43 protein-coding genes and 11 tRNA genes (1 of these 54 running past the window's edge) are annotated in these 57,671 nt (G+C 48.3%); 42 read left to right on the top strand and 12 right to left on the bottom strand.

Annotation, left to right across the window (positions count from 1 at the left end):
• From ppsA to IE064_RS00260, 3 genes are all read left to right on the top strand, one after another.
• A protein-coding gene (gene ppsA, locus IE064_RS00270) for a phosphoenolpyruvate synthase (RefSeq protein WP_189615372.1) crosses the window boundary here: on the top strand, positions 1-1,264 show its 3' portion. It extends 1,106 nt beyond the left edge of the window; only the last 1,264 of its 2,370 coding nucleotides appear in the window; the start codon falls outside the window, past its left edge; its stop codon occupies positions 1,262-1,264.
• A 98-nt stretch (positions 1,265-1,362) separates the two neighbouring features.
• Entirely contained in the window at positions 1,363-4,407 is a 3,045-nt protein-coding gene (gene ydiJ, locus IE064_RS00265) for a D-2-hydroxyglutarate dehydrogenase YdiJ (protein WP_189615370.1), read from the top strand.
• A 206-nt stretch (positions 4,408-4,613) separates the two neighbouring features.
• Complete coding sequence (locus IE064_RS00260) at positions 4,614-5,030, top strand: MarR family winged helix-turn-helix transcriptional regulator (RefSeq protein WP_133038762.1); 417 nt, start codon at positions 4,614-4,616, stop codon at positions 5,028-5,030.
• A 41-nt stretch (positions 5,031-5,071) separates the two neighbouring features.
• On the opposite strand, the gene IE064_RS00255 is transcribed toward IE064_RS00260, so the two are convergent.
• Both IE064_RS00255 and IE064_RS00250 read right to left on the bottom strand, forming a co-directional pair.
• Entirely contained in the window at positions 5,072-5,407 is a 336-nt protein-coding gene (locus IE064_RS00255; RefSeq protein ID WP_189615362.1) for a hypothetical protein, read from the bottom strand.
• A gap of 179 nt (positions 5,408-5,586) precedes the next feature.
• Entirely contained in the window at positions 5,587-6,624 is a 1,038-nt protein-coding gene (locus tag IE064_RS00250) for a Leu/Phe/Val dehydrogenase (protein ID WP_133038764.1), read from the bottom strand.
• Positions 6,625-6,858: 234 nt separating this feature from the next.
• Here IE064_RS00250 and IE064_RS00245 point away from each other — a divergent pair, with 234 nt between their 5' ends.
• The gene (locus tag IE064_RS00245; RefSeq protein ID WP_189615360.1) at positions 6,859-7,296 is read left to right on the top strand and encodes a DUF4826 family protein; all 438 of its coding nucleotides are present in this window, start codon (positions 6,859-6,861) and stop codon (positions 7,294-7,296) included.
• Positions 7,297-7,403: 107 nt separating this feature from the next.
• Here IE064_RS00245 and rnt read toward each other — a convergent pair whose 3' ends face one another.
• Positions 7,404-8,081, bottom strand: a complete 678-nt coding sequence (gene rnt / locus IE064_RS00240) for a ribonuclease T (RefSeq protein ID WP_189615358.1) — start codon at positions 8,079-8,081, stop codon at positions 7,404-7,406.
• A gap of 143 nt (positions 8,082-8,224) precedes the next feature.
• On the opposite strand from rnt, the gene IE064_RS00235 reads away from it, so the two are divergent.
• The 15 genes from IE064_RS00235 to IE064_RS00165 all read left to right on the top strand — a co-directional run bounded on the left by IE064_RS00235 (position 8,225) and on the right by IE064_RS00165 (position 17,864).
• Positions 8,225-9,100: a flagellar protein MotY gene (locus IE064_RS00235; protein WP_133038767.1), complete on the top strand. Its 876-nt coding sequence runs from the start codon at positions 8,225-8,227 to the stop codon at positions 9,098-9,100.
• Between the two features lie 560 nt (positions 9,101-9,660).
• On the top strand, positions 9,661-11,841 hold the full coding sequence (locus IE064_RS00230; protein ID WP_189615356.1) for a prolyl oligopeptidase family serine peptidase: 2,181 nt from the start codon (positions 9,661-9,663) through the stop codon (positions 11,839-11,841).
• Between the two features lie 128 nt (positions 11,842-11,969).
• On the top strand, positions 11,970-12,371 hold the full coding sequence (gene ybgC / locus IE064_RS00225) for a tol-pal system-associated acyl-CoA thioesterase (RefSeq protein ID WP_133038802.1): 402 nt from the start codon (positions 11,970-11,972) through the stop codon (positions 12,369-12,371).
• Positions 12,361-13,050, top strand: coding sequence for a protein TolQ (gene tolQ, locus IE064_RS00220; RefSeq protein ID WP_133038768.1), 690 nt, complete (start codon positions 12,361-12,363; stop codon positions 13,048-13,050). The genes ybgC and tolQ overlap by 11 nt, the downstream gene beginning before the upstream one ends.
• Entirely contained in the window at positions 13,047-13,490 is a 444-nt protein-coding gene (gene tolR, locus IE064_RS00215) for a protein TolR (RefSeq protein ID WP_189615354.1), read from the top strand. Before tolQ ends, tolR begins: the two co-directional genes overlap by 4 nt.
• Positions 13,491-14,453, top strand: coding sequence for a cell envelope integrity protein TolA (gene tolA, locus IE064_RS00210; RefSeq protein ID WP_189615352.1), 963 nt, complete (start codon positions 13,491-13,493; stop codon positions 14,451-14,453).
• Positions 14,454-14,462: 9 nt separating this feature from the next.
• Positions 14,463-15,788 carry a Tol-Pal system beta propeller repeat protein TolB gene (gene tolB / locus IE064_RS00205; RefSeq protein ID WP_189615350.1) on the top strand — a complete coding sequence of 442 codons (1,326 nt, stop codon included), beginning with the start codon at positions 14,463-14,465 and terminating at the stop codon, positions 15,786-15,788.
• A 22-nt stretch (positions 15,789-15,810) separates the two neighbouring features.
• Entirely contained in the window at positions 15,811-16,350 is a 540-nt protein-coding gene (pal, locus tag IE064_RS00200) for a peptidoglycan-associated lipoprotein Pal (RefSeq protein WP_133038803.1), read from the top strand.
• Positions 16,351-16,362: 12 nt separating this feature from the next.
• A complete protein-coding gene (gene ybgF / locus IE064_RS00195; RefSeq protein WP_189615348.1) occupies positions 16,363-17,118 on the top strand; it encodes a tol-pal system protein YbgF in 756 nt (251 codons plus the stop codon).
• A 152-nt stretch (positions 17,119-17,270) separates the two neighbouring features.
• Positions 17,271-17,346 (top strand) — tRNA-Lys (locus tag IE064_RS00190).
• A 27-nt stretch (positions 17,347-17,373) separates the two neighbouring features.
• A tRNA-Lys gene (locus tag IE064_RS00185) sits at positions 17,374-17,449 on the top strand.
• 31 nt (positions 17,450-17,480) lie between these two features.
• Positions 17,481-17,556, top strand: a tRNA-Lys gene (locus IE064_RS00180).
• A 38-nt stretch (positions 17,557-17,594) separates the two neighbouring features.
• A tRNA-Lys gene (locus IE064_RS00175) sits at positions 17,595-17,670 on the top strand.
• A 27-nt stretch (positions 17,671-17,697) separates the two neighbouring features.
• Positions 17,698-17,773 (top strand) — tRNA-Lys (locus IE064_RS00170).
• A 15-nt stretch (positions 17,774-17,788) separates the two neighbouring features.
• Positions 17,789-17,864, top strand: a tRNA-Lys gene (locus tag IE064_RS00165).
• Positions 17,865-18,053: 189 nt separating this feature from the next.
• Here the strand turns inward: IE064_RS00165 and IE064_RS00160 are convergent.
• Complete coding sequence (locus IE064_RS00160) at positions 18,054-18,311, bottom strand: GrxA family glutaredoxin (protein WP_133038773.1); 258 nt, start codon at positions 18,309-18,311, stop codon at positions 18,054-18,056.
• 78 nt (positions 18,312-18,389) lie between these two features.
• On the bottom strand, positions 18,390-20,147 hold the full coding sequence (gene radD, locus IE064_RS00155) for a DNA repair helicase RadD (RefSeq protein ID WP_189615346.1): 1,758 nt from the start codon (positions 20,145-20,147) through the stop codon (positions 18,390-18,392).
• A gap of 253 nt (positions 20,148-20,400) precedes the next feature.
• On the opposite strand from radD, the gene pheS reads away from it, so the two are divergent.
• From pheS to ihfA, 3 genes are read left to right on the top strand one after another with little or no spacing between them, the layout of a single operon-like run.
• On the top strand, positions 20,401-21,381 hold the full coding sequence (gene pheS, locus IE064_RS00150) for a phenylalanine--tRNA ligase subunit alpha (RefSeq protein ID WP_133038775.1): 981 nt from the start codon (positions 20,401-20,403) through the stop codon (positions 21,379-21,381).
• Positions 21,382-21,396: 15 nt separating this feature from the next.
• Positions 21,397-23,784, top strand: coding sequence for a phenylalanine--tRNA ligase subunit beta (pheT, locus tag IE064_RS00145; protein ID WP_189615344.1), 2,388 nt, complete (start codon positions 21,397-21,399; stop codon positions 23,782-23,784).
• Positions 23,785-23,787: 3 nt separating this feature from the next.
• Positions 23,788-24,078, top strand: a complete 291-nt coding sequence (gene ihfA, locus IE064_RS00140; RefSeq protein WP_133038777.1) for an integration host factor subunit alpha — start codon at positions 23,788-23,790, stop codon at positions 24,076-24,078.
• A gap of 647 nt (positions 24,079-24,725) precedes the next feature.
• On the opposite strand, the gene IE064_RS00135 is transcribed toward ihfA, so the two are convergent.
• The 3 genes from IE064_RS00135 to IE064_RS00125 all read right to left on the bottom strand — a co-directional run bounded on the left by IE064_RS00135 (position 24,726) and on the right by IE064_RS00125 (position 25,015).
• Positions 24,726-24,802: transfer RNA gene (locus IE064_RS00135), tRNA-Met, on the bottom strand.
• Positions 24,803-24,831: 29 nt separating this feature from the next.
• A tRNA-Met gene (locus IE064_RS00130) sits at positions 24,832-24,908 on the bottom strand.
• Positions 24,909-24,938: 30 nt separating this feature from the next.
• Positions 24,939-25,015: transfer RNA gene (locus IE064_RS00125), tRNA-Met, on the bottom strand.
• A 238-nt stretch (positions 25,016-25,253) separates the two neighbouring features.
• Between IE064_RS00125 and rlmKL the strand changes: the two genes are divergently transcribed.
• The 4 genes from rlmKL to rmf all read left to right on the top strand — a co-directional run bounded on the left by rlmKL (position 25,254) and on the right by rmf (position 31,608).
• Entirely contained in the window at positions 25,254-27,431 is a 2,178-nt protein-coding gene (rlmKL, locus tag IE064_RS00120; RefSeq protein ID WP_189615342.1) for a bifunctional 23S rRNA (guanine(2069)-N(7))-methyltransferase RlmK/23S rRNA (guanine(2445)-N(2))-methyltransferase RlmL, read from the top strand.
• A 14-nt stretch (positions 27,432-27,445) separates the two neighbouring features.
• Positions 27,446-29,365, top strand: coding sequence for an ABC transporter ATP-binding protein (locus IE064_RS00115; protein WP_189615340.1), 1,920 nt, complete (start codon positions 27,446-27,448; stop codon positions 29,363-29,365).
• Positions 29,366-29,394: 29 nt separating this feature from the next.
• Positions 29,395-31,254 carry a DUF3466 family protein gene (locus IE064_RS00110; protein ID WP_189615337.1) on the top strand — a complete coding sequence of 620 codons (1,860 nt, stop codon included), beginning with the start codon at positions 29,395-29,397 and terminating at the stop codon, positions 31,252-31,254.
• 177 nt (positions 31,255-31,431) lie between these two features.
• Entirely contained in the window at positions 31,432-31,608 is a 177-nt protein-coding gene (rmf, locus tag IE064_RS00105; RefSeq protein WP_133038781.1) for a ribosome modulation factor, read from the top strand.
• 53 nt (positions 31,609-31,661) lie between these two features.
• On the opposite strand, the gene fabA is transcribed toward rmf, so the two are convergent.
• On the bottom strand, positions 31,662-32,177 hold the full coding sequence (gene fabA, locus IE064_RS00100) for a bifunctional 3-hydroxydecanoyl-ACP dehydratase/trans-2-decenoyl-ACP isomerase (protein ID WP_133038782.1): 516 nt from the start codon (positions 32,175-32,177) through the stop codon (positions 31,662-31,664).
• Positions 32,178-32,250: 73 nt separating this feature from the next.
• Positions 32,251-33,840 (bottom strand): Lon-insertion domain-containing protein, encoded by a 1,590-nt coding sequence (locus tag IE064_RS00095; protein ID WP_189615335.1) that lies wholly within the window; start codon positions 33,838-33,840, stop codon positions 32,251-32,253.
• Between the two features lie 213 nt (positions 33,841-34,053).
• Here IE064_RS00095 and IE064_RS00090 point away from each other — a divergent pair.
• The 8 genes from IE064_RS00090 to rplY all read left to right on the top strand — a co-directional run bounded on the left by IE064_RS00090 (position 34,054) and on the right by rplY (position 40,455).
• Positions 34,054-34,143 (top strand) — tRNA-Ser (locus IE064_RS00090).
• 262 nt (positions 34,144-34,405) lie between these two features.
• Positions 34,406-35,050: a UvrY/SirA/GacA family response regulator transcription factor gene (gene uvrY / locus IE064_RS00085; RefSeq protein ID WP_133038784.1), complete on the top strand. Its 645-nt coding sequence runs from the start codon at positions 34,406-34,408 to the stop codon at positions 35,048-35,050.
• Positions 35,051-35,153: 103 nt separating this feature from the next.
• On the top strand, positions 35,154-36,983 hold the full coding sequence (gene uvrC, locus IE064_RS00080) for an excinuclease ABC subunit UvrC (RefSeq protein ID WP_189615332.1): 1,830 nt from the start codon (positions 35,154-35,156) through the stop codon (positions 36,981-36,983).
• Positions 36,984-37,030: 47 nt separating this feature from the next.
• On the top strand, positions 37,031-37,579 hold the full coding sequence (pgsA, locus tag IE064_RS00075; RefSeq protein ID WP_133038786.1) for a CDP-diacylglycerol--glycerol-3-phosphate 3-phosphatidyltransferase: 549 nt from the start codon (positions 37,031-37,033) through the stop codon (positions 37,577-37,579).
• A gap of 189 nt (positions 37,580-37,768) precedes the next feature.
• Positions 37,769-37,842 (top strand) — tRNA-Cys (locus tag IE064_RS00070).
• A gap of 129 nt (positions 37,843-37,971) precedes the next feature.
• Positions 37,972-39,342: a L,D-transpeptidase family protein gene (locus tag IE064_RS00065; protein WP_189615330.1), complete on the top strand. Its 1,371-nt coding sequence runs from the start codon at positions 37,972-37,974 to the stop codon at positions 39,340-39,342.
• A gap of 148 nt (positions 39,343-39,490) precedes the next feature.
• Entirely contained in the window at positions 39,491-40,039 is a 549-nt protein-coding gene (gene mepK, locus IE064_RS00060; protein ID WP_189615328.1) for a peptidoglycan L,D-endopeptidase MepK, read from the top strand.
• Positions 40,040-40,167: 128 nt separating this feature from the next.
• Positions 40,168-40,455, top strand: a complete 288-nt coding sequence (gene rplY, locus IE064_RS00055) for a 50S ribosomal protein L25 (protein WP_133038789.1) — start codon at positions 40,168-40,170, stop codon at positions 40,453-40,455.
• A 61-nt stretch (positions 40,456-40,516) separates the two neighbouring features.
• Here rplY and tamB read toward each other — a convergent pair whose 3' ends face one another.
• Both tamB and IE064_RS00045 read right to left on the bottom strand, forming a co-directional pair.
• Complete coding sequence (gene tamB / locus IE064_RS00050) at positions 40,517-44,311, bottom strand: autotransporter assembly complex protein TamB (protein ID WP_189615326.1); 3,795 nt, start codon at positions 44,309-44,311, stop codon at positions 40,517-40,519.
• Positions 44,308-46,116, bottom strand: a complete 1,809-nt coding sequence (locus tag IE064_RS00045) for an autotransporter assembly complex protein TamA (RefSeq protein WP_229799814.1) — start codon at positions 46,114-46,116, stop codon at positions 44,308-44,310. The genes tamB and IE064_RS00045 overlap by 4 nt, the downstream gene beginning before the upstream one ends.
• A gap of 204 nt (positions 46,117-46,320) precedes the next feature.
• On the opposite strand from IE064_RS00045, the gene IE064_RS00040 reads away from it, so the two are divergent.
• The 8 genes from IE064_RS00040 to IE064_RS00005 all read left to right on the top strand — a co-directional run.
• Positions 46,321-47,325, top strand: coding sequence for an isoaspartyl peptidase/L-asparaginase family protein (locus IE064_RS00040; protein WP_373295241.1), 1,005 nt, complete (start codon positions 46,321-46,323; stop codon positions 47,323-47,325).
• 93 nt (positions 47,326-47,418) lie between these two features.
• Positions 47,419-47,832 (top strand): CBS domain-containing protein, encoded by a 414-nt coding sequence (locus IE064_RS00035; RefSeq protein WP_133038793.1) that lies wholly within the window; start codon positions 47,419-47,421, stop codon positions 47,830-47,832.
• 97 nt (positions 47,833-47,929) lie between these two features.
• Positions 47,930-51,811, top strand: a complete 3,882-nt coding sequence (gene hrpA / locus IE064_RS00030) for an ATP-dependent RNA helicase HrpA (protein WP_189615968.1) — start codon at positions 47,930-47,932, stop codon at positions 51,809-51,811.
• A gap of 378 nt (positions 51,812-52,189) precedes the next feature.
• Positions 52,190-52,783, top strand: coding sequence for a 4Fe-4S dicluster domain-containing protein (locus IE064_RS00025; RefSeq protein WP_189615321.1), 594 nt, complete (start codon positions 52,190-52,192; stop codon positions 52,781-52,783).
• 2 nt (positions 52,784-52,785) lie between these two features.
• Complete coding sequence (locus IE064_RS00020; RefSeq protein WP_189615319.1) at positions 52,786-55,326, top strand: molybdopterin-containing oxidoreductase family protein; 2,541 nt, start codon at positions 52,786-52,788, stop codon at positions 55,324-55,326.
• Positions 55,327-55,807: 481 nt separating this feature from the next.
• On the top strand, positions 55,808-56,569 hold the full coding sequence (locus tag IE064_RS00015) for a Cthe_2314 family HEPN domain-containing protein (protein ID WP_229799813.1): 762 nt from the start codon (positions 55,808-55,810) through the stop codon (positions 56,567-56,569).
• Positions 56,562-57,221, top strand: a complete 660-nt coding sequence (locus IE064_RS00010; protein ID WP_189615315.1) for a DUF4145 domain-containing protein — start codon at positions 56,562-56,564, stop codon at positions 57,219-57,221. The genes IE064_RS00015 and IE064_RS00010 overlap by 8 nt, the downstream gene beginning before the upstream one ends.
• A 170-nt stretch (positions 57,222-57,391) precedes the next feature.
• A partial coding sequence (locus tag IE064_RS00005; RefSeq protein ID WP_189615313.1) for a helix-turn-helix domain-containing protein occupies positions 57,392-57,671 on the top strand: 280 nt, incomplete at its 3' end.

The raw sequence follows: 57,671 nt of genomic DNA, 5'->3' as shown, positions 1-57,671 counted from the left end.
TGTCGCCAAGGTGCTGCATTCTCTGGATGAAATGGACAAGATCCAACCCGGTGATGTCCTAGTGACTGACATGACTGACCCTGATTGGGAACCTATCATGAAGCGTGCCAGCGCTATTGTGACCAATCGCGGTGGACGTACCTGTCATGCGGCAATTATTGCCCGTGAACTGGGGGTTCCTGCCGTGGTTGGTTGTGGTGATGTGACTGACCGTATCAAGAACGGTGAAGAAGTCACTGTCTCCTGTGCTGAAGGTGATACTGGCTATATCTACAAAGGTAAATTGGAGTTCGACATGATCTCCAGCCGCGTGGATGCCATGCCAGAACTGCCGATGAAGATCATGATGAACGTGGGTAATCCTGATCGTGCCTTTGACTTTGCCCGCCTGCCAAACGCGGGTGTCGGTCTGGCGCGTTTGGAATTCATCATCAACCGCATGATTGGTATTCACCCGAAAGCGCTGCTGGAATTTGACCAACAGGACGATGCGTTGAAAGCCGAAATCGAAGAGATGATTGCCGGTTATGCTTCTCCGGTTGAATACTATGTAGCGCGTCTGACCGAGGGTATCGCTTCTATCGCTGCCGCGTTCCATCCGAAGAAAGTGATTGTGCGTATGTCTGACTTCAAGTCTAACGAATACGCCAATCTGATCGGTGGCGATCGTTATGAACCTGACGAAGAAAACCCAATGCTGGGTTTCCGTGGCGCCAGCCGTTATGTGTCTGAATCCTTCCGTGATTGTTTCGCGTTGGAATGTGATGCAATCAAGCGCGTGCGCAACGACATGGGGCTGAAGAACGTTGAAGTGATGATCCCCTTTGTGCGTACCTTGGAAGAAGGCCGTAAAGTGGTGGAATTGCTGAAAGAGCAGGGCTTGGAACGTGGCAAAGATGGCTTGCGCGTCATTATGATGTGCGAAGTGCCGTCTAACGCTATTCTGGCGGATCAATTCCTAGAGATTTTTGATGGTTTCTCCATTGGGTCTAACGACTTGACTCAGTTGACGCTGGGGCTGGATCGCGATTCCGGTATCATCAGCCACCTGTTTGATGAGCGTAATGAAGCCGTCAAAGCGCTATTGGCAATGGCCATCAAAGCGGCTAAAAAGAAAGGGGCTTATGTTGGTATCTGTGGTCAGGGCCCTTCAGACCATGCTGATTTTGCCGCCTGGTTGGTAGAGCAGGGAATTGATTCTGTATCCTTGAACCCTGATACCGTCATTGATACTTGGTTGTATCTGGCGGAAGCACAGGGTTAAGCGCTTCACAATTCTCTAACACCTCGGAAGAAGCCGCTTTTTAGCGGCTTCTTTTTGTTTATAATGACCCAAAAACACACAATGAAGTGAGTGAAGCAATGTTGCCTCTGCTATCCCACCAGCAAGCACTGGAACCGGTTTATCTGGATTATCTGGCCGCACTGGAACAAGCCGGTTTCTCCGGTGATATCGATAAACGTTACAGTGCCCGTCTAGCACAGGCGACTGATAATTCCGTCTATCAATTTTTACCGCAGGCAGTGATTTACCCTCGGCATAGCGTGGATGTGCAGTTGGCGCTGAAAGTCGCTGCGCGGCCAGAGTTTCAAGCGGTGGTATTCAGTGCTCGCGGTGGTGGCACCGGCACCAACGGCCAGGCCTTGACGCACGGCATTGTGATGGATTTGTCACGCTATATGAACCGTATCCTAGAGATTAACGCCGCTGAAGGCTGGGTACGGGTTGAGGCTGGCGTCATTAAAGATGCGTTAAATGACGCACTGCGGCCCCACGGCCTGTTTTTCAGCCCTGATCTTTCTACATCAAACCGCGCAACCTTGGGCGGGATGATCAGCACCGATGCTTCCGGCGCAGGTTCTTTGATATATGGTAAAACCTCCGATCATGTGCTGGCGCTGAAAAGTGTACTGATAGACGGTAGCCTGCTGGAAACCGATGTGATTGCTGCCGCCGAGCTGCCAAGTTATGACGACAGTTTGCCGTTGGGACAGAAGATTATTGCGGAAGTTGCGCGTCGTTGCCGCGACAAACGCGCGTTGATTGAAGCGCAATTTCCTAAATTAAATCGTTTCCTGACAGGGTACGATCTAAAACACGTGTGGAATGATGACCTAACAGAGTTCAATCTTTCGCGCATTCTTACCGGTGCTGAAGGAACATTGGCGGTGGTCACTGAGGCCAAGCTGGATGTTACCCCTTTGCCCGCTAGCCGCCTGTTGGTCAACGTGAAATATGACAGTTTTCAGTCTGCATTGCGGCATGCTCCTGATTTGGTGAAGGCTAACGCGACCGTTGTAGAAACTGTCGATTCCAAGGTGTTGAATCTGGCCCGTGAGGATATCATCTGGCACTCGGTTTCTGCGCTGATCCAAGACGTGCCGGGCAAGGTGATCGATGGCCTCAATATGGTGGAATTTGCGGGCGATGAGGCGGAAGTGCAGCAACGGGCCAGCGCCTTGGTTAACGTGCTCGAACAGCAGATAGCCGCATCTGAAAAAGGTGTGGTGGGTTTCCAACTGACTACCGATTTGCCGTCAATCAATAAGATTTACGCCATGCGCAAGAAAGCGGTGGGTTTGTTAGGCGCCACTAAAGGCCGCCGTAAGCCTATTGCCTTTGCCGAAGACACCGCAGTGCCGCCAGAAAAACTGGCGGATTATATTATGGACTTTCGCGCCTTGCTCGATAGCCATCAACTGCAGTACGGCATGTTTGGTCACGTGGATGCCGGGGTACTGCACGTGCGACCAGCGTTAGATATGTGCGATCCTCATGACGAACGGCTGTTAAGGCAGGTATCTGACGAAGTCGCCGCGCTGACCCGCAAATATGGCGGGTTGATGTGGGGCGAGCATGGTAAAGGCGTACGCGGTGAATATGGTCCGGCGGTCTTTGGCGAAGAGCTGTACGCCGAGTTGCAACAGATAAAAGGGCTGTTTGACCCACATAATCGCCTAAATCCTGGCAAATTAGTGGCCCCCAAAGACAGCGGTCCAATGCTGTATAACGTTGACAGCACCAAACGCGGCAGTTTTGATCGGCAGATCCCCGTCAATGTCCGCGATGCCTTTCCCGATGTGATGGATTGTAACGGTAATGGTCTGTGTTTTAATTACAGTCGTTTCTCGCCCATGTGCCCGTCATTTAAAGTGACCGGAGATCGAATTCATTCACCTAAAGGCCGCTCCAGTCTGATGCGTGAGTGGCTGAGATTACTGGAAGCAGAAGGTGTCGATATTCCGGCCTTGGTAAAAGCCAAACCACAGAGCCTATTACAGCGACTGCAAAACACTCTCACCAAAGACCGTGAATATGATTATTCCCATGAGGTGATGGCATCGATGAAGGGCTGCTTGGCATGTAAAGCCTGCTCAGGTCAATGTCCGGTGAAAGTCGACGTGCCTAAGTTCCGTGCGCAGTTTTTTAGCATTTATTATCAGCGTTATATGCGTCCTGCTAAAGACTATCTAGTCGGCAGTATTGAAGATTCGGTGCAGCTAATGGCCAAGGCGCCGAAACTGGCGAATTTTGCGGCACAGAACCCGCTGAGCAAATGGGTCATCAAGAAGGCGTTGGGCTATGTTGACGCGCCTGCTTTGTCGGTCCCTACGCTTAAAGAGCTGCTGGATGCTCATTCATGCCGTGGTTATGACCTCAACGCCTTATCAGCCATTGCCCGTGATGAACGGCAGAAATATCTGCTAGTAGTGCAGGATCCCTTTACTTCATTTTACGATGCCGAGCTGGTTTATCACTTTATTCGTTTAGTCGAGCTGTTGGGGTTCACGCCAGTCTTGCTGCCGTTCAAACCGAATGGCAAGCCGGCCCATATCAAAGGCTTCCTTGATAAGTTTGCCAAAACAGCCCAGACTGCAGCCGACTTTTTAAACCAATTAGCATCATTGGGTATTCCAATGGTAGGCGTCGATCCGGCGTTGGTATTGGTTTATCGTGACGAATATAAAGTGGCATTGGGTCAGCAGCGAGGAGATTTTCAGGTGTTGTTATCCAATGAGTGGTTGTTGCAACAGCTACCGCAGCTGCCAGCGCTGCCTGATAGAGGCAAAAGTTATACCTGGTTCAGCCACTGTACTGAGTCTAGTGCTAGACCCGGCACGCCAAAAGACTGGCAAACTATTTTTGCCAAATTCGGTGCTAAGCTGGACAGCATTAATTTAGGATGCTGTGGCATGGCGGGCACCTATGGACATGAAATCGAAAACCTTGAACGTTCCAAGGCACTCTATGAAATGTCATGGGAGGACGCGATTAATCGTATTCCTCAGGAACAGATCCTGATTTCTGGTTACTCCTGTCGCAGTCAGGTAAAGCGCTTATCGGGGTTCCGTGCAAAACATCCGGTGGAGGCGTTGCTGGAATTGGTGATCCACTCGAAAGTTTAAGTTACTCATGTAGTTGAAGCCGATGAAACACGGAGACACGCTATTGCTTCGGCTATCACTGCTAGGTCATGGCTGGATATTTCTTTGTTTTAAAAATCAAGCAGCTTGTGCTTTCATTGACAGGAATTAATCTACACCCCTAGTGAAATATGGTGCGGATGGTAGTATTAATAAACAATCCGGCCCCGAAGTACAGGAGGTGTTGTTTGAACCGCAATGAAAGCCTGGCCTATCTGGTATCTCACCTGAACCTGGATTTGCAGAACGAACTGGATAGCCGCCTGAAACATTACCAGATAGACATTAAGCTCTGGCCTGTGTTGTTTGCGCTGTGGCAGGAAGAGGGCGTTAGCCAGACAGAACTGTCGCGCCGCTGCGATGTTGCCAATTACACTATGACCCGTCTGCTCGATCAACTGCAGAGTTTGGGGCTAATAGTGCGGCATCAGGAAGAAGATAATCGGCGTACTTTTTTGATCTATCTGACTGATCAGGCCAAAGCCATGGAACAGGATTTGGTGCGAGAAGCAGAGCGAGTCAATGAAGGGTTTCTCGGTAAACTGGATGAACAAGAGCGTGACGTGTTGATGGCGCTGCTCAATAAAATCAACCACCGGGAATGAACGGTGTTCATTACCCCGGTGCATGTATAACCTCGTAAAAATCAAATATACGCTAGCAATAAACAAGATAAGCCTGCCAACAGCAGTAGCTGGTAGCCATAGTAAAATTTATTGGCTTCAACATGCTTTAGACTGGCGATCAGTTTGTCCTGTCGATAAATGCGGCATAACGTCAGTCCAGATGTAGCATCAGAAATCAACTGGCAACGACAATATTCGCCGTTGCTGAGGTGGAAGCGGTGCTCACTTTGCGGCGAAAAACTAAACTTGCGGGAAACCACCTGACCGTTGACGTATAACTGCTCCATGCCGGTCCAGTCACTGGCTTGCAGTTCCACCAAATGTTGATTCACATCATAGCTGAAACGTACCATCATCTGCGCTCCGTCAGGGGACGATAAGTTTAAGTGAAGCAGAAGCCAACATCGATCGCCATCAGGGTCAGATGAACTTTCTGTTGCATCTGACTATCTGATTGGCGTTGATAGGAAATTTTTCTGGTCTAACCAGCGATGAGATTCAGAGGTTAGTTACCTGGGTCATCAAAAGTGATTGCTTAACGCTTTTGACCATTAATAATTTTTCGCGCCATTTCGTCAGCTATTTCAGCCGTAGGGCGATTCTGTGCGTCTGCCTCGCGGAAAATTGTCAACAGCGTCTGATAGATCTGTTCGACTTTAGCGGTCGCTTTCGCCATGTCGTAATCAGTCTCGAATGATACGTTGATGATACCGCCCGCATTGATCACATAATCTGGCGCGTATAGTACACCCATCTGTTTCAGCTGTTCTCCATGGCGAGCTTCTGCCAATTGATTATTCGCGCAGCCCGCAACAATAGCCGCTTTCAACAGCGGCAATGTGGTGTCGTTAAGTGTGGCCCCTAACGCACATGGGGCGTAGACATCCACATCCTGACTATAGATCGCCTGCGGTGCTACTGTAATGGCGTTAAACTCGCTTGCGACCTGTGCCAGTGATTGTGGGTGAATATCGGTGAGGATTAACTCTGCACCATCCTCATGCAAATGGCGGCACAAATGATAACCCACGTGACCAATACCCTGTACCGCGACTTTCAACCCTTGCAGAGAATCGCGGCCAAGTTTGTGTTTGACTGCGGCTTTGATGCCCAGATAAGTCCCGAGTGCGGTAAAGGGTGACGGGTCACCACTTTTCCCTTCTAATCCAGCCACAAAGGGGGTTTCTTCACTGGCAATCTTGATATCTGCAGGTGATGTTCCTACATCCTCTGCGGAGTAGTAACTCCCGCCTAGCTTATTAACAAATCGGCCAAATGCTCGAAAGAGTGCAGCGCGATCTGGCATATGCGCTGGATCGGCAATAATGACAGCTTTGCCGCCGCCCATTGCCAGCCCTGCAAGGGCATTTTTATAGGTCATGCCCTTTGATAAACGCAAAACATCGGTTAGTGCTTCATCATCAGAGTGGTAATTCCACATACGACAACCACCAAATGCGGGGCCTAAATGAGTATTGTGAACGGCGATAATGGCTTTTAGCCCACTTTCTTCATCTCGACAAAAAACAACCTGTTCATGTGCGTCATAAGAGGGATGATTGAATACTGCCACAGTGAGTCTCCGAAGTGATTTTGTGATTAAGGTCGCCGGTTATCCGGGCTTTTTCTTGAGATATTGTGATCAGAACGATAGCATCAGCAACTGACGCCAACAAAGCGGACAAGTAGATCGATAAATAAGGCACTGGAAATATAGCTTTCCAGATTGGCGAAGATAATTGCCAGTGGATGGTGGCAACTGTCATCAGTCTGACATTGGCTAACAATACCGAAGTAAGGATGAAGTATGAGTGAGCAGTCCGGCACCGTGGATGCCGCAACTCAGGAAGCACAGCGCACCCAATGGGTACGAGAACAATTTCAGAAGGCCAATCGTTTTCTGGCTGAAAAGGGCATTGTTCCGGCAAAGGTGTTCGCCGAAGAATGCCGTTATCTGGCACCGCTGGTAGCCTTGTGGAAACTAGAATCTAGCATGCCGAGCAAAAAAACTTATTGGGTGATTGGGGGCGAACTCCCTGCCGACTTTGTCGAGGTCAGCGCCGCTAAAGATGCCCGGGATGCAATGCGACATTTTTCGCTGACCTGGCAGATGAAAGCCGAGAGCCTTCTGCAGAGCCGGTCATTGGATGCTACCCAGGAGAAGTTTGCTAGGTTGTTGATCTCCCGTGCAGAAAGTCTGTATCAGCTACACAGTGATGATAACTTTTGGCAACAGCAGGGTTGATGTTAGCCGCTGTTATCAACAATAACACCCGCGTAAAAGCGGGTGTTATTCATTGTGGCAATGAAATTCCCCGCTAGGTTGGGGGTTCCGTTTGGTCACAGAGGGTTTTAGGCCGCATGTTCGTCCCCATCATCACTGTCAGCATGGTTCACTGTCGCAATGGGCCACCCGCCTAGCATCTTCCAGCGATTGACGATGTAGCAGAATAGTTCGGCGGTGCGTTCGGTGTCGTACAGCGCTGAATGTGCTTCTTTATTATCAAATGCAATACCGGCTAATGCACAAGCTTTAGCTAGCACCGTATGCCCGAGCGCAAGACCGGCGAGTGTCGCGGTGTCAAATGTGGCAAAAGGGTGGAACGGTGAGCGTTTGAGCCCGGTACGGTCAATCGCTTTACTGACAAAACCGTGGTCAAATGCGGCATTGTGTCCCACCAGAATGGCACGGTGGCAGCCACTCTCTTTAAGTCCCTTACGGATAGCCTTAAAAATTTCTTTAAATGCTTCTTCTTCTGCCACAGCCCCCCGTAGAGGGTTATAGGGATCTATACCGTTAAAAGCTAGGGCTTCAGGTTCAAGATTGGCACCTGCAAAGGGCTCTATATGGAAATGCAGGGTTTTATCAATCACCAATTGCCCCGCGTCATCCATTTTTAGTAAGGTGGCAGCAATTTCCAGCAAGGCGTCTGTGGTACAGTTAAAGCCCGCCGTTTCCACGTCGACCACTACGGGGTAGTAGCCGCGGAATCGGTATTTGAGCTGATCGCTCAGGGCGGGTTGGTTCATGTGGTACCTCTGGACAAATGCGAGGGGGCTATTATGCTAAATCAAGATACTAGTGTCATGTGCGATTGCTGCTTTTATGGCCTAAAGATCTGTGATTTTTCACCGATAACACCTGTATGACCGGAAACTGATGAGTTTATTCAATGTGGTGTAGATTGCTTTTACTCTCATGGCTGGCAGTGTTGCCACTCAATGCCTCCGCAGAATTGCGGCATTACGTGGCAGCGTTAGATCAATCGCAATGGCGGTTGTTACAAAACTCGCCTGTGGCATGCACCTTGGAGCACGATATTCCGTCATACGGTCGGGCGGTGTTTACCAGCAAAGCAGGCAAGAATATTAATCTGCAGTTTACACTGGATATGTGGCAGAAGCCGGATGCTGTGACCAATGCCAAATTGCTGAGTAAGGCGCCTATGTGGCGTCCCGGCGTGATGTCCAGAACGATAATGGAACTGCACTATCAGAAGTATTTTAATGGTGAAGTTCCGAAAAAGGCCGCATGGACCATGCTTAATGAGTTGGAGCGGGGCATGGAGCCCACCTTTTACTATACCGACTGGAATGATAGAGACAGCACTGTGGCTGTTGGGTTGTCAGCAGCGAATTTTCGTGGTGAATATGCCGATTTTAAGCAATGTCTCGCCAAGTTACTGCCCTATAGTTTTGATGATATAGCCTTCACTGTGCTGACATATGAAACAGGGGGAACGGAACTGACGCGCAGTTCAAAAGCACAGCTTGCCAGAGTTGAACAGTATCTTACTTATGATCCCGATGTAGAGTTGGTACTAATCGATGGTTATACCGACAGCTATGGTGGTCGTAGCATTAATCAGAAGGTGTCTGAAAAGCGTGCCGATAGTTTAAAAGAACTATTTGTCGCCAAAGGCATTGCGGCCGACAGGATCCATGCTGTTGGTCATGGTGAACGCCGCCACGTAGCACTTAACACCTCGGCAGATGAGCGTGAGCGCAATCGACGGGTAGTGATCAGGATGAGTAAACCTGAAGAGTAGAAAATTAATTGATGGCGAAAAGATCCGGTTTTTACCGGATTTTTTATTTTGGATAGAAAAAAGCCCATTCAAAAGAATGGGCTGCAAAAATATATGTTTGCAATCAACAAATTGAAGGAAGGAAGTCAAGCATAAGAACCAAACTGACATCATTAAAAATAACAACACCAGTTTGAGGTTTCCTGTCGTCAGGTGATTTAATTGCAAATCCCCCTGAACACGCTGGCTATTCTAGGAATATGCGCCCCTCTCAACAAGCGAGAAAAATTGCTGTTTGAGATAAAAAAAACTAATCATTAAAAGGTGATAATAATCACCTTATTGCTTGTATTTCAATAAAAACGAAGCTTTAGTCAAATGAAATGCATATATTTTCAATTAATATTGCTTAGTTATTTGCAACAGGTATTAATTAATGGAACTTTTACAACATACCTAGTTGCAATTACCCGGTTTATAAGGCTTTTTATTTTCTGTATAGTAAGTTACAAATTTGCAACTTGGCGTTTTTCGGCAAATATATTCAAATGGTTTATCTGCATTATTAACAGGATAGTTAAATGGCGATTCATAAAAATAGAGTGAAACCTATAACTGCATCATTGATGTTAGGGTTGTTATTAAGTGCCTGTCAGAGTCCAACGACGGATAAAATAAATTCAGCCAACGAAAGAGTACAACCTGCCTCAACATCTTACCCAACCGTTCGCGCTGAAGACCTTGTGGAAACGTTGCACAGTATCAAAGTGGCAGATCCATACCGTCATCTGGAACTAGATACTCCAGAAACGGAAGCCTGGGTCGCCGCTGAACGGCAGTATGGCAAGCAATTTCTCGATGCTATTCCCAATAAACAGGCCGTGGTTAGCCGCATCACTGCACTGTGGAACTATGAAAAAATCTCCGCACCGTTTACTCGCGGCAACTTCACTTTCTTTTATCGCAATGATGGGTTGCAGGCACAGTCTGTTCTGTATGTAAAAAACCATCAGGGGCAACAGCGTGTTTTGCTTGACCCTAATCAGTTTTCTGCCAATGGCACAGCTGCATTATCTGGGGTGTCTGTCAGCAATGACGGTAACACCTTGGCTTATGGCGTGTCTCAGGCTGGTTCAGACTGGCAGCAATGGCATTTTATGGATGTGAAAAGTGGCCAAAAGTTGGTTGACACCTTGCAATGGATTAAGTTTTCCGCCGCCGTATGGGATCACGATAATCAAGGGGTGTTTTACGCCCGCTACGACGCGCCGGAAGGCGGTAATGTTATGGCGGATGTCAATTTTAACCAGAAGGTGTATTTCCATAAGTTAGGAACTTCACAGACAGCGGATGTGCTGATCTATCAACGTCCTCAAAATAAAGATTGGGGTTATGGCATTGAGGTTTCTGACGATGGTAATTACTTGTTGCTGAGTATTTCCCAAGGTACTGACAGCCGTAACCGTTTCTTTTATAAACCTTTAAATACTACCAGTGCGATGGTTGAGTTACTGCCAGATCTGGAAGCCGAATACAGTTTTATTGGCAATGACAAGACGATTTTTTACTTCAAAACCGATTTGGATGCGCCTAATGGCAAAGTGATTGCCATTGATACTCGCCATCCTCAGAAAGCTAACTGGCAGACAATCATTCCAGAATCTGCGGATCCGATTAAAAACGTCTCCATTATCAATGATCATTTGGTAGTGAGTAGTTTGCACGATGTTCTCGGCAACATGGCGATCTATTCCATGAACGGTGTAAAAAGGCAGGATATTGAGATGCCGGGGCAGGGAACGGTTGTCGGGCCATTTGGCAGAGCCGCAGATGATTACTTCTACTATTCCTATAACAGCTATATCCAGCCGGAAACCATCTATAAATTTGATTTTAAGACCGCTGAGTCCAGTTTATATGAGCAACCCAAAGTTGCATTTGATCCACAGAATTATGTCTCTGAACAGGTGTTTTATCAAAGTAAGGATGGTACTCGCATACCCATGCTGATCTCCTATAAAAAGGGACTCAGCAAAAATGGCAATAATCCGACCTTGCTATACGCCTACGGTGGCTTTGGGATTTCCATGACGCCACGCTTTAGTGCTGCCAATATTGCCTGGATGGATCTTGGCGGCATCTATGCTGTGCCTAATCTTCGCGGTGGTGCGGAGTATGGTGAGAATTGGCATCAGGCCGGCATGTTCGAAAAAAAGCAGAATGTTTTTGACGACTATTTTGCGGCGGCGGAGTATCTCATCAGTCAAGGCTACACCAACAAAACCAAACTGGGCGCCTATGGCCGTAGTAACGGTGGCTTATTGATGGGCGCTGCTGTGACACAACGCCCCGATCTGTTTGCCGCAGTGTTACCTGCAGTGGGGGTGCTGGACATGCTGCGTTTTCAGAAGTTTACCATCGGTTGGGCCTGGACTAGCGAGTATGGTAGTGCCGATAATGCCGAGCAGTTCCCGGCGTTGCTGGCCTATTCGCCATATCATAATGTTAAAGCCCAAGTATATCCGGCGGTTATGGTGATGACGGCAGATCATGACGATCGTGTGGTGCCCGCACACAGTTTCAAATTTGCGGCCATGTTACAAGCCAAACAACAGGGCAGTGCCCCCATTATTATGCGTATTGAGCACAATGCAGGCCATGGCGCAGGCAAACCTACCGCGATGAAGATTGATGAAGCTGCCGATATTTTTGATTTTTTATGGCAGGCGTTTGGCTTAAAGTTGCCAACCAAAATTGACTGATTAAGCCGCGGTTAAGTTCGGTAAAATTAAATTGGGGGCTGCGGCCCCCTTTGTTTTGGCGGCCATTCACAAGCGTCAGTCGGATCGGTATAGTAGTGGGCATTTATGGCAGGAAATCAGTAGGATCTATGTTTCGCTGGCCAATTACAGTTTATTACGAAGATACCGATGCGGGTGGAGTGGTTTATCACTCTAACTACTTGAAATTTTTTGAACGGGCACGCAGCGAATGGCTCAGGGCAATGGGTGTATGCCAAGGTACGTTGCTAAAACAAGATTTGGCGTTTTTGGTACGCCGCGCGGAGTTAGATTTTTGTCATGCTGCCAGATTTGAGCAGCAATTATGGGTGGAAAGCCGAATTTCGGAATTAAAACGGGCATCGCTGGTTTTTGAACAGCAACTTGTTGACGAAAGTGGTGTCTGTTATTGCCGGGCTTCCATTAAAATAGCGGCGGTATCTTTGAGTCGGATGAAGCCGCAGGCTATTCCTGAACCGATTTTGCAGGAGTTTAAAAAAGGTGAATGCTGATATTTCAATTGTAGGGTTGTTTCTTCAGGCCAGCGTGCTGGTAAAGCTGGTGATGTTGACCCTACTGTCGCTTTCGATTGTATCTTGGGCGGTAATTCTGCAACGGCGTAAAGTATTGGGAGATGCCAAACGTAACGCCGATCAATTCGAAGAAAAGTTTTGGTCAGGTGTCGATCTGAATCGCTTTTATCACGATTTAGCCGCTAGACAGGACAGTAACACCGGACTGGAAATCATGTTTGTTTCCGGTTTTAAGGAATATGCACGCCTTAGCAAAATAAGTAGTCGCGCACCAGAAGCGGTAATGGATGGCAGTTATCGCGCCATGCGTATCGCTTTGTCAAAAGAGTTGGACGAGTTAGAAACGCACTTGCCGCTGTTGGCAACCATCGGTTCTACCAGCCCCTACATCGGCTTATTTGGCACGGTATGGGGGATTATGAATGCCTTTATCGCCTTGGGGGCGGTGCAAAATGCTACCTTGGCGATGGTGGCACCTGGTATTGCCGAAGCACTGATTGCCACTGCCATGGGCCTGTTTGCGGCGATCCCAGCGGTTATTGCTTATAACCGTTTTTCTACCAAGGTAGAAAAACTGGAATCCCATTATGCCAACTTTATGGAAGAGTTTTCTAACATTCTTCATCGTCAGGCTTACACCGAGAAGGACCCAGCATGAATCAGGGATATCAGCGTAAACGCCGGCGTCCGGTAGCTGAAATCAACGTGGTTCCCTACATCGACGTGATGTTGGTGTTGCTAATCATTTTCATGGTGACCGCGCCGATTGTGTCACAAGGGGTAAAGGTGGATTTACCCCAGGCGACTTCAGAGCCATTGCCGGCTGATAGTAAGCCTCCCGTTATTGCATCTATCGATGCTGAGGGGGAATACTTTCTTGATGTCGGGGGGGCCCCGAGTAACGAGCCATTGGATTTGGATGATGTTGCTACACGGGTTGCGGCTATTATTCAGCTTGAACCAGACCGTCCGGTTGTCGTCAAAGGCGATAGAGCCATTCCGTATGAAAAAGTGATCCAGTTGATGGTAACGTTGCAGAAGGCTGGCGTACCTTCAGTGGGTCTGATGACAGATTCACCGGACGAGGAGAAGAAGTAAGTGGCCGGGCAATCTGATTTAAAACTGTCGGTGATTATTTCCGCGATACTGCATATCGGCGTACTTGCGGCGTTGGCACTGAACGTAGACTTCAACAACAAGCCAACGAGCACTATGATGTCAGCGGCCAAGGCGCCGCCTGTGCAGGCCGTGGTGGTAGATCAGCAGAAAGTTGATGACTACGTGCAGAAACTAAAGGCAGACAAAGCCGAAACGGCGCGCAAAGAACGTGAACGGCAGGCGGAGTTGGAGCGACAGGCCGACGCTGCCAAAAAAGCGCGTGAGCAAGAACAAGCGCGCATCCAGAAACTGGCGGAAGAACGTAAACAGCAGGAGTTGGATGCCAAGCAGGCCGCCGATGCTGCGAAAGCGGCGCAATTAAAAGCGCAGCAAGAACAAAAGCGGGCACAGCAGGCTGAAGCCGAGCGCAAACTGAAAGAGCAGCAACGCCAGCAGGCGGAAGATGCGGCCCGTAAAGCGGAAGAAAAGCGTAAAGCCGAAGAAGCTGCTGCTAAGAAAGCTGAAGCCGACCGTAAGGCGCGTGAAGATGCTGCACGTAAGGCAAAAGCTGAAGCTGACCGTAAAGCCAAAGCTGATGCTGAACGTCGTCGCCAAGAACAAGAGTTGGCGGATGCCATGGCGGCAGAACAATCAGCTGTATCGGCGGCCCGTAATAAACAGCTACAGAGTGAGCTGGATAAGTATAAGGCCATGATTACATCAACGATTCAGCGCAATTTAGTGCTGGACGAAGCGATGCGCGGCAAGACTTGTCGAGTAGACATCAAGCTGGCACCTGATGGCTTTGTCACCAGTGTGCAGACCACCGGGGGCGATCCAGTCGTATGTCGTGCGGCTAAGGCTGCCATTAATAAAGCAGGACGTTTACCGGTATCGCCAGAAGCTGATGTGTACCAGTTACTGAAAGACATTAACCTGGAAGTTAGACCAGAGTTTAATTAGAGGAGTCCCATGAAATATTTTACCCAGGGTCTGATGGTGTTACTGGCACTGTTGGTGTTACCCGCAAGAGCCGCATTGGACATTGTAATCACTGAAGGGGTGGATGCCGCCCGGCCGATAGCGGTAGTGCCTTTTGTCTGGCAAGGCGTAACGCCGCCACCCAGTTCCATTTCTGATGTGGTTGCCTCGGATTTGACTCGTAGCGGGACGTTCAAACCATTGGACGAAACCGGGCTTGGACAACGTAGTATCGGTCAAATCAGTGATTTTAATTTGGATGACTGGCGTAATGTGTCTGCCGAAGCGGTCGTGATGGGCACTGTCAAGCCCTATGGGCAGGATCAATATCTGGTGAGCTTTGACCTGGTTGATTTGGTGAAAGCGCAGATGCAGGCCAAAGGGCCGCAGCCCAAGACTGAGTATCTATTGGATAGTCGTCAGACCGTCATCAGTGCCGCGCAATTTCGTCAGTATGCTCACCGTATCAGTGATATTGTTTATGAAAAGCTCACTGGCATCCGGGGGGCATTCCTGACCCGTATCGCTTATGTGGTGGTGGATCGTACTCAGCCTAATCCTTATCAGTTGATGATTGCCGACTACGATGGTTACAACGAACAGATGTTGTTGCGTTCGCCCGAGCCGCTGATGTCTCCCGCTTGGTCGCCAGATGGCCGGAAACTGGCTTACGTGAGCTTTGAGAATAAGCGCGCCGAGATTTTCATTCAGGATATCTATAATCGGACTCGTCAAAAAGTTACCAGTTATCCTGGTATCAACGGTTCTCCAAGTTTTTCACCGGATGGGCGTAAGCTAGCGATTACCTTATCCAAAGATGGACAGCCAGAAATCTATATTGTCGATATTGCTAGCGGCGCGCTGACGCGGGTGACTAATCATTATGCCATCGATACCGAACCTGCATGGTTTCCAGATGGTAAATCGCTGGTGTTCACCTCAGAGCGTGGCGGCCGCCCCCAACTATATAAAGTGGAGTTGGCAAGCAATAAGGTAACCCGCTTAACATTTGACGGTGAATGGAACCTGGGCGGCGAGGTTACCCCAGATGGCCGTAGCCTGATTTTTGTCAACCGCACCAACGGTAAATTTAATATTGCCAGAATGGACCTGCAAACCCGTTTTATGCAGGTACTGACCTCAACCCGCTTGGACGAATCACCTAGTGTCGCGCCCAACGGAACGATGGTGATTTACGGCACGACTTATGGCAACAAGCAAGTATTGGCTGCTGTGTCGGTAGACGGACGATTTAAAGCTAGATTGCCAGTGGGACAGGGCGAAGTGAGATCTCCGGCCTGGTCACCATTTTTATAATTGATTACAGAAGGATTTAATGATGAAACTCCAAAATTCGCTTAAGGCTCTGGCCGTATCTTTGCCATTACTGGCATTGGGTGCCTGTAGCTCTACGTCTGATTCTGAAACTGCCGCGGGTACTGGCACCACTTCTGGTAGTGGTCAATATGGTGCAAACGGTGGGGTAGAGATGGGCGGCGCAGCTCAAGTGTTAAGCCCTGAAGAGCAGCAGCGTCTGAAGTTCCAAGAACTGCGTAAAGATAGTGTCATCTACTTTGACTTCGACCGCAGTGAAATTCGTGCTGATTATGCGGATCTGCTGCAGGCTCATGCGGATTATCTAGTCAGCCACCCTAATGTTAAAGTGCTGATTGAAGGTCATACCGATGAGCGCGGTACACCAGAATACAACATAGCTTTGGGTGAACGCCGTGCTAAAGCCGTGGCCAAATATCTGCAAGGTTTAGGGGTACTGCCAAGCCAGATGAGTATTGTGAGCTATGGTGAAGAAAAACCTGCTGATTTGAGTCACACCGATGAAGGCGAAGCTAAGAATCGTCGTGCAGTGTTAGTTTACTAAGGAAATAAGTACATGAAGATCAGGCTAATTGCAGCAGCAACGCTGTTGCTTCCCATCTGTGCCGTTACCGCAGCAACACCTGCGCCGGTACAGGATTTGGGAACTGGCGTTGTTGGCAGCGACAGCGACCGCATTGCGCGGCTGGAACGTATCATTAAGGCGAGACAGCAGGCCGAGATAGATATGCAGCAGCGGTTAGATGCGCTGCAGCAGGAAGTTCTGGATCTGCGTGGTTCCACTGAGCAACAGAATTATCAGATCAATCAGATGCTGCAGCGGCAGCGTCAGTTGTATGAAGAGATAGGTAAGCTCAGCAATCAACAAACCAGTACTCCAGCGCCAGTGGCTAACAGTAACGCACCACAACCCGTAAGCAGCGGTGTGTCCTTGTCTGAGACTGACAGTTACCAACATGCAGTGGATCTGGTACTGAAAGAACGCCAGTATGATGCAGCAATTCCCGCATTCAAGGATTTTATCAGCCAATATCCTAATTCTGGTTTTGCAGACAATGCAAACTATTGGCTTGGGCAACTCCTTTATAATAAAGGCGATTATGCTCAGGCCAAGACTGCATTTGAAAATGTAGTCAATAATTTCAAAGCATCAGGTAAACGGGCTGACAGTCTGGTCAAACTGGGACTGATTGCCGAGAAATCCAATGACAAAGCCGCTGCCAAATCCCGTTACCAACAAGTGGTTAATGAGTATGCAAACAGCGCTGCCGCAAGCATTGCCAAGCAGCAGTTGGCGGCAATTAAACCATGATTTAACTAAAAAACATCCACCCAGACTGTTTTTCAGGCAAACGGGAAAAAAAGCCGAATTTGCACTTGCATGAGAAACGGAAAGCGGTATTATAGGCGCCCACAGCGCGGGACCGCAGTTTTTAGCTTACTGCGCTGTGTTTTTAACTGAAAGGGTCGTTAGCTCAGTCGGTAGAGCAGTTGGCTTTTAACCAATTGGTCATAGGTTCAAATCCTATACGACCCACCAATTTCAGTTAATCAACAACAAAGCAGTGGGTCGTTAGCTCAGTCGGTAGAGCAGTTGACTCTTAATCAATTGGTCATAGGTTCGAACCCTATACGACCCACCACTGATTTGATTTCTGCTGTAAATCCAGTAGCGGGTCGTTAGCTCAGTCGGTAGAGCAGTTGGCTTTTAACCAATTGGTCATAGGTTCAAATCCTATACGACCCACCATCAAATCAAAATAGCGATATAGTTAGTATTCCGAAGTTGGGTCGTTAGCTCAGTCGGTAGAGCAGTTGGCTTTTAACCAATTGGTCATAGGTTCGAATCCTATACGACCCACCAGCGAAATACTTATTAAATGCCAAATTAGGGTCGTTAGCTCAGTCGGTAGAGCAGTTGGCTTTTAACCAATTGGTCATAGGTTCGAATCCTATACGACCCACCATGATCCCACAAGTGTGGGCCGTTAGCTCAGTTGGTAGAGCAGTTGACTCTTAATCAATTGGTCATAGGTTCGAGCCCTATACGGCCCACCAATCCATCTCATGTTATCCCGCAGATAAGTAGTTCAGTTAATCGAGCCATTGTTACTGGTGCATTATTAGCGCAAATCTTATACGCACCACCATTTCTGTTGAAATTGTCGGTTGGCGTTTGCTGCTCTGCTGTCTTCTGCACAAAAAAAGCACCCGCAGGTGCCTTTAAAAAAATGCCAGCATCATGGCTTATAGCAAGCCGTTTTCCCGGACATAGGCTTCAAAGTCGGTACATCCGCCGATGTGCTCTTTATCGATAAAAATCTGTGGCACTGTCTCTACCGGTTTGCCAACGGTTTTCTCTAAATCGGCCTTGGTGATGCCTTCCTCATAAATATCCACATACTTATAGCTGAAATCATCACGCTTTTCAGTTAATTGATCGGACAGTTGTTTGGCGCGAACACAATAAGGACAGCCGGGGCGGCCGAAAATAACAACGTGCATAATAACTCCTTCTTTCAACGATGCAGTGGTTATAGCACAGTGACTGCGGTAGCAGAAGTGGCTAGCGGTATACTTCTGCTAAGCATTATGGTTTTCAGTCTGGTAGCGTCCTTGGTAATCAAAGAATTTCTCCAACAATACCCAGTGTTTCCCCTGTTTTTTTAGCAAAAGTAGCGCGGGCACTCGAAATCTGCTTGCCAGTGCCAGCAGTTCCTCCGCATGCGAAAACGAGGGCAATGGCAGACCGGGACGGCGGTCATGTGGATAGATAAACCGGGCAAAAAGCGCTTGCCGCTGGGCAAGTGTTGTGACGCGAAACTGTTCCGAAAAATGGTTTGCATCAATGTCAGAATACTCCACTAGCAGCTTGTCATCTTGTGCGCGTAGTTGCATATGTTGCACTTGAAACAGATGATGGTGTCGCTGTGCAAGCACTTCTTTCAGACGTTTGTCGGGATCTACCAGTTGTGAATGGCATTCACTGCACTCCCGTGCCGCGATGTCATTTTCGGCACCGCAGTCTGGGCAAAAACGTGCTCGAAAGCGATATCGACACTGTTGCGGATGTGGCTTGGCTGCAATCAGCCCCTGACAACGTCTGCCGAAATGCTCTAGGATCTCGCCATCTTCGTTAGTTTTCCCCCAGAAAATGTTAGCAAAACCACATTCTGGGCAAATCACTTGTACCAGTTCGGTGTCTGCTGCAGGTCGGGGCTGGGCAATCTGTGGACTGAAGAGGTCAAAGCCGTTGGCGGCATAGTCGATAATAAGACAATCTTGCTTGCCGTCACTCAAACGCAAACCACGGCCAACCATCTGCTGAAACAGTGCGACGGAAGCGGTGGGGCGCATAATCGCAATCAAATCCACATGTGGTGCATCAAAGCCAGTGGTGAGCACCGCCACATTTACTAGGAATTTCAGCTGCTGTTGTTTGAATCGAACGATAATCTGATCTCGCTCCATGGTGGCTGTTTTTGCAGTAATCAGAGCTGCCTCTGCCTCGGGTAAGTGCGACATAATTTCCTCAGCATGGCGCACCGTCGCGGCAAAGATAATCACTCCTCTACGACTCACCGCCAGTTGCATGAGTTGCTTTACAATGGCCGTGGTGGCGCGGCCACAATGCTGCAGCAAGGCATCCACTTCGCTGTCCTGGTAGTTGCCTAGTTCATCGGGGCGTAACTGACTGAAATTGTACTGTGCCGATAAGCCATCCAATAATCTTGGCGGTGTTAGATAGCCTTGTTTGATCAGCAGTCTCAGCGGTAACTCAAAAATACAATCGTCGAACAGGCCGGTGTCGACATTACCCGCACGGCCATGATAATGACGCTTGTAGATCCAGCCACTGCCGAGCCGATAAGGGGTTGCGGTCAATCCCAGCAGATGTACTTTAGGATTGTGTTGCTGCAACCATTTTAGAAGCTGTTGGTATTGACTAAATTCTTCGTCACTGACGCGGTGACATTCGTCAATGATGACCAAAGAAAAGGGCTTCATAAATGCTTGCGGATTGCGCGCAGCAGACTGGATGCCCGCCACCACGGTTTTGCCAGAACTTATTTTTTGCTTCAGTCCGGCAGAATAGACGCTGATATCATCGGTCAGCAGCGCGGCTTTATCGGCATTTTGCGCTACCAGCTCTTTTACGTGGGTCAAAATCAGTACCCGACCACGAGCAATGCGTGCCAATTCGGCTATGACAATACTTTTCCCTGCTCCCGTGGGCAGCACTATGACGGCACTGCCTTGCTGATGTCGGAAATAGTGGATGGCGGCATCGACGGCTTGTTGCTGATAATCCCGCAGTTGCAGGACCTTTTGCTGAGACATCTTGGCTGGAGTATGGCTATATCGTCGCTACAGCATATCATATGGTGTCTGCCACTAAAGACTGGGTGCTGCAGTCGTTTAAAAATTAATAAACTTTTAATCCATAACTGCTTTCAGCGTTTTTTTACTTTGCTAAAATGGCTTACTCACTGGTCAAATTCCTGTGATTAAAGTAAAATTTGCCTCTTTTTTATGTCGCAAACGAAGATACCTTATACAGTCCTTTTGGGACTGGCATGCACTGGAAGGGAAGATGCAGCAGTTAACTGAGATCGTACAACAGGCCTTAGCCGCCATCGATGGGGCCGATGATCTGAAAATTCTCGATGAGATCCGTGTCGATTATCTTGGCAAAAAAGGCAAGATCACTGACATGATGAAACTGATGGGCACCCTGAGTCCGGAAGAAAAACCGGCTTTTGGTCAGCAGGTGAACCAGGCTAAACAGCAGGTGCAGCAGTTTTTATCAGCGCGCCTCGATAGTCTCAAGGCTGCTGAACTTGACGCTAAACTCAGCGCCGAGAAAATCGATGTAACATTGCCTGGTCGTACGCTAGGCAATGGTGGTCTGCACCCGGTGACCCGCACTATTGAGCGTATCGAAACCTTTTTTGGTGAGCTAGGTTTCAGTGTAGTGCAAGGGCCGGAAGTGGAAGATAGTTATCACAATTTTGACGCCTTGAATATTCCGCCGCATCATCCGGCGCGGGCAGATCACGACACCTTCTATTTCAATCCAGAAATCGTCTTGCGGACGCAAACCTCTGGAGTGCAGATCCGCACCATGGAGGTGGAACAACCACCGCTGCGTATTATTTCTCCCGGGCGGGTTTATCGTAACGACTACGATATGACGCACACTCCGATGTTCCACCAGGTAGAAGGATTGATGGTGGATGAGAACGTCAGCTTTACCCAACTGAAGGGCATTTTGCATGATTTCCTGCGTAACTTCTTCGAAGAAGATCTGGAGATCCGCTTCCGTCCTTCCTATTTCCCGTTTACCGAACCTTCTGCTGAAGTGGATGTAAAGGGTAAGAACGGTTGGTTGGAAGTGTTGGGTTGCGGCATGGTGCATCCTAATGTGCTGCGCGGTGTGGGTATCGACCCTGAAAAATACTCTGGTTTTGCTTTTGGTATGGGCGTAGAGCGCTTGACTATGTTGCGTTACGGCGTAACTGATTTGCGCGCCTTTTTCGAAAACGACCTGCGTTTCCTTAAGCAATTCAAATAACGGAGTTCAAGTATTATGAAATTGAGTGAATCCTGGCTTCGTGAGTGGGTTAGTCCTGCGGTAAGCCGTGATCAGTTAGCCCATCAGATCACTATGGCTGGGCTGGAAGTCGATGAAATTACCGCTGTCGCTGGCGCCTTTTCTGGTGTAGTGGTGGGGGAAGTGGTGGCATGTTCTCAACATCCTGATGCCGATAAACTACGGGTGACTAAAGTCAATGTTGGCGCAGAAGAGCTGCTGGATATTGTCTGTGGGGCACCGAACTGTCGTCTTGGGCTGAAAGTGTGTGTTGCCACTGTTGGCGCTGTTTTACCTGGCGACTTCAAAATCAAGAAAGCCAAGCTGCGCGGTCAGCCATCCAATGGCATGCTGTGTTCCTATAGCGAACTGGGCATTGATATTGAAAGCAACGGTATTATCGAATTACCGCAGGATGCGCCGCTGGGCATGGATGTACGGCAATATCTGGATCTGGATGATGCCATTATTGATGTCGATCTGACGGCTAATCGCGCTGATTGTCTAGGGATGGCCGGTATAGCGCGCGAAGTGGGCGTGCTTAACCGAATGACAGTGACCGAACCAAGTTGGGCACCTGTCGCGGCATCCACTGATGCGGCTATGCAGGTGAATGTCGTCGCTAAGCAAGCTTGTCCACGTTATCTCAGTCGTGTTATCAAAAATATTGATGTTACCGCTGCAACGCCAGCATGGATGATAGAGAAACTGCGGCGTAGCGGTATCCGTTCTATCGATCCTATTGTTGATATCACCAATTTTGTGCTGGTGGAATATGGTCAGCCAATGCATGCCTTTGATTTGGCAAAGATTGATGGTGAGCTAAACATACGTTTTGCTGATGGCAAAGAACACTTAACACTGCTAGATGGCAATGATATTGCTGTGCCTGCTGATACATTGGTGGTTGCCGACAACAGTAAAGCATTGGCGCTAGCCGGGATTTTTGGTGGTGAGCACTCAGGTGTTTCTGCCGAGACACGCGATATTGTGTTGGAATGTGCCTTTTTCGCCCCGTTGGCTATCACGGGTAAAGCCCGTAATCTAGGGCTGCATACTGATGCTAGCCACCGTTTTGAGCGTGGTGTTGATCCACAATTGCAACATAAGGTGATGGATCGTGCCAGCCGCTTGATCCTTGATATTTGTGGTGGTGATGCCGGTACCGTAGTTGAAGCACTGGCGACCGAATATCTGCCGCAGGCGGCTGAAATTACGCTGCGTCGCGCTAAGCTCGATAAACTGTTGGGGCATCATGTGCCTGACGCTGACGTGGCAGAAATATTGTCCCGTCTGGGATTTGCGGTCACCGAAGTCGCTGACGGTTGGCAGGTAACGACGGCGACTTATCGTTTTGATATGGCTATTGAAGAAGACCTTATCGAAGAAGTTGCCCGTATTTACGGTTATAACAGTATCCCTAATGAAGCACCGCTAGCGCGTTTGAACATGACGCAGCATTGTGAAGCGGACGTCAAATTGGCGAAAGTGCGCAATTTACTCGCTGCCCGTGGGTTCCAAGAGGCGATTACCTACAGTTTTGTTGATCCTAAACTGCAGCAGCTAGTGCATCCGCAACAGCAAGCCCTGGTGTTGCCTAATCCAATTTCCAGTGAAATGTCTGCTATGCGACTGTCATTGTTCACCGGTTTACTGGGCGCGGTTGGTTATAATCAGGCTAGACAACAGGGGCGGGTGCGACTGTTTGAAACAGGTTTGCGTTTTGTACCTGATACTGCAGCAGAAATGGGCGTAAAGCAGCAAGCTATGCTGGCAGCTGTCATTGCCGGACCGCAAACAGAGGAACATTGGTCGATCGAATCAAAAACTGTTGATTTTTTCGACCTTAAAGGTGATTTAGAAGCGATTATTGGCTTGACAGCTTCCGATGCTGAATTTAGTTTTAGGAGTGCGTCACATTCTGCACTACATCCTGGGCAATGTGCTGAAATCCTGAGAAATGATCAGGTGATAGGGGTGATTGGTGCAGTGCATCCAGCACTGGAGAAGCCTTTCGGTCTTAACGGTAAAACGATTGTGTTTGAGCTGCAGTTGGATGCGCTATTACATGGCTCCGTGCCCGAGGCAAAGGCAATCTCCAAATATCCAGCGAACCGTCGTGATATTGCCGTGGTAGTTGATGACACAATTGTTGCTGGAGATATTCTAGCAATGATAAAAAAAGTTGGCGGAAATCAGTTGGTTGGCTTAAACTTGTTTGACGTATACCGAGGCAAGGGTGTTGAGCCTGGCAAGAAGAGTCTGGCAATAGCACTTACGTTACAAGATAACACTCGTACTCTTGAGGAAAAAGAAATTGCAGCGACAGTTGAGTCGGTGGTTTCGGTCCTTAAGTCTGAGTTCAACGCATCGTTGAGGGATTAAAGTATGGCACTTACCAAGGCCGAAATGGCAGAGCATCTTTTCGAAACACTTGGGATCAATAAGCGTGTCGCCAAAGATATGGTGGAAACGTTTTTCGAGGAGATCCGGTTAGCGCTTGAAAATGGTGAACAGGTGAAATTATCCGGTTTCGGAAATTTTGATCTGCGGGATAAAAACCAAAGGCCTGGTCGTAACCCCAAGACTGGCGAGGATATCCCAATTTCTGCTCGGCGTGTGGTAACCTTCCGCCCCGGACAGAAGTTAAAAAGCCGTGTCGAAGCTGCTAATAAATAATTACGGTATACATCTTTACTGATGGATGCGCGCAATTGCGCTGAAAAGGCTGCCTAGTTAAGGTGGCCTTTTCTTTATGCGCGATTATAGTCCATTCATTATGGAGAAATTAGAGAAGGAGTTACTGGGTTTGGTTGTTCATGGCTATTGATAGGCTGGAATAGATCAAAGAAATGAGTAAATCGATGATGAGAGCAACGTCTTCAGTTCATAAGCCTTTAACAGCCTGAGTATTTCTTGAGTGTTATCTGGGCGGTTGGCGCAGGATAGCCAGCATAATGCCTTGATCTGTCAGTAGGTAAAATACAGCAAACATTATCGTTGGTTGTCGTATTTTATCTCGGGGTTATCTGAAAGGTGTCAAACACTAGGGATGGTAACGAGCAGGATGATTAGCGTAATTTCAAACTAATAACATGCGGTTGTAGTTACAAGGGGCGTTTTTGTCAGCGGCGTTAAACATAGAGAATTAGGTTGTGTTATCTCGAACACCGTCTGTGTTCACCTCTCGTTATTACTCAAAGGTACTCAGCATTTTGGGCTATGCAGACAATAAGAGCGGTAGGCAATATGCACACAATAGTCAGTTGCCAATCCATATATGCGGATTGATGGAGATATTAATAGGACGTGAACACGAAAAGATTTGGTTGCGGGAGCTGGATTTGAACCAACGACCTTCGGGTTATGAGCCCGACGAGCTACCAGACTGCTCCATCCCGCGACTGAGGTTTTCATGAAGTGTTATATCATTGGTTGCGGGAGCTGGATTTGAACCAACGACCTTCGGGTTATGAGCCCGACGAGCTACCAGACTGCTCCATCCCGCGACGACTTTGATATGACACATAGACAGGAACTGGTTGCGGGAGCTGGATTTGAACCAACGACCTTCGGGTTATGAGCCCGACGAGCTACCAGACTGCTCCATCCCGCGTCCGTCTAAGTGGGGCGCACTATAGCCGTCTACTATCGGCATTGCAAGAAGCGTATTTGAAAAAAGTCACAAGTGTCTATTTTTAGTACAGATAGGGTTGGTCTTTTAGGCGGATGCCGTTAATTTGACCATATATTTTGGCTTCCGTTGTCGATCTGTTTAGCACTGGTAACGGCTTATCTTTTATAGCGCTGACAGGGTATAATGGCGGTTTTATTGAAATCGCTTGGTTGATTGCATGTTGAATTGTTTTGCCGCTGTACCTAAAGGGTTTGAATACACCCTGGCTCAGGAAATGCTGGCGCTTGGTGCGACGGATGTTAAAGAGTCCCAAGCTGGCGTCTACTTTACCGCCTCACTCGAGCAGGTATACCGCATCGTGTTGTGGAGCCGCTTAGCTAGCCGAGTACTTGTGCTGTTACATCAGGCCAGTTGTGAAACCGCAGAACAGTTATACGCGGCTGCCTATGCTATTGACTGGCCTGCGCATTTCAGTAATCGCAGCACTTTTAGTATCGATTTTCATGGGATGGGCGGGTTTATCAATAACACCCAGTTTGGCGCTTTGAAAGTGAAAGATGCCGTGGTAGACCGTTTCCGCAATGCAGGATTGAACCGTCCAGATGTAGAACGGAATCAAGCGGATATTCGTATTGATGCCCATTACCGAAATAGTCAGGTCACCATCGCACTGAATATTTCCGGGCCTGCTTTGCATCAACGCGGCTACCGACATGGCACTGGTGAAGCGCCACTCAAGGAAAACTTAGCCGCGAATATGTTGCTGCGCGCACAATGGGATAAGCAATGTCCTATAGTCGATCCTTTCTGTGGTAGTGGCACCATCGTCATTGAAGCGGCGATGATGGCTGCAGATATGGCACCTGGTTTGTTGCGTCAACGTTTTGGTTTCGAAGCCTGGTTACAGCATGACCAAGCCCTTTGGCAGACCATATCAGATGAGGCCAAAGCCCGGGCAACTGTGGGCATACGCCGCTGTGATGTGCGTTTTTACGGATCTGACATCGATTCACGAATGGTGGCCCTAGCTAAGCGCAATGCCGCTAATGCTGGTGTCGCGGAACTTATTGAGTTTAAAGTAGCGAATGCGCTTGATGTTATGCCACCGATGGAATCGGGGCTATTAGTCGCTAACCCGCCATACGGTGAACGATTGGGTAATGTGACCTCGTTGCTGCAACTTTACTTTCAGTTTGGCGAACATCTAAAAAAAGATTTTGGCGGTTGGCAGGTAGCACTGTTATGCAGTGAAGCTGAGCTATTATCGGCCTTGAAGCTAAAAGCTGATAAACAGCTGAAAATGTATAATGGTGCGCTAGAGTGTGCCTTCAATTTGTACACGCTGCATGTGAAAACACCGCAACGTGCGGCGGTATTGGCACAGCATTCTGGTGAAGCGCTGAGTGAAATTGCCGCGTCTTTTGTCAACCGGGTTAAGAAAAATCTGAAACAACTGGATAAGTGGGCCCAGCAAGAAAACATTGATTGCTATCGCATATATGATGCGGATATTCCAGAATACAATGTTGCGATCGATAAGTATCAGAATTATCTGGTTATTCAGGAATATGCTGCGCCTGCAACAATACCAGAGGCCGTCAGTAAACGCCGTCTTACCGATATTTTGTTGTCATTGCCAGGGGCTGCCAATATTCCAGCGGATAACATTATCCTTAAAACTCGTGCACGGCAAAAGGGCAGCAATCAGTATCAGAAACTAGATGGTGAAAGATTGGAGCTGGTTGCTAATGAATATGGCGCTCGTTTCAAGCTGAACCTTACCGATTATCTCGATACCGGGCTGTTTTTGGATCATCGGCTCATCCGGAAGTTGGTAGGTAGTAAATCTCAAGGGCGTGATGTACTCAATTTGTTTGCCTATACCGGGACAGCCTCTGTGCACGCAGGGTTAGGTGGCGCAAAATCAATCACGACGGTTGATATGTCAAATACCTACCTGAACTGGGCCAAAGATAACTTCATGCTCAATGGTCTGAACGGTCGTCAGTATCACTTCGAACAAGATGATTGCCTGCAGTGGATCCGCGATTGTCGGCAGACATTTGATCTGATTTTTATCGATCCGCCAACCTTTTCCAATTCCAAACGGATGGAAGACGCTTTCGATGTGCAACGGGATCATGTGCCGTTGCTGTTGTCGCTTGCTAAGCTGCTAAATCCCGGTGGCGAAATCATTTTTTCCAACAACAAGCGTAAATTTAAAATGGAGCTTGAAACGCTGCAGGCGGCGGGGTTGACGGTGGAGAATATGGATACTCGGATGTTGCCGCAAGATTTTCGGCGCAATCCACATATTCACAACACTTGGCTGCTAACCAGTAATATTGAGTCCTCAGCAGCAAGTGCTATCTGGTCAGGACTGGCCAAGCAGTGACACAGGAGTAAGTTTTGAGTCTGGTACGTATTAATAATGGCTCGTTGGCCTATGGCTATATTCCGCTGTTGGAGCATGCGGATTTCACCATAGAAGCCGGTGAGCGGGTGTGTATTGTCGGGCGTAATGGTGCCGGTAAATCGAGCCTGCTGAAGATTATCAGTGGTGATGTGCTGCTGGATGATGGTGAATTCAATATTGCCTCAGATGTAAAAGTCAGTCGGTTACAACAGGATCCCCCAAAAGCGGAAACAGCAACCGTTTATCGTTATATTGCTGCCGGATTGGCAGATATTGGAGAGTTGCTGGATCAGTACCATGAGTTGTCGGTGGCAATTGCCACGATGAGTGGAGACGCTCAAACACAAGGGCTTGCCAAAATGGCGCGCTTACAGGAACAGTTAGATCTGCAGGATGGCTGGACGCTGGACAGCCGTATTCTGCAAACCTGTAAACTGCTAGGACTGGATGAAACCACACGGTTGTCAGAACTGTCCGGTGGCTGGCAACGTAAAGTGGCATTGGCAAGAGCTTTGGTAAATGAACCTGATTTACTGCTACTAGATGAGCCAACTAACCATCTGGATATCGATACCATTGAATGGCTTGAACAGTTTTTATTAAGTTTTAAAGGCGCTATCGCCTTCATCAGTCATGACCGTGGTTTTATTCAACGCATTGCCACCCGTATTGTCGATCTTGATCGTGGCGTGGTGACATCTTGGCCCGGAAACTATCAGCAATATCTTGACGGAAAACAGGAATGGTTGCGGGTTGAAGAGGAAAAAAACGCGCAGTTCGATAAGAAATTAGCGGATGAGGAAGCTTGGATCCGGCAAGGGGTTAAAGCGCGTCGTACCCGTAATGAAGGTCGCGTGCGCGCGCTCAAGGCGTTGCGGATGGAACGTCGTGCTCGTATTGAACGACAGGGTAACGCCACCATGGGCGTGAGTGATGCAGAACGCAGTGGTAAATTGGTGTTCGATGTGAACAATCTGAGCTATTGCTGGGGTGACAAGGTGTTAGTTCGTGATTTTAGTACCCGAGTGATAAGGGGAGATCGAATCGCATTAATTGGCCCCAACGGCTGTGGCAAGTCCACTTTGATCAAATTGTTGATTAATCAGCTACAACCCCAAAGTGGTAGTATCCGTACCGGTACTAAACTCGAAATCGCCTATTTCGATCAGTACCGTGAGGCATTGGATGAAGAAAAAACAGTCGAAGAAAATGTTGGCGATGGTAAAAGCACTATCACGATCAATGGTAAGGACCGCCACATCCTCAGTTACTTACAGGATTTTCTGTTTTCTCCAGCACGTGCGCGTACGCCAGTTAAGGCGCTCAGTGGGGGCGAGAAGAACCGTTTACTGCTAGCGCGGCTCTTGTTAAAGCCTGCAAACCTTATAATCCTCGATGAACCGACAAATGATCTTGATATTGAGACACTTGAATTGTTAGAGTCTCTGCTCACAGAATACCAAGGCACATTGCTGCTGGTAAGCCACGACCGAGCCTTCATCGATAATACCGTGACCAGCTCTTGGTGGTATGCAGGAAATGGCCGTTGGAGTGAATACGTTGGTGGCTATCAGGATGCGGTAGCGCAGGGCGCAAGATTCTATCGTGAAGCAATGGAACCTGAGACCATTAATCCTGTCCAACTGAGCACGCCATCGGTAAAGCCTGTTTCAGACAAAACTCAGACGGTGAAAAAACTGTCTTATAAGCTACAGCGAGAGCTAGAAGCGCTGCCAGGATTGATGGAACAGTTGGAGCAGGAGATTGATAAACTGCAATCCCAGGTGAATCAACCCGATTTTTATGCTCAGGAGCAGGCAACAGTTGCAGCACAGTTGCAATTGTTGGCTGATAAAGAACAGCAGTTGGATGCTTGCTTCAGCCGTTGGGAAGAACTCGAGTCAATGAAGTAAGCCAGAATAACAAAACGGGAATAAATTGAATGAAGTTGAATAGTACGCTGTCATTGGTTGCGTTAAGCGTTGTCAGTGTTTTGCAGGTCGCTCATGCTGCCTCCGTCTATGAGATTGTTAATATTGAAGATGCTGACGTCAAGGGTACTCTGACTGACACGGCAAATGGTTACGGCCAGAGTATTAACGCAAATAATGAGTTGGTGGGTGTTTCCCGTGGCCGGACGAACCTCACCACCAGCGATGTGAGTGGCGATACTAACGTCATCGATCTGCAAGATGCCATTGGTGCTGATCAGAGTATTACCTATTCAACTACTACTCAAATTATTGGAAACAGCTTCACTTTCCATGCATTAGAAAATGATGCTACCACCCCCTGGTTACCTACTTTTGAGAGTGTTAATGGCAGTATTGCACCGTCATCGGTGAGCACTGATAACCGCAATACAGTAGATAGCTATTTCTTTGATATCAATGATGCCGGTCTGCGTGTGGGGGCGATGAGCGCGCCGGAAAAAACCATGGATTATGCTGGCAGTGTGTCTGGCATAGATTCCTGGTATTACCGCGATTATGAACTGCGTGGTTTTGTAAAAACCGGTGCTAGTGCAACAGAAATAGAATTACCACCACCCTACACTGCATATACCAACGCTGAGAATGTCACCGTAAATGTTGGGGGCAGCTCTCTGGCCGCAGCGATTAACAGCAATAACTTGATTGCAGGCTATGGCAGCATCGGACTGAGTTCTTATGCCGAAGGCGTAGTTGACAGTTGTATTAGCAGCAATAGTGATTCGTCCCCAGTAGATATCTGTATTCAGGCAAATCAATATATTGACAGTAGTACTGGCACCAGTTACATCCAGTATAAGACCCGCGCGATGGTGTGGCAGTACAATAATGATGGCAGTTTCACGCGGACTGAACTACCGCTGGGATTAGATCCAGGTACTTCTACTTCCACCTTTGTTGCCCAAGGGCTGGGGCTCAATAATAATGGTGTCGTGGTTGGACGTTCACATGTGTACCGTAACGGTAATACAGACGATCTGTACTACGACGCTGCATATTGGAGTAAAAATACCAGTGGTAACTATGAATACCATTGGATCCCGGTTATTGATAAAGATGTCTTGAGTTCCATTGCATACAGCGTCAACGACTCAGGCATAGTCGTGGGCAGCTATAAGAAGTATATCGATGGTTATCAACGTGATAAATTCTTTGTCTACGATACGAATACCCCAGATACCAAGCCGGTCACCCCGAATGACTTCTACTCCTATACCTCGGATCTTTCCAGCCGCGCCAAAGATATTAACAATCAGGGGTTGGTTGTGGGATATATCGAGACGTCGGAAGAGAAGCAGTTGCCTCGACCAAAAGATGCGTTTCTTTATAATACCAATACCCAAGAGTTCAACGATCTCAATAACCTGCTGACTTGTGAATCAAAAGGCTATGAAAAGAACGGTGAAGGTAATTGGACTAAACACCAATTTACCGTTACTGATGCTACCGGTAACTCCCTGACCTATAATGCCGATATCCGCATTGTTGAAGCTAACAAGATCAACGAAGAAGGTGTGATTGCTGCGACAGCGTTTGTTAGAAAACCAGTATATCAAACAGATAGCACTGGTAATTTGGTGCTGGATGACAAAGGTAATCCAACATTTGCACTCAATGGTAGTGGTGCCCCGGTTACCAGTTATCTGCCGCGTATGGTGGTTCTGAAACCAACATCTTCAGGCTCGGCGTGTGATGTAAGTGGGGATACCGGTGGTGTGGACTCAGGTTCCTACAGCCGTAAAGGTGCGGCAGTTTGGGGATGGTTATTACTGTTACCTTTAGTGTGGGTACGTCGCAGACTACAACGTTAATCAACATCATGAAAAAAAATCGACGCCATGGCGTCGATTTTTTTCACTTGTTCTCAAATGCTTAATAATTGCATGCTTATAATTGACGATTTTTTGATTGATCTGTCCTTGGAAAAGTTCTATTCATGTACAGGAAGCCGTCGGCTTTTTTTATGGAATAGAACAGAGGATACTTGCATGAAGAGACAAAAACGGGATCGCTTAGATCGTGCCTTTTCCAAAGGATTCCAGGCTGGTATTGGGGGTCGCTCCAAGGAACTTTGTCCGTATTCGAATCTTGATTCCCGGTCGCAGTGGCTTGGAGGCTGGCGCGAAGGAGTTGATGGTCGCTTAAATGGTCTACTCAACAAATAAGCCTTTTGCCCTCAGATGAGGGCATTTTTATAGGCAGGAAGCGCAATTTACGGTTAAAAACTAGAGGTATCAGTGAATACGCCGACTTTCAGTTCTGTGGCGGCATAGATTTCACGGCCGTCCACCGAAAGTGTGGCGTCGGCAATACCCATTACCAACTTGCGGTTAATGGTGCGTTTTAGGTGCAGATGATAGGTAACCTTTTTGGCAGTTGGCAGGATCTGTCCGGTGAATTTCACTTCACCAACGCCTAACGCTCGTCCCTTACCTTTAGCCCCTTGCCACGCCAAGAAAAAGCCAACCAATTGCCACATAGCATCCAGTCCCAGGCAACCTGGCATCACAGGATCATCAACAAAATGGCAGCCAAAGAACCATAAGTCAGGATTGATATCCAGTTCCGCGATAATCTCCCCTTTGCCATAACGACCGCCATCATCGTTGATGGTGACAACCCGGTCGACCATCAGCATATTGTTAACGGGTAGGCGAGGGGCATCTTTGCCAAAGATTTCACCGTAACCACAGGATACGAGTTGTTCTTTACTGAAACTGTTTGATTTTGTCATTTGTGTAACCACATCTCATACAAGTGCAGCAAGATTAGCGAACAGGTGTAAGCTAAACAACTCCGATCAGCATTTAATTCCGCATAAATGCGAACTTGCTTAGTAAACGCATGATAATGCCCGGTGGCTCATCGGTATTTCCTGCTAAGCGATCAAGTCGTTGTTGTACCATGCCATAAAGTGTGTCGAACGGAAAATCGCCGTCTTTATCCGCATCTCCTGCCACCTTATTCATCAATAATGTCACCGCTTCATCAACATGGCTGATTTCATAGAGATGGAATTTTCCGGCGACCACGGCCTCAATAATCTCTTGGGGAAGATTTAGTTGTTGCACATTAGAACGCGGCATGATGACGCCTTGTTTACCAGTCAGCCCCCGGCGGGCGCAAAGATTGAAAAAACCTTCGATTTTTTCATTAACACCGCCAATCGCTTGGACGTTACCAAATTGATCGAGTGCGCCAGTGACCGCCAACCCCTGAGCAATAGGTTGCTCCGCAATCGCTGAGATCAGGCTGCAATATTCCGCCAGCGATGCACTATCGCCGTCAATTTCCTGATAGGACTGTTCAAATACGATATTGGCATTTAGGTGCAGTGGTTCATCGCGACCAAATACCCGATACAAGCAACCTGACAGGATCATCATTCCTTTCGCATGGATATTGCCACCAAGTTCAGATTTACGCTCGATATCAGCAACTTCTCCATCGCCGTAATGTACAGAGGCGGTGATGCGGGCAGGTTCGCCATAGCAATAGTCTCCAGAATCAATCACGGTCAGACCATTGATTTGACCGATCATTTCACCATCGGTGGGGAGATAGATAAATTTGTCATCTACGTTTTGCACCGACACTATTTCCTGACTATTGTGGCGTAACTTGCGGTGCTGCAGTGCTTGATGGATGCTGCTACCGTCTATCTCATTGCTTCCAGCATAATGAGCCGCTTCTGTCAGTAGTTGACATAGATCGTTAGATGCTAGAGACAGACGCTGTTGATGCTCGGTCTGCTTGCTGGCATAGGTCAATAATGGCAGCAAACTATCCTGCGTTAATGACAACTCGGCCAATGCCGCCACTTGCTGCAACCATTTCAAGTAGTCTTGCTGTAACACCTGTTGTCTGTCGACTTCGAATGCAACTTCGCCATACAGCGCGACATTATCGGCAAAGTAGCGTTCAGTGCTCACCAGTTCGCCATAGTAGGCAGCAGAACCCACCAGCACAACTTTCGCTTTCAGCGGTTGCCATTTGCCCTGATGAAAGAATCCTCGCTGTTCCAGACTATCCAACAGCAGTTCCCACAAGTTATCGCGTTTAAGTAGCGATTCAATACAGATATACAGTATCTGATGTTTCGTCAGCTCACCTTCATGTTTACTTTGACCAAACAATTGATGGCGCAGTATGCGGCCATGCAGATAGTGGCTTGGCAAAGCGGCTTGTGCGGTTAACGCTTGCAGTAATCCTCGGCGGTGGATCCCTGGGAAGTCCGCCAGATACATGGCGTGATGGTGTTTACCCAGAAGCAGGGCAAAAGCATCAAGCACTCGTTGTTGCTGTAGCAACAGATCCTGAAGATGACTGTTCGGGGGAAGTGTTGGGATTTCAAACACGGGAGCCAAATTGCTGGCACTGATCAAACTTGGATTCATTGTTGTCGGACTTCGGTTGCCGCACGGAAAATTAGTGGCAAAGATTTTATCACATTGTGAATTCCGGCAGCAGCGTTAATGCAGTAATGAAGGTGAATTGCCTATTGAAAAGGCTGATTTAATGACAACTGCACAGCTTTTGAGCGGCAAAACATAATATTTAAAAATAAAGGTTTACAAGCTGAAATGGAGCTTATAATATTTGCGCCGTTCGGAGGGGTGGCAGAGTGGTTTAATGCACCGGTCTTGAAAACCGGCGTGGGTTTACCCCCACCCAGGGTTCAAATCCCTGCTCCTCCGCCAAATTCTGAAAGCCCGTTGCGTTTGCAGCGGGCTTTTCTTTTTCATTTCGTGCTCAATTCCCCGATTTAATTTTTATTATTGTTTTATCCTTAGCTGAGGATTTGTTTTAAACAATGTGGAACGTTGATTACATACCATTAACTTTCGTTATTAATCATAAAGTTAACTTTAACTTTCTTTAATTTCGAAGATAGGCTAAATTAATCTGGACAGTGCTCAGTTGGGCCTTCCCCGCAGCCAAGAATAACAAGGTGGGTTAACGTTGATTTCAGTGTATTTGGTAGATGATCACGAGTTGGTCAGAACCGGGATCCGCAGAATTTTGGAGGACGAGAAAGGGATTCGAGTGATCGGCGAAGCCAATGATGGTGAAAGCGCCGTTCAGTGGTGTCGTCAGAATGAAGCAGATGTCATTCTGATGGACATGAATATGCCAGGTATCGGTGGGCTGGAAGCCACCAAAAAAATTCTGAGGTATCAGCCGCAGGCACGCATCATCGTGCTGACCATCCATACAGAAGATCCTTTCCCAACCAAGGTGATGCAGGCGGGGGCTTGTGGTTATCTCACCAAGAGCGCCCGACCACCTGAAATGTTGCAGGCCATTCGCCAGGTGGCGATGGGACAACGTTACTTATCACCAGAAATTGCCCAGCAGATGGCGTTGAGTCAGTTTAGTCAGACTGATGAAAACCCGTTTAAGTCATTATCTGAACGTGAACTGCAGATCATGATGATGATCACCAATGGTGAAAAGGTGAATGATATTTCCGAACAGTTGAATCTTAGCCCCAAAACCGTTAATTCATACCGTTATCGCCTATTTGCCAAACTGGGAATTAGTGGTGATGTCGAGCTGACCAAACTGGCCATTCGCTATAAGATGCTTGATGCAGGACAGTTTTAACTCTGTCATTTAATTGCTTTCCATTATGATGGCTCGTCTGGGGATCACCCGGGAGCCATAGGCTTTTCAATTAGCCAATACGTTACTGTTATTGAGTCGATTTATGACGCCGTCATTTAATGCCAAAACCTTCTTGAAAAATCTGACATCATCACCAGGCGTGTATCGCATGTATGATGCTGTCGGCAAGGTGATTTATGTTGGTAAGGCCAAAGATCTCAAAAAACGCGTATCATCGTATTTCCGTAAGAACCTACCTAATGTTAAAACTCAGGCGTTGGTATCGCATATTGCCAATATTGATGTCACGCTGACGCACAGTGAAACCGAAGCACTGATCCTGGAAAATGATTACATCAAGCGCTATCTGCCACGTTATAACGTGCTGCTGCGAGATGATAAGTCCTATCCTTATATTTTTTTGAGTCAGCATCGGCATCCGCGACTGGCATATCATCGCGGACCGCAACGGGAAAAAGGTCAATATTTTGGGCCGTATCCCAATGGCGGTGCCGTCCGAGAAAGTCTGCATTTAATGCAAAAGCTGTTTCCAATACGTCAGTGTGATGACCTTTACTACAAAGCACGTTCGCGGCCTTGTTTGCAATATCAGCTCAAGCGCTGTAGTGCGCCTTGCGTTGGTCTGGTTGCTGATGCTGATTATCAGGAGCAGGTAAAACTGGCGACCTTGTTTCTCAAGGGTAAAGACCAACAGGTGATTGCCAGTTTGGTGGCAAAAATGGAACACGCGGCGGAACAACAGCAATATGAAGTGGCTGCACAGTTGCGCGATCAGATTATGGCTCTGCGACGTGTGGCCGAACAGCAACAGGTATCGTCTACCTCTGGCAACATGGATGTGATAGGGGTGCATTACGGCTCTGGCATTGCCTGTTTTCATCTGTTGTTTATCCGCGAAGGTAAAATATTTGGTAGTCGCAGCTACTACCCTGAGGTGCCTGTTGCCACGGAACTGGCTGAAGTGCTGCGAGCCTTTATGTTGCAGTTTTATCTTAATACTGATGTTCATCGGGCCTTACCGCAGGAAATTCTCATCAGCGAGCACTATGAGGAACTGGAAGAACTGACAACGGTGCTTTTTGAAGCGTTAGGGAAGAAAGTTGCGGTGAAGACTAATGTCCGAGGTGATCGCGCGGGCTACCTGCGATTGGCGCAAACTAATGCCAGCAATGCCGTCAACACCCGCTTGTCGCATCGAAATACAGTAGAACAGCGTTTCTTGCTGCTGGAGGAAACCCTGGAACTATCGCAGCCGGTAGCGCGTATGGAGTGTTTTGATATTAGCCATACCATGGGTGAAAGTACGGTGGCTTCCTGTGTGGTCTTTAATCGTGAAGGGCCGCAGAAATCTGAATATCGTCACTACAATATCAAGGGGATTACCCCCGGGGACGACTATGCTGCGATGAAACAAGCGCTGGAGCGTCGGTTCGATAAGATCACCGCCGACGCTAAGATCCCCAATATTGTGTTTATTGATGGTGGCCTGGGCCAACTGCGAATGGCCCAAGAGGTGGTCAATCGTAAGTTTAGTGGCCTGGATAATGCGCCTCTCTTAATCGGTGTTGCCAAGGGCGAGAGTCGCAAACCTGGATTGGAAACGTTAATTTTTGGTGATTCAGAGGAAAGTTTCAGTTTGCCTGACGACTCTGAAGCGTTACACCTAATCCAGCATATTCGCGATGAATCACACCGTTTTGCGATTACCGGACATCGCAATCGGCGCCAGAAAACCCGTAATACCTCCACTCTGGAATCTATACCTGGGGTCGGCCCGAAGCGGCGTAAGGCATTGTTGCAATATCTTGGCGGATTGCAGGAAGTGAAGGGCGCAAGTGTCAGTGAATTGGCAAAGGTGCCAGGGATCAGTCCAGAAATGGCGCAAACAATTCACGACGCATTGCGGGGTTAAACAAAATAGGGCAAGATTGTCGGTGCAGACAATAACGTGGTTTTATCATGCCTTTCAATCTCCCTATCGCCTTGACCTGGTTCAGGTTGTTCCTGTTACCAGTGTTTGTGTTGGTGTTTTATCTGCCATATCACTGGACCCATTTTCTTGCGGCATTTGTGTTCTGGCTGGCAGCCATTACTGATGCCCTTGACGGTTACGCAGCCCGGAAGTTACAGCAATCCACCCGATTTGGGGCGTTTCTTGACCCAGTCGCCGATAAACTGATGGTCACCACCGCCTTAGTGCTACTAGTGGAACAGTACAATACTGCGTGGCTAACCTTACCGGCGTTATTCATGATTGGTCGGGAGATCGTTATTTCGGCGCTACGTGAGTGGATGGCGGAAATTGGCAAACGCGGCATCGTGGCGGTGTCATGGGTTGGCAAATATAAAACTGCGGCGCAGATGGTGGCGATTATTGGCTTGATATGGCAAACCGGGCCGATCATGGTGATGATTGCCTATGTGCTGCTGTATATCGCGGCTTTGCTGACTTTCTGGTCAATGATGAGTTACATTAAGGCTGCCTGGAAAGATTTAACAGCTGGCTGATGTGAGCTGTCACACGAAACTGAGCAAACGAGACTAATTAGTGCTCAGACAAGCGGTTATCAATGATTTCAGCGTTGACAGTCAAAGGTAAACCGGTAGAATGCCAAGCCGTAAAAGCGCAAGGCTTTTACAGTGCANCTTGCCAAGGTATAGGTCACCGGTTCGAACCCGGTATGTCGCTCCAAAAAAGGCGCGATGGCAGAGTGGTCATGCAGCGGATTGCAAATCCGTGGACCTCGGTTCGACTCCGGGTCGCGCCTCCATTTCTTGATAAAGTTTTTAGCAATTTCATTTTTCCTCTAAATCACCTCAACTAGTTTTGATGTTATTTGTCTGACACCACACATTTTTTCACGACTTTGCCATACTTTAGCAATGTTGGAGGAGAGGTTATGGCAGACTTTCGGTTGTTGCTGGTGTTACTTTGCGGTTTGTTAGTATCGGTTTCCCATGCTGCTGAGCCTGATGATGACACCGCATGGAAAACATTAACCGAGCAGTTGCAAATGTTGGCATTGTTGCCAGAGCAGGAGCAACTGCGCGTTGCCATGCAGTCGCTGGCCGATGGGCAATCCTATTCCTTAGATAAGCAACAAACGGTAGAGCAAGAACTCGCCCATTTCTGGCAACAGCAAGGGGTAGTGTTGCCTTTTAGCGCTTTACCGAAAGATGCGACGGCATTGCAACGAGCGCTTGCACTAGAGCCACAGCGGCCAGAGTACCAACCAACGGTTAACCGTATTCAATACTTGCTTTGGCTACAACAGCAGCCGTGGCCGGAAATTCGTCCCGGTGGCTGGTTACGCCCAGGCGACAACCATGCTGCCATCCCCCAAATCACACAACGATTATTGTGGCTAGGCGATTTGTCGCACTATCCCGACAACGGTTATGACTATACTGACGCGCTAGCCACCGCCGTGCGCCATTTTCAGGGGCGGCACGGATTAAAACAGGACGCTGTTATCGGTTCTCAAACCCTGCATTGGTTGAATATTGCACCCAAGCAAAGAGCTATATGGTTGGCACAGTCGTTTGTTGCTGAAACCCGTTATCGTGAGCAGTTGCCAGCCAGTTACATCTTAGTAAATGTCCCGGCATATGAGCTGCAATTGGTTGATGCGGGTACGCCAGTGCTGCAATCTAGGGTTGTGGTGGGATTGCCTGACCGGCAGACGCCATTGTTGCAAAGTCGTATCTCCAGCGTGGTACTTAATCCCGGCTGGCATGTGCCGCGCAGTATTTTACGCAAGGATCTGCTACCCCATATTCGTAAAGACGGCAATTATCTTAAGCAGAAGGATTTCCGGGTATTTGACTATCAGGGCCATCAGATTGAGCAAACACCAGAGCAATGGCAGCAATTGGCATACGGCCGTTTCCCATACCGTGTGGTGCAGCAGCCGGGTGTCCATAGCGCGTTAGGGCGATTTAAATTTCATTTCGATAACAGCTTCGATGTTTATCTGCATGATACCCCTGAGAAACAGTTGTTTAATCGGGCCGATAGGGCCTTATCATCGGGATGTGTCAGGGTTGAAAAGGCTGATGAATTAGCGCAATGGCTGGGGCAGCATTGGGTACGTGATCCCCGCAAATGGCACGATATGCAGCAAGATTTCCAAACTACACAGTGGTTTGCGCTAACACAGCCGCTACCCGTTTACATCGTTTACTGGAACGCCTGGGTTGACGGGCAGGGGACGGCACAGTTTCGAGATGACGTTTACCACAAATTTTCTACAGTTGTAGACTTAAGATAACTATTTGCCATCGGGTGAAAAATAGTCTACTGCCGACACTTTTTGTACGAAATATGCACAGATTCACGGAATCAGAGGTTGACCTGTTATCTGAAAGCGGTTAATTTTTGGACGTTTATCGTGAGTCATTGTGAGAAAGGTGGTTAATTTGTCAGTCGTATGTCCTGCCCGCAGGCAGTTGTTGAAAGGCCTCGGGGGCGTGGCGTTAATGTCTCTTCTTCCCGCAAAAGCCATGGCGAGTCGTTCTACTAAGGGTAGCCGGGCGCTCAGTTTTTATAATATTCACACCGGGGAACGTCAGGATGGCGTCTATTGGCTAGACGGGCAGTATCTTGGCGATACATTGTCTTCTTTTAATCACTTGCTAAGAGATCATCGGCAAAATCTGGAAGCGCCGATGGATAAGCGGCTGTTTGACTATCTGTACCAACTGCAGCAGCAACTTGGTACCACTGAAGAAGTGCATGTGATCTCCGGTTATCGTTCTCCTAAAACTAATGCTATGTTGCGATCTCATAGTAGTGGCGTTGCAAAAAAAAGTTTTCACATGTCAGGTATGGCCATGGATATTGCTATCCCCGGTATGAAACTGAGCCATGTGCGCGAAGCGGCGCTAAGTCTGAAACTCGGTGGCGTTGGTTATTATCCTAAATCCGGATTTGTCCACATAGATTGTGGCCCTGTACGCCATTGGTAGCTGCGTATTAACAACGCTTTAGCGCTTGTCGCTGATTATTGGCTGTGGTAATATCCGCCCGCTTTATACGAGGTCGCCGTTGGTCGAAAATGGCGACCAGTTATTTTTATAATCAGAGAGTAATTGTTATGTCTTACACAATTCCAGCCGCTACCCGCACAGAGATTGGGAAAGGTTCGAGCCGCCGCCTGCGCCGTGAGGGTAAAGTTCCAGGCGTTATCTATGGTACCGGTAAAGAGCCAGTATCTATCGTTTTTGATCACAAAGACATCATCAACGTGCAGACTAACGACGATTTCTATACCAGCGAGCTGACAATTGTCCTCGATGGCAAAGAAGTGAAAGTCCGCGCTCAGGCGATGCAACGTCACGTGTTCAAGCCAATCATCGAACATGTTGACTTTGTTTACGCTTAATTCGCGACACTTCTGAAAAAGCGCCCTTGGGCGCTTTTTTTGTGGGTAAACATCACTGCCGTTACAGATCAAAACTGTAATAGATGTCGAGCGATTGTCCTACAGTGCTAGTGACGGACTCCAGATAGAGTTTTGATAAAAGATAGTAGCGCACTGTCATCTCATAACCGGGGTTGAATACACCAACGCCGTATTTGAGCATCAAATCCTTGCCCAGATAACCACTGATCGCGACTTTGCCATCGTCATTGGTGTCGAGTTGCACGTTGGAAAATCCAAATTTTTCCACGAGCCCGGCGGCGGTATTACCAATATTGCTCAACGCTTGACCACCGCCAGTGACCTGCCCACTTAGGGCCATCGCCGCCCCCAGCATTAGCGAGTTATTTTGGCTGGAGTCATAGCCTTTGCCCTGAACAATATAGGATAAGATTTCAGCCTGCTCCTTTGCAGGGTTGGAAAATAGCGTTACTACTGGTTTTTGCGGTGTGCCGGTGACCCGTACTCCAGCAACAACATCGTCATCTTTTATCTCGCGGATCGCCTCAACATTGAGATTGGGTACTTGTGGTGGCCCGGCAAATTGCAACTCACCCGTGGTAATGGATAATGTTTGCCCCATAAACCGGTAACTGCCGTCCAACACTCGAATATTACCAAAAAGCTGTACCGGCTTATTTGCTTGCTGTTGTAGTCGCAGGGTGCCGCTGAGCATGCCTTTTAAGCCATAGCCGTCTATGGCTACTTTATTGCCAACATTGAGCCCAATATCGGCACTGATTGCCATGGGCGCCGCGCGCGCCTGTATTTGCGCCACGGAATCGTCAAACACCACGTCCTGTGATACGCCGACACCGCCATCGGGTAATTGCATGATGCTGATATTGCCGGACGGAATATCGACAGAACCTTTGACATCTAGACGTTTGGGGGCAAAGTGCAACTGTAGATTTGGCGACACTTTGAGAATAGCCAATGGCGGTTGGATCAACGTCAGCGCCTTGCCATTGAGTGCCAGATCGCCTTCAAACTGGCCGTCAGTCCAACGAATATCACCCTGCATTTCGCCGTTGCCATCGCCCATTTTCCAGTTACCCTGCAAGGTGGCATGTTGCCCCGCAAATGCTAGCTGTAGCTGAAGTTGCTCAATCTTTGTTGGGTTGGTTGTGCTGACTAATTCACCGTCTTTTAATTGCAGTTGGCCACTGAACTGTGGATCTTGTAGGCTGCCTGCAATGGCGATATCAGCGTTAACTAGCCCCTGCAGTGTTTGCAACTGTGGCACCAGCCGCTGCAATGGTTTGAGATTGATTTGCTGCATTTTGATTGAACCCTGCAGCGGATGCGTGGGTGAGACCCCAATATTTAGCTGGCTGTGTAACTGCAGAATGTCGCCGGCGGTAAATTCTACTTGGGTCGTCAAGGACTGTTGATCCAGTTTTGCCTTGATAAAACCCCCATCAAAATCGATGGGTGCCGGTGAGTCACGCCCTTCCGGGAAGCTGATGCGTCCCGGTGCAATGTTAAACTGTAATTGTGCTGTGGGTTTCATTTTGGGTGACCAGCTTACGCTGGCATCCATATCGGCCTTGCCTTGCCAGAGCACGCCTTCAGGCAGCAGGTTTGTTAAGAGCTCTCCTGGTTCTCCGGTATAATGCAGCGTTGCCACACCTTTATCGGCAATCGTCACTGGTTGCTGCAGACATAGCAGATTACGATCGGTCTGCAAGCATAATGGTGCCACTTGCCCCTGCTGTTTTTGCAAATCCCAACGGAAACTTGCCGGATGTTGCAGTTGCCAGCGACCGATATTCGTATTTAATTGCAGTTGTTCTAGCTGAGCGCTCACGAGCTTTTTTTGTTGATCATAGCGATTGTTAAGCGTGAGACTGATGCTCTGAGGCCCCTGACTGCTGAGGGTGAGCTGCTGCTGGTTGAGATCGCCATTGGCAACCAATGTCAGACTATCCAGTTGCTGGTGACTGAGCGTGAGCGCATGAGCCTGCAACTGCAGCGAGAAGGCATGTTGGTCCAGCGGCGTATAACGGCCATTAACTTGGGCGTTTTGCAATTCGTAGTCTTTAAAGCTGAGCTGTGCGGCACTACCGTCAAGGAGCAACTGCGGATGTGACTCATCACCCCGTACCGTGATATCAGCATTGATACTGCCGTGGGCTTGCGGATAGAACATGGCTAACTCTGGTACTGTCAGCTTGCCGTTAAGATCCCATTTCTCGCCAGCATTACCGTCTAGCGATAAGGCGGCGTTAAAGGCGGTCAGTTGTAGTCCTTTGCTGTGCAGATGCCAGCGTTGATCCACATCGGCACTCCCGGTCAGTGCAAAGGGCGTTTTCGCCGCCGAACCTTGCAGATCCGCTGCGGCTATTGCAACCTGCCACTGTTTATCCGCTACATGTCCGTGAGTGTTAAACGAGCCGCTGATGCTGCTTTCGGGAATAGTGACATCATCAGTAGTTAAGGCAATCTTAGCTGCATTCAGTTCTTCGACTCCCACCTTCGCTCGCCACTTAATGCCGTTAGCGTAATCCAGTGAACCTTGCAGTGTCAGTTGACCAGCAGCAGACCAGGCTTTAAAGGCGGCGATGTCTAGCTGCTGCGGCTTATGCGAAACATCGGCGGTTATGTCAATTTGTGATAACCAAGGCGTGTCAAAGTTACCGCTGATAGTTGCCGTCTGTTGCTGCAACGAACCTTTACTGTGCAGTGTTAGTCCTGCCACAGCATATTGCGGTTCAGTCAACGGCCAGTGTAGTTTGCCGTGCTCTACGGTTATGTCATAAGGTAGGGCGGCGTTGGTCAGGTCGATATGACCATTAATGGTGGCCTGTTGTTCACCATTTAACTGCAACTCCGCCTGCAGATGCCGGAAATCACCCGTTAAAGCGGCCGTCAGTTGTTGCGACTGTAGACCTGGAAGTTGCGGGAGCTGCTGGATCTGCAACTGTGCGTGGAGTGTCAGCGGATAGCGTCCTGCTAGTGTGATGTCCCCGTTAAACTGCCCATCACCATAGTCATGACTGAGCTGTAGGTGTTGCAGTGCCAGGTGCTGGCCGTAAAAACTGCCCTGTAAATCCAGCCGGGAAAATTTATCCTGACGCTCACCCATTATCAGCGTTGAGTCAGTCAGTAGCGCCGATTGAATATTAAGGGGAAATGGCATGGTGACTTCAGGTAGCTGTGCCAGTGGCCACGATGGGTCACTGTTGGTGTCTTTGGCAGCACTAGGGATAATGACTTGAATGCCCTGCGTTTGTAGAGACTCAACTAGCAGTCCACTTTTTTGCCAGGTAGCGGCTAATGTAAGTTCGCTGCCGCTGAAGTGCATATCGTTCACTTGCACTTGGACCTGCGCTAATCTGGCGGCTCTTAACTGGATACCAAAGGGAAGTTGCAGTTGGTTGTTGGTCGTGGTGGTTGAAGCCGCTGTGGCATCCGCTAATTGTGCCGTGATAACAGATACAGTCGCCCCGTCCATCTGCAACTCGTCTACACACAGTTGGGCCTGCAGCAAACAGGCGGGTCGCCATTGCAGTAACAGATGTCCACTGTGCACACTAATACCAGGCATCTGCCAGGCGGCTTGTTGCAGTTCGAGTTTATCGTTGAGCGTGCCACTTTGATAACTGAGTTGCAGATCCGGCACCAGCCAATCTGCCAACTTGATGGCTAAATGGCTACCTGGTCCGGTTCCTACTAGCAATGCTAAGAGCAGCAGTAGACATGTTGGCAGATATACCAACAGCCGCAATAGCCAGTTGATGGTGCGGCGCAAGGGCGTTGCTGCCTGACGTCCCTGTGCTGGGGGAACATTCGGCATTTCATGTTCAGCCGTCATAGTTCTGTTCCCATTGTCAGGTGAATGCGCCAGGGTTGGTAATCAATATCGGGATCGTGTACGCCAAAGCCGATATCCAGCTTGATGGGGCCCAGCGGTGATATCCAATGGACACCACCACCTACAGCAACTATGGGTGCCATCTGACCGTTATCATAAGCGTTACCCGCATCAACAAAGGTGGCCAGCCGCCAATGAGGTGTTAGGTAATATTGATATTCCAAGCTGCCAACAGCGAGATAACGTCCACCGATGACTTCCCGAGATAATACCCCGTCGCTATTGGTATATTCGCGATAAGGGCCCAGCTCTTGGTAACTATAGCCACGGATACTCTGGTCTCCCCCCGCAAAATAGCGCAGTGACGGTGGCACAATAGCCAGATCATTATTCGTGACTACATTCATCCCTAAATCCAATCTGGCCACAAAACGATGTTTGTCAAAAAAAGTATCAATCCACTTAAAACGCGCTTCAAATTTGCTGAGTCTGGCATCGGAGCCAAGTGCTGGGTCGGCATATTCAACGCTGTATAGCTGCCGGAAACCCGATTTAGGGTCAAGACTGGCATCACCGCGCACTGTTTTGCTGATACTGGCACCCAATAGCAGAAATTGTGGGTCATAAGTGACATCCGATTGGGTGTATTCTTCGCGTAGCATGTCCAGCGAATAATTGAACAGCCAGCCGTGACCTAAGCGTTTATTGCGGCCGATGCCGATCAGTCGCTTGCGAGATTCCAACTGTCCGGTGTTATTGAACTCTTGAGTTGCATTGTCATACTGCTGAGTGACGCCATATTTATCCCACAACAATCCAAACCGCAGTTTTAGTTGATCATCCAGCGGATGACTTAGCGGTATGGTGTAAGTGAACATGACTTTTGGCCGATCGGGTGACCATTCAATACTGGTTTCCTGAAAATGGCCATAACGGTTAATTTGCGGCGTGCGCCAGATAAGCTTAACTCTGGGGTCGATTTCGCTATCAGAACTGTTGCCAATATCGGCACCTAACCCCACTTGAAACGAATGATCAGGCTTTGGCGATAACTCCACTTTCACCGGCACTTGGTCATTACTGAGTTTATCCAACTGTGGCAATACCTTGATGCTAGCGAAATAACCGGTATCCACCAGTTCCTGATTGAGTGCAGACAGTCTCCGAGTGCTATAGGTGGCGTTGGCATCAAAGGAGATCAGTTTGTCGAGAAACCCGGGCTTTAACGTATGCCCTTCAAAACTGACCTTACCGAAATGGTAACGTTTGCCAGAATCAAAGCGCAGATTGATTTTGGCCAGATCCAGATCGCGGTTGATACGGATCTCCGCTAAGGTGTAATGCCCGTCAAAATAACCGCGGGATAATGCCAGCGTTGCTAGCTGTCCCTTGACGGATTCATAGTCACCATGGTTTAGCGGGTCGCCGGGTTTTATCTTCACTTGATCCAGCCAGCGGTTAACTACTGTGTCGCTGCGAATTTCGCCATCCAGCACTATGTCCACCCATTGAATACGGGTGACATCACCGGGCGTGATGGTCAAGGTGAGTTGCCAAGGGCCATCTTCTTTCTGTTCCAATTGTTGTTGTAGCTTGCCGTGGTAATACCCCAACGACTGCAAGGCATCCTGCACGCCATTGCTGACATCAAATAACCAAGCGCGTCTTTGCGTGTCATTTTCAGGCATGGGGCCCAGATGTGCCAGAACATTGCGCTTTAGCGCGCCTTCTACGCCATTGATCTGCAATTTTAACAATGGTTTATCCGCAGCCAGCAAAGGCCACGATATCAGCAGCATGGTCATGGTTATTAACCATACAAAAGGGGTAACAAGGTATCTGGTGAACAAAAATCCAACCCGGCATTGCAACATTCCTGAAGGATATTGTTACCTTTGCATTATCCGCAAGCAAGCCGTGGATTGTTTTTCCTAAGTAAAACCGCTACAAAGGGGACAGCTTGTTAACACGGAAACAAAATAATGAAAACCAAAATAAAAAAACTATGGATGGCGCTGACCCTGCTGGCGACTCCTTCTCTGCCATCATGGGCGGCAGAACCGCCTTATGCCATTGTGATTCACGGCGGTGCTGGGACGATTTCTAAGGCCAATCTTACGGACGAACAACTGAAACAATATCGCGCCAAACTCACCGAAGCGGTCAATGCTGGCTATAAAATTCTTGATGATGGGGGCAGCAGTATCGATGCGGTCCAAGCCGCCATTAACGTACTGGAAGACAGCCCGCTATTTAATGCCGGACGTGGCGCGGTTTACACTTGGGACGGTAAGCATGAGATGGACGCCTCGATTATGGACGGCAGTACCATGAATGCAGGCGCCGTTGCCGGTGTCAGCCATATTGAACATCCTATCGATTTAGCGCGTGCCGTGATGGAAAAATCAGAGCACGTGATGCTTGCAGGGGCTGGGGCTGAGGAGTTTGCCTTGACTCAGGGCTTTAAATTGGTGCCTGCCAATACGTTTGATACCGAGCATCGCTACCAGCAGTTACAGGATGCCAAGGCCAAGATAGCCGCGGCAGAAAAGAAAGACTACCAAGCTAAAGTCAATCCTCTGGATCTAGACTACAAATTTGGTACGGTGGGGGCCGTGGCTCTGGATAAACAGGGCAATCTAGCGGCCGCCACCTCTACCGGTGGCATGACCGCCAAGCGTTTTGGGCGCATTGGCGACTCTCCCATTATTGGTGCCGGAACCTATGCCGAAAATGGTGTCTGTGCCGTGTCAGCAACCGGTTGGGGAGAATATTTTATTCGTTACCACGTGACCGGTGATATCTGTGCTCGCGTGAAATATCTGCATAAATCGATTATAGAGGCCGCTGATGAAGTGATTAACCAGCGGTTAATCGGTGCCGGCGGCACTGGTGGCGTCATCGCTATTGACCAGCGTGGCAACATTGCCACTCCGTTCAATACTGAAGGTATGTACCGTGCCAGCCGCAAAAATGGTGAAGATCCGCTGGTGATGATTTGGCGTGATCAGTAAAAACTAATTAAGACAATCGACTTATCGCATTTTCCCCAAGTGCTGAATCACAACTACACTTAACCAGTGAACTTTCAACCTTGGGGAAAGGTAATGGATATTAAAGTCAGCGATCATATGGATCGTAAGCCGGTGTTATTGTCGCCGGAGATGACCATAGCTGAAGCCGTGGAACAACTGTTGAATCAACATAAAGCCGGTGCACCTGTGGTCAATGTAACTGGGCAATTGGTGGGCTTTTTATCACAGCAGGATTGCATGGCCGCAATGCTGAAAAGCAGCTATTACTGTGATTTGGCGGATCTGGTTAAAGACCGCATGCGTACTGAGGTATTGTGGGTTAATCCCGACCACAGTGTGTTATTACTGGCGGAACAGATGCTGGGGCAAAAACCCAAAATCTATCCAGTGGTGGAACATGGCCGGGTGGTTGGGGTCATTGATCGTTTCAATGTATTGTCGGCTATCCGCAGTTACACCGAGCATTGTTATAAAACCCCCGCCTGATTGTCGATAAAGCCAGCAATCACCTTACGATATTTACAAACCATATCCAAAACGGCGTATCCTTGTTAGGACCGCCGTTTTCTTTTTATTGGATATTATTGTTTTGAATCGCAAGTTGTCCCCACTTTCCCGAGAATATCTGGCGCAGTGCTTTCAGGCAGATGCTGGAGTTATTCGTCGTGCGCTGGCTAAATTGCAACATCAGCAAGATGCAACGGCTAAAGCTGCCAAACTGGCTGAATTAACCGAACAGGCACAGGCGGCGTATGAGCGGGTACAGCAGCGACTGCATAATCGTCCAAAAATTCATTACCCAGAAGAGTTGCCGGTATCGCAAAAACGCGATGAAATTGCCGCGGCCATCACTCAACACCAGGTCGTGATTGTTGCTGGGGAAACCGGTTCTGGTAAAACCACGCAGTTGCCCAAAATCTGCTTGGAACTGGGGTTCGGCAGCCGCGGCATCATAGGTCACACCCAGCCTAGACGACTGGCGGCTCGTAGCGTAGCGTCAAGAGTTGCAGAAGAGTTGCAGACCGAGTTAGGACAGGCGGTCGGCTTCAAAGTGCGTTTTGCCGATGCGATTTCCAGCGATTCTTATATCAAACTGATGACCGATGGTATTCTGCTGGCGGAACTGGCATCAGACAAGTGGCTGTCGCAATATGATTGTTTGATTATCGATGAGGCCCACGAGCGCAGTCTCAACATCGATTTCATTCTTGGCTATATGAAACAGATCTTGCCTAAAAGGCCGGATCTTAAGCTGATTATCACTTCTGCCACCATCGATGTGGAACGTTTCTCGCGTCACTTTAATCATGCACCGGTGGTGGAAGTCAGTGGCCGCACCTATCCCGTAGAAACCCGTTACCGGCCGCTGTTACGCGATGAAGATGAAGATCTTGACTTGATCGAAGGAATTTTTCACGCAGTTGATGAGCTGGTAGCAGAAGGTCCCGGCGATATTCTGATTTTTCTGAATGGTGAACGGGAAATCCGTGATGTGGCGGAGCAACTGAATAAGCGTAATTTGCGGGATACTGAAATTCTGCCATTGTATGCGCGCCTGTCTTATGGTGAGCAATCCAAGGTATTTAAGTCTCATATTGGCCGTCGCATCGTACTCGCCACTAATGTGGCTGAAACCTCATTGACGGTTCCCGGCATCCGCTATGTTATCGACCCAGGAACCGCCAGGATCAGTCGCTACAGTTATCGCACTAAAGTACAGCGGTTGCCGATAGAACCCATTTCACAGGCCAGTGCCAATCAGCGACAGGGCCGTTGTGGCCGTGTTGGCCCAGGGATCTGTATCCGGTTGTACGCGCAGGATGACTTTAATAACCGCCCGCGGTTTACCGATCCGGAAATTCTGCGAACCAATCTGGCGTCAGTAATCTTACAGATGTTAGCTATTGGCCTGGGGGACATTGGTGGTTTTCCTTTTATTCAACCGCCGGATGAACGCAATATCCGTGATGGTTTTCTGTTGCTAGAAGAGTTACAGGCAGTAGAGCGCCATAAAGGGCAACTGCGGTTGACCCGATTAGGGCAGGAACTGGCGAAAATTCCGGTAGATCCGCGTTTGGCGCGCATGGTGCTGGAAGCCAACAAACTCGGCTGCTTGCAGGAAGTAATGGTGATTGTCGCCGCGCTGTCAATTCAGGACCCGCGCGAGCGGCCCATGGATAAAAAACAGGCGGCAGACGAAGCCCATAACCGCTTTGCGGATAAGTCATCGGACTTTGTCGCGCTGCTTAATTTGTGGAACTACCTCAAACAGCAACAACAGCAGTTGTCTGGTAATCAGTTCCGCAAACAGATGAAGGACGAATATCTGTCTTATTTACGGATCCGCGAGTGGCAGGATCTGTATGCGCAACTGCGCCAGAGCGTGCATGATTTGAAATGGCGTTTAAACAGTGAACCCACGAGTTATGACCCACTGCATCAGGCATTGCTGTCTGGGCTTTTGAGTCATATCGGCTTCAAAGATCAGAATAATGAATATCAGGGCACCCGTAACCGCAAGTTTTATATTTTCCCCGGCTCGCCCTTAGCCAAAAAAGGCCCCAAATGGGCGATGGCCGCTGAACTCACTGAAACTTCACGCTTGTTCGCCCGTAATTGTGCGGCTATTGAACCGGAATGGCTGGAAACATTAGCGGCTCATCTCATTAAAAAGCATTATGTAGAACCGCATTTCGAGGCTAAACAAGGTTCGGTCATCGCCCTAGAAAATCAGGTGCTGTACGGCTTGACGGTGGTCAACCGCCGTAAGGTGCAGTTTGGCCCAGTCCAACCGGTAGAAGCGCGGCAGATTTTTATCCGTAGCGGGCTGGCAGAAGGGCAGCTGAAGCTGTCGGATACATTCTATAAACAGAATTTGGCACTGCTTGAAGAAGTCGAGTCGCTGGAACATAAATCGCGGCGGCGCGATATTCTGGTCGATGAAGATACCTTATTTGCCTTTTACGATGCGCGTATTCCTGAGGGGATTTTCAATCTGCCACTGTTTAACAAATGGTGGCGTCAGCAGCAACGGCAAACGCCAGAGTTACTCAATTTCAGCCGTGAATTGCTAATGCAGCGTGATGATACCCATGTCTCGGCACTGGACTTCCCCGATAACTGGCAGCAGGAAAAACTCACCTTGCCACTGAGTTATCGTTTTGAACCTGGCGAAGAAGACGATGGCGTGTCGCTGCATATTCCGGTGGCGTTGCTTAATCAAATAGAAGACAAAGACTTTGAATGGCAAGTACCTGGATTACGCGAAGAAAAATGTATCGCATTGATAAAGTCACTGCCTAAACCACTGCGGCGCAACTTTGTCCCGGCACCGGATTATGCCCGTGCCTGTGTGCAAGCCATGCAACCGCTGCAACAGCCGTTACTCGATAGTTTATGTCGGCAGTTGCTGCGTATGAGCGGTACTAAAGTGTCGCCAGAAGATTTTGATGTAACTGTGGTGCCACCGCACCTGCTGATCAACTTCAAAATTGAGAATGACCAAGGCCAATTGATTGCTCAAGGACGTAACCTAGATGAGCTGAAAGCAGCGTTGCAAGGGCAGGTGAAACAGGCTATTCGCCAAGTGGCCGATAAAGGCATAGAACAGACAGCCCTGACGGAGTGGAGTTTTGGTGAGCTACCCAAGGAATATCAACGGCGTCGCGGTAGTTATGAGGTGAAAGCGTTTCCGGCGCTGGTGGATGAAGGTGATAATGTTGCCATCAAACTTTTTGATGATGAACAACAGGCGCAATCTTTACATCGCCAAGGCGTGCGTAAACTGCTGCTGATCAATATTCCGTCGCCGGTAAAGCATCTGCAGCAGGCGTTGCCCAATAAAGCCAAGCTGGCAATGTACTTTAACCCGTTTGGTCAGGTGCAATTACTGATTGATGATATCATCCATGCAGCAGTGCAGCAGATCCTTGATGAACAGGCGTTGGATGTCCGTTCACCGGCAGCGTTTGAACAAGCCAGAGATATAGTTCGGCAAGAGCTCAACAGTACGGCTGAAGCCATTGCGCTCAAGGTGGAAGAAATTCTCACGACCCATCAACGTATCCGCAAACGCCTCAAAGGTAAAATCAGCCTGAATATTGCTTTTGCTATGAGTGATATTCAAAGCCAATTAGACCAACTGGTGTTTAAAGGTTTTGTGGAAGCAACAGGCTGGCAACGGCTAAGTGATGTGATCCGCTATCTGAAGGCGATTGAAATCCGGCTGGATAAATTGCCGGTGGACCCAAACCGTGACAAACTGCATCTGCTCAGTATTCATAACGCCACTGCCGAATATCAAGCAACGCTGGCAAAATTGCCCAAATCACAGGCGGTGCCACCAGCGTTGGCAGAAGTACGTTGGATGCTGGAAGAGTATCGGGTGAGTTGTTTCGCGCAAACGCTTGGCACTGCTTATGCCATATCGGAAAAACGCATTCTTAATCAATTAAAATCAGTGTAATCCCGTGACGCATCGGTTGTGTCTGCAGCACAACGACATCGCCATCGCTCTAGTCGGGAGCTATTTTTGACCGTTGCTGCAAAAAATCACTACGGGCAATGACTCGAAGCGATGGCAATATTTAGGGCTGCTACGCTGCTGCTAGGGACGTTGCAACACCGGCACGTTGACCGATTCTTGGTGAATTAATTAGCGCTTGTGGCAACCTAGCGTGACTTGAGTCGAGCATTTGCATTTTAGTATTTCAACTAAATCGATTCTTCTACTTTAATAAGCCCGCACCAATCATTTTGCCATGTGTTGGCCTGTGCTTACGAAAGCAGGGTTCGACTGGGATGTTGTGCAGTTATTTAAACATCTCAGTTAGGACTCGAATCTATGTCGTACCGAATGATCGTCGACACTAATCGTTGTGTCGGTTGCCACGCATGTTCTGTGGCGTGTAAGCAAGAGTTTCAAGCCCCGCTCGGCCATTTTCGTCAGATGACCATTTATCGTGACGTTGGCAGTTTCCCCCAGGTTAAGCGTGAATTTCTGCCAATTTCCTGCCGTCATTGTGAACACCCAGATTGCATGGTGGCGTGCAAAAACCAGGCAATTCACAAAGTGGACGGTACCGTTCAGGTGGATGAAAGCCGCTGTAATGGCTGTGGTGATTGTATTAGCGCTTGCTCCATTGGGGCCGTGTACGTGAATCCCTACACCCAGAAAGCCGAAAAATGCACCTTGTGTTTGCACCGTCTCAAGGTGGGTTTGCAACCCGCGTGTGTTTCCACTTGTGTGGCAGACGCCATCAGCATCATCACCGACAATGCGCCTATTCCTAGTAATGCCGTAGGCATTAAAAACCGCGCCTCCGATACCCCTCGCAGTCGTCATATTGGCGTGTCGCAAGCGATGCTCGACAAACTGCAGGAAGGTAAACCGTTTGATCCACATCTGTATGAAATCGACCAATGGGGCGGGGTGTAATTATGGAACGTCGTGAGTTTATTAAGAAATTTGCTGCCACTGTTGCGGCGATGCAACTGGGCGATGTGATTTCACTAATACCCAATGCCGTTGCCGCCGAAGTACCAACGGCGGCGCTGAGTCGCCTTCGTTTGGCAGACAGTATTGCTGATGTGCTGCGCGTCCCAAGTGTATGCCTTAACTGCTCTAATGTTTGTGGGATGAATGTGTTGGTCAAAGATGGGCAAATTCTTGGGGTCGAAGGCAGCAAAACGGATCCGAACCCACAAGGCAAACTGTGTGCTAAAGCCCACGGCGGGGTGTCAGCCGTAAACTACCCTGAACGTATTGTCTATCCATTGAAACGGGTAGGGGAGCGTGGTTCAGGTTTGTGGCAGCGTATCACTATGGAAGAAGCCTATGAGATGATCGCCGAGCGCATCAAACCGGCGATTGCCGCAGGTCATCCTGAGCGCGTCGTGTTCCATGGTGGTCGTAATAAAATTGGTGATATTGTCGGCCGCTTTATGAATGCGGTGGGTTCGCCAGTTGTGCTGAACCACCGTGCGCTGTGTTCTGCTAACAAGCGTGCCGCGAACCTGACCTCCATTGGTGATAAAGATTGGGAAACGGTTGACGCCGAACGTTGCCGTTATTTCTTAAACTTCGGTTCTAATTTCTTAGAAGCGCACCAAGGCGGCTTCCCGTTAATGCGCCGTTACGTCAAGGCGAAAGCTGCTGGTGCTAAGATGGTGACCTTCGACGTAAGACTGTCTAACACCGCGGGGCGTAGCGATGAATGGCATGCGCCATTCCCTGCCTCAGAAGGTGCGGTAGCGTTGGCAATGGCACATGTTATCGTGAATGAAAATCGCTATGACGCTGAATTTGTTAATGCGTGGATGAATGTTTCGCTGGCGGAGATCAAAACCTTCTTAGCACCCTATACCCCAAAATTTGCTGAAGAGGCTTCAGGTATCGCCGCAAGTGATATCGCCCGTATTGCCCGCGAGTTTGCAACGGCGGCCCCCGCGTGTGTTGCCTTTACCAACCGCGGTACTCAAGGGCATCAAAACGGCTTTAACAATGAGCGAGCCGTAGTATTACTCAATGCGCTGGTGGGCAGTGTTGGTGCCGAAGGTGGTTACGCTTACGGCGGTTCGCAAAGCATTAAAGGCAGTAACTTCCCCGAGCCAGCACCTATCCCGCCGAAGCCGAAGTTCAGCACCGATCTGGAAGATCCCAAACAATATCCACTTTCCAACCACTGGGCCAAAATGAAGGTGAGCGAGCTGGTATTTGACAAGCTGCTCAAGGGCGAACATCAGGTGGATGTTTATCTGTCGTACACCATTGCGGCCCCACAAAACTGGCCTGAAGGCCCGCAAGTGACCGTGGCAGCATTGAAAGATGAGCAGAAGATTAAGTTCCACGCCTGCTCTGATGTTGTCTACTCCGAAATGGCGCATTACGCAGATTTAATTTTGCCTGATGCCACCTATTTTGAGCGTTACACCATTGATGCGCGCAACGCTTATGAGCTGCAGCCCTACATGGTGCTGCGTCAGCCTGCAGTCGAACCGCCTTTTGACTGTGAAAACTTTGCCGATAGTTTGATTAATATTGCCAAGCGTTTAGGCCCAGATATCGCTAAATATTTCGACTTTGATTCCTATGCTGAGTTTGTTGCATATCGTTTGAATTCATTGCCAAAACGTGATGGTTTGAACGGTTTTGACTACATGAAAAAACATGGCGCTTGGGTATGGGAGAAGCCCAAAAACTACCGCCCGTTTGCTAAAACGTTGAGCGCGGAACAATTGCTAGGCACCACTGTTGAAAACGGCGTGATCTACCAAGAAGTTAAAGGTAAAAAGCAGGCCATTGGCGTGATGCAAAACGGCGTTGCCAAACGTGGCTTCCAAACGCCTTCTCGCAAGTTTGAATTGCATTCACCCTATGTTGAGCAGATGGCGCAACAATTGGGCATTAAAGATGATGGTTGGCCACACTTCGCCTTTCCTGAATCCATGACCCAACGTAAGCCTCATCAGTTGGTGTTGACCACCTTTAAGTGGAACGTCCACACCCAAGGCCGCACGGCACCGCAAAAATATCTGACGGAAATTGTGCACGACAATCCAGCATGGATAAATCGCCAAACCGCCAAACGTCTTGGGGTTAAAAGTGGTGACTTTGTTGAAGTGACCTCTTACCGCCCAGTGTCAGACTACCAAGTGCATAATCCCAGTGAAGTAGTCGGCAAAATCAAAGTAAAAGTGGTGGTGACTGAAGGTATCCATCCAGATGTGATTGCCATTAGCAACTCTATGGGCATGAACTACGGCGGTCGTATCGCCGAAGGCCGCAACGGTAAAGCAGCTGAACTGCCAGCTTTTGCCCAAGCGGAAGATGCCGATATGGTCAATCACATTTGGTGGGATAAACGCCGTGGCGGAGCTGGTAACGGTTTTAACCCCAATAGTTTAATTCCCATTAATCCCTCGCCGCTAGTGGGCAACCAATCCTGGAACGACACCATTTGTGACGTAGTAAAGGTGTAATGATACGCTGACATCGTTTAAAGGGAGCGATTGCTCCCTTTTGACAGCAAAATGATGGTGAAACACCGAACTGGCTTAACTGAGTTAGCAAGTTGTCGGCGGCGCTGCAATAAACGGACTTTCTAGCCTAGAAATTTTCATCCATATATCTCAAATGTTGCAATGTCTTGCGATGCCTAAAGTGGACAGGCATACAGTCATATTCAAATGATGGCGGAATTGAACAATTTTCATCCTACCTTCGTGCGCGTTTTCACACTTTAGTCCAAATAAATAGGATTAAAATCAGTTACCTATAAATTTCACGGATTAGATAATAGGTTTGGGAAACGCGCATGCGCGTTTTCCCAGATGGTATATTTAACAGAATGCTGATAAGTTCTTTGCATACAGATAGTTAACTGTGCGCGTTTTCACTGGTCCAACGAGGTAAACGCGCATGCGCACTAATAAGCTGTTATGTTTCTAGGAGAGTTTGTTGATGCATCAAATATATGAATCATTCTTACGAGATTTAGAAACTCACCAGAAAAATTCAGAAAAGACTGAAATCGAGCAATATCATGTGGATTGCTGGGCTACATGTAAAACTATAGAAACGGCACTAAAAAAGCTGGAAATAGCAGAAGAATGCGTAAAGCAATCTTACCGGTTTTGTCCCAACGAGCATGAAATCGCAGAGTACATAGAATTCCATATTGAGAACTATCTAATTCGAAGCCGTTCGGTTTATGACCGAGTGCTAATTTTTACAAATTACTTGTGCGATATTCAAATGGCCAAAGAATCAGTTAATCATTTATCGATCACTACGAATCGAAAGGTAGAAAAGTTAGGATTAAAAAATTCTTTGAAGAAAATTAACAAAGCGTGTGAAGTGTATCGGGTCGAAAGAAATGGTGTTGTCCATCATGACAAATATTCTAACCCTGAACTAGAGTGGGTGGATACTGCTAGGAAAGCTAAATTAATTCTGAATGGTGAAATTGAAAAGATCGGCATATCTGAAGAGCAAATATTGCAAAAAACAGCTGTTGTTATTGCAAGGCATCTGGATGAGTTCGCTAAGAGTACACAGCGTATTAAAGAATCAGTGAGCAACTTTTTGGACATGGCATTGCCAACATATGAAATTCATGCCAAAAAAACCATACAAGGCGCTGCTACGGAAAATTTACTCGCTAGCGCTCCTAAATTTCCGCAGAGCGCGGCGTTATGTTTCATAAGGCATGCCAATGAGTGATATCTTCAAAAAAAGGTTTTGCGAACTCCACCAGCAAATGGAAGATCTTCTTGATTCAAAGGAATCAAAATACAGTGGATTCCTTGAAAAGAATCAGATTGAGATTGAAGGAAACTCTCTGCTCGAGTGGAAAGTGAAGGCTCGTAGCTTATTGAATAAGGCGTGTGGGGAGAACTCTGAACATTATAAAGAGTTTCTAAAAAATGAAGAAACAGGGCTGTATGGAACTCATCTAGCTACTCTTGAGCGTTTAAAAGCTATATTTCTCGCCGCAAGGGAAGATTATGAGGGAGGCTACCTTAGAGAAACCCGCTCATTAATTCAGGCAGAAGTATTCGACTCAGAGCTAGAGCAAGCCATGGCTCTTCACGAAGCAGGTTACATATCTCCTGCGGCAATTGTTGCTGGAGTAGTTCTCGAAACATCACTAAGAGAACTTTGTGATCGAGAAGGGATACCCCATGGTAAATTGGACAAAATGAACTCGGACCTTGCGAAGGCAGGAATTTATAATAAATTACAACAGAAAAGAATTACCGCATTAGCTGATATAAGAAACTCCGCCGCACATGGTAAATCATCCGAATTCTCCGACCAAGATGTAGTGGATATGGTTAGGGATGTCGAAAGATTTATTGCAGGACACTTATAAAATGAAATGAAACATAACCAGTCGCTCCACCCGACCAAAAAACGCGATGCGGCTTTCGTCGAGTGAGCTAAATAACTGTTCCAAATAGTAGATCACAGGAAGGGAACTCAGTCCTGTTTGAGCGATCAGATCTATCGCCAAACAAACCCACCACTCGCCGAGGACTGAGAATGGCCATCTTAGCACCACTATGCCGCGCTGAGCGCAAGCGCATGCAAAAATTGATTCAAAAAACCAACGATAAGCACTTTGCCAGGCGTCTTATTGCGATGTTGATGTTGCATCAAGGGCTGCCGGTTACCCAAGTTCAGCACATCACCGGTGCAGCCCGCTCCAGCATCGGCCGATGGTTGGGCTGGTACACCCAATGTGGCATTGATGGACTGAAATCAGAGAAACCGGGGCGGCCAACCGTCTTGCCTATTAACCCGATATTGCTCTGTCTGTCAC

Source organism: Shewanella fodinae (assembly GCF_014651955.1).
In the GTDB taxonomy this organism is placed as follows: Bacteria; Pseudomonadota; Gammaproteobacteria; order Enterobacterales; family Shewanellaceae; genus Shewanella; species Shewanella fodinae.
The sequence above is the reverse complement of the archived record's forward strand: the minus strand, read 5'-3'. Positions and strand labels throughout refer to the sequence as shown.

Excerpts from the sequence above, each read along its gene's own strand:
- pheS (WP_133038775.1), top strand. The coding sequence starts at position 20,401 with ATGCAGCAGTTAACTGAGATCGTACAACAGGCCTTAGCCGCCATCGAT.
- IE064_RS00245 (WP_189615360.1), top strand. The coding sequence starts at position 6,859 with ATGAGTGAGCAGTCCGGCACCGTGGATGCCGCAACTCAGGAAGCACAG.
- pgsA (WP_133038786.1), top strand. The coding sequence starts at position 37,031 with ATGCCTTTCAATCTCCCTATCGCCTTGACCTGGTTCAGGTTGTTCCTG.
- fabA (WP_133038782.1), bottom strand. The coding sequence starts at position 32,177 with ATGACAAAATCAAACAGTTTCAGTAAAGAACAACTCGTATCCTGTGGT.
- IE064_RS00255 (WP_189615362.1), bottom strand. The coding sequence starts at position 5,407 with ATGATGGTACGTTTCAGCTATGATGTGAATCAACATTTGGTGGAACTG.
- tolR (WP_189615354.1), top strand. The coding sequence starts at position 13,047 with ATGAATCAGGGATATCAGCGTAAACGCCGGCGTCCGGTAGCTGAAATC.
- radD (WP_189615346.1), bottom strand. The coding sequence starts at position 20,147 with ATGTCTCAGCAAAAGGTCCTGCAACTGCGGGATTATCAGCAACAAGCC.
- rplY (WP_133038789.1), top strand. The coding sequence starts at position 40,168 with ATGTCTTACACAATTCCAGCCGCTACCCGCACAGAGATTGGGAAAGGT.
- IE064_RS00025 (WP_189615321.1), top strand. The coding sequence starts at position 52,190 with ATGTCGTACCGAATGATCGTCGACACTAATCGTTGTGTCGGTTGCCAC.
- tamB (WP_189615326.1), bottom strand. The coding sequence starts at position 44,311 with ATGACGGCTGAACATGAAATGCCGAATGTTCCCCCAGCACAGGGACGT.
- ydiJ (WP_189615370.1), top strand. The coding sequence starts at position 1,363 with ATGTTGCCTCTGCTATCCCACCAGCAAGCACTGGAACCGGTTTATCTG.
- IE064_RS00010 (WP_189615315.1), top strand. The coding sequence starts at position 56,562 with ATGAGTGATATCTTCAAAAAAAGGTTTTGCGAACTCCACCAGCAAATG.
- IE064_RS00235 (WP_133038767.1), top strand. The coding sequence starts at position 8,225 with ATGTGGTGTAGATTGCTTTTACTCTCATGGCTGGCAGTGTTGCCACTC.
- rlmKL (WP_189615342.1), top strand. The coding sequence starts at position 25,254 with ATGTTGAATTGTTTTGCCGCTGTACCTAAAGGGTTTGAATACACCCTG.
- IE064_RS00015 (WP_229799813.1), top strand. The coding sequence starts at position 55,808 with ATGCATCAAATATATGAATCATTCTTACGAGATTTAGAAACTCACCAG.
- IE064_RS00040 (WP_373295241.1), top strand. The coding sequence starts at position 46,321 with ATGGCGCTGACCCTGCTGGCGACTCCTTCTCTGCCATCATGGGCGGCA.
- IE064_RS00110 (WP_189615337.1), top strand. The coding sequence starts at position 29,395 with ATGAAGTTGAATAGTACGCTGTCATTGGTTGCGTTAAGCGTTGTCAGT.
- ihfA (WP_133038777.1), top strand. The coding sequence starts at position 23,788 with ATGGCACTTACCAAGGCCGAAATGGCAGAGCATCTTTTCGAAACACTT.
- IE064_RS00065 (WP_189615330.1), top strand. The coding sequence starts at position 37,972 with ATGGCAGACTTTCGGTTGTTGCTGGTGTTACTTTGCGGTTTGTTAGTA.
- IE064_RS00095 (WP_189615335.1), bottom strand. The coding sequence starts at position 33,840 with ATGAATCCAAGTTTGATCAGTGCCAGCAATTTGGCTCCCGTGTTTGAA.
- uvrC (WP_189615332.1), top strand. The coding sequence starts at position 35,154 with ATGACGCCGTCATTTAATGCCAAAACCTTCTTGAAAAATCTGACATCA.
- pal (WP_133038803.1), top strand. The coding sequence starts at position 15,811 with ATGAAACTCCAAAATTCGCTTAAGGCTCTGGCCGTATCTTTGCCATTA.
- IE064_RS00160 (WP_133038773.1), bottom strand. The coding sequence starts at position 18,311 with ATGCACGTTGTTATTTTCGGCCGCCCCGGCTGTCCTTATTGTGTTCGC.
- rnt (WP_189615358.1), bottom strand. The coding sequence starts at position 8,081 with ATGAACCAACCCGCCCTGAGCGATCAGCTCAAATACCGATTCCGCGGC.
- IE064_RS00045 (WP_229799814.1), bottom strand. The coding sequence starts at position 46,116 with ATGACCATGCTGCTGATATCGTGGCCTTTGCTGGCTGCGGATAAACCA.
- IE064_RS00230 (WP_189615356.1), top strand. The coding sequence starts at position 9,661 with ATGGCGATTCATAAAAATAGAGTGAAACCTATAACTGCATCATTGATG.
- ybgF (WP_189615348.1), top strand. The coding sequence starts at position 16,363 with ATGAAGATCAGGCTAATTGCAGCAGCAACGCTGTTGCTTCCCATCTGT.
- tolB (WP_189615350.1), top strand. The coding sequence starts at position 14,463 with ATGAAATATTTTACCCAGGGTCTGATGGTGTTACTGGCACTGTTGGTG.
- ybgC (WP_133038802.1), top strand. The coding sequence starts at position 11,970 with ATGTTTCGCTGGCCAATTACAGTTTATTACGAAGATACCGATGCGGGT.
- pheT (WP_189615344.1), top strand. The coding sequence starts at position 21,397 with ATGAAATTGAGTGAATCCTGGCTTCGTGAGTGGGTTAGTCCTGCGGTA.
- IE064_RS00035 (WP_133038793.1), top strand. The coding sequence starts at position 47,419 with ATGGATATTAAAGTCAGCGATCATATGGATCGTAAGCCGGTGTTATTG.
- IE064_RS00020 (WP_189615319.1), top strand. The coding sequence starts at position 52,786 with ATGGAACGTCGTGAGTTTATTAAGAAATTTGCTGCCACTGTTGCGGCG.
- rmf (WP_133038781.1), top strand. The coding sequence starts at position 31,432 with ATGAAGAGACAAAAACGGGATCGCTTAGATCGTGCCTTTTCCAAAGGA.